The sequence below is a fragment of the Desulfosporosinus nitroreducens genome, from assembly GCF_023897015.1.
GTDB classification, from domain to species: domain Bacteria; phylum Bacillota; class Desulfitobacteriia; order Desulfitobacteriales; family Desulfitobacteriaceae; genus Desulfosporosinus; species Desulfosporosinus nitroreducens.
In genome coordinates, this window is sequence record NZ_JAMHFY010000028.1 from 1 (window position 1) to 57,671 (window position 57,671).

39 protein-coding genes, 1 pseudogene and 1 riboswitch (1 of these 41 running past the window's edge) are annotated in these 57,671 nt (G+C 43.2%); of the genes and pseudogenes, 34 read left to right on the forward strand and 6 right to left on the reverse strand.

Annotated features, from left to right (window positions below):
* Window positions 1–249 precede the first annotated feature (249 nt).
* From M8E35_RS21700 to xdhC, 4 genes are all read left to right on the forward strand, one after another.
* Window positions 250–2,019 carry a sigma-54 interaction domain-containing protein gene (locus M8E35_RS21700; RefSeq protein ID WP_252472412.1) on the forward strand — a complete coding sequence of 590 codons (1,770 nt, stop codon included), beginning with the start codon at window positions 250–252 and terminating at the stop codon, window positions 2,017–2,019.
* Window positions 2,020–2,328: 309 nt separating this feature from the next.
* A complete protein-coding gene (gene xdhA, locus M8E35_RS21705; RefSeq protein ID WP_252472414.1) occupies window positions 2,329–4,689 on the forward strand; it encodes a xanthine dehydrogenase molybdenum-binding subunit XdhA in 2,361 nt (786 codons plus the stop codon).
* 15 nt (window positions 4,690–4,704) lie between these two features.
* Window positions 4,705–5,586 (forward strand): xanthine dehydrogenase FAD-binding subunit XdhB, encoded by an 882-nt coding sequence (gene xdhB / locus M8E35_RS21710; RefSeq protein WP_252472415.1) that lies wholly within the window; start codon window positions 4,705–4,707, stop codon window positions 5,584–5,586.
* On the forward strand, window positions 5,579–6,085 hold the full coding sequence (xdhC, locus tag M8E35_RS21715; protein WP_073029529.1) for a xanthine dehydrogenase subunit XdhC: 507 nt from the start codon (window positions 5,579–5,581) through the stop codon (window positions 6,083–6,085). The genes xdhB and xdhC overlap by 8 nt, the downstream gene beginning before the upstream one ends.
* Here the strand turns inward: xdhC and M8E35_RS21720 are convergent.
* Window positions 6,070–6,303: a hypothetical protein gene (locus M8E35_RS21720; RefSeq protein ID WP_252472417.1), complete on the reverse strand. Its 234-nt coding sequence runs from the start codon at window positions 6,301–6,303 to the stop codon at window positions 6,070–6,072. The two genes, xdhC and M8E35_RS21720, sit on opposite strands and share 16 nt — an antisense overlap.
* 162 nt (window positions 6,304–6,465) lie before the next feature.
* On the opposite strand from M8E35_RS21720, the gene ygfK reads away from it, so the two are divergent.
* The 7 genes from ygfK to M8E35_RS21755 all read left to right on the forward strand — a co-directional run bounded on the left by ygfK (window position 6,466) and on the right by M8E35_RS21755 (window position 18,663).
* The gene (ygfK, locus tag M8E35_RS21725; protein WP_252472419.1) at window positions 6,466–9,534 is read left to right on the forward strand and encodes a putative selenate reductase subunit YgfK; all 3,069 of its coding nucleotides are present in this window, start codon (window positions 6,466–6,468) and stop codon (window positions 9,532–9,534) included.
* 578 nt (window positions 9,535–10,112) lie between these two features.
* Entirely contained in the window at window positions 10,113–11,462 is a 1,350-nt protein-coding gene (locus tag M8E35_RS21730; protein ID WP_252472420.1) for a nucleobase:cation symporter-2 family protein, read from the forward strand.
* 82 nt (window positions 11,463–11,544) lie between these two features.
* A complete protein-coding gene (preA, locus tag M8E35_RS21735) occupies window positions 11,545–12,750 on the forward strand; it encodes an NAD-dependent dihydropyrimidine dehydrogenase subunit PreA (protein ID WP_252472422.1) in 1,206 nt (401 codons plus the stop codon).
* Between the two features lie 171 nt (window positions 12,751–12,921).
* Complete coding sequence (gene ssnA / locus M8E35_RS21740; protein ID WP_252472424.1) at window positions 12,922–14,250, forward strand: putative aminohydrolase SsnA; 1,329 nt, start codon at window positions 12,922–12,924, stop codon at window positions 14,248–14,250.
* Between the two features lie 10 nt (window positions 14,251–14,260).
* Window positions 14,261–15,502: a threonine synthase gene (gene thrC, locus M8E35_RS21745; protein WP_252472433.1), complete on the forward strand. Its 1,242-nt coding sequence runs from the start codon at window positions 14,261–14,263 to the stop codon at window positions 15,500–15,502.
* Between the two features lie 115 nt (window positions 15,503–15,617).
* Window positions 15,618–17,099, forward strand: a complete 1,482-nt coding sequence (locus tag M8E35_RS21750) for a pyridoxal-phosphate dependent enzyme (RefSeq protein WP_252472435.1) — start codon at window positions 15,618–15,620, stop codon at window positions 17,097–17,099.
* Between the two features lie 175 nt (window positions 17,100–17,274).
* Entirely contained in the window at window positions 17,275–18,663 is a 1,389-nt protein-coding gene (locus M8E35_RS21755; protein ID WP_252472437.1) for an 8-oxoguanine deaminase, read from the forward strand.
* Window positions 18,664–18,968: 305 nt separating this feature from the next.
* Here the strand turns inward: M8E35_RS21755 and M8E35_RS21760 are convergent, their stop codons facing one another.
* The gene (locus M8E35_RS21760; RefSeq protein WP_252472439.1) at window positions 18,969–19,268 is read right to left on the reverse strand and encodes a hypothetical protein; all 300 of its coding nucleotides are present in this window, start codon (window positions 19,266–19,268) and stop codon (window positions 18,969–18,971) included.
* A 415-nt stretch (window positions 19,269–19,683) separates the two neighbouring features.
* Here M8E35_RS21760 and M8E35_RS21765 point away from each other — a divergent pair, with 415 nt between their 5' ends.
* Complete coding sequence (locus M8E35_RS21765) at window positions 19,684–20,694, forward strand: HlyD family secretion protein (protein WP_252472441.1); 1,011 nt, start codon at window positions 19,684–19,686, stop codon at window positions 20,692–20,694.
* Complete coding sequence (locus M8E35_RS21770) at window positions 20,678–21,817, forward strand: ABC transporter permease (protein WP_252472443.1); 1,140 nt, start codon at window positions 20,678–20,680, stop codon at window positions 21,815–21,817. Before M8E35_RS21765 ends, M8E35_RS21770 begins: the two co-directional genes overlap by 17 nt.
* A gap of 60 nt (window positions 21,818–21,877) precedes the next feature.
* Here the strand turns inward: M8E35_RS21770 and M8E35_RS21775 are convergent, their stop codons facing one another.
* Entirely contained in the window at window positions 21,878–22,489 is a 612-nt protein-coding gene (locus M8E35_RS21775; protein WP_252472445.1) for a TetR/AcrR family transcriptional regulator, read from the reverse strand.
* 296 nt (window positions 22,490–22,785) lie between these two features.
* On the opposite strand from M8E35_RS21775, the gene M8E35_RS21780 reads away from it, so the two are divergent.
* The 19 genes from M8E35_RS21780 (at window position 22,786) to M8E35_RS21870 (ending at window position 47,946) form a co-directional block, all read left to right on the forward strand.
* Window positions 22,786–23,385, forward strand: coding sequence for a Uma2 family endonuclease (locus tag M8E35_RS21780; protein ID WP_252472447.1), 600 nt, complete (start codon window positions 22,786–22,788; stop codon window positions 23,383–23,385).
* Between the two features lie 370 nt (window positions 23,386–23,755).
* Window positions 23,756–24,979 carry a diaminopropionate ammonia-lyase gene (dpaL, locus tag M8E35_RS21785; RefSeq protein ID WP_252472449.1) on the forward strand — a complete coding sequence of 408 codons (1,224 nt, stop codon included), beginning with the start codon at window positions 23,756–23,758 and terminating at the stop codon, window positions 24,977–24,979.
* 173 nt (window positions 24,980–25,152) lie between these two features.
* Window positions 25,153–26,919, forward strand: coding sequence for a sigma-54-dependent Fis family transcriptional regulator (locus M8E35_RS21790; RefSeq protein WP_252472460.1), 1,767 nt, complete (start codon window positions 25,153–25,155; stop codon window positions 26,917–26,919).
* Window positions 26,920–27,274: 355 nt separating this feature from the next.
* A complete protein-coding gene (locus M8E35_RS21795) occupies window positions 27,275–28,522 on the forward strand; it encodes a YgeY family selenium metabolism-linked hydrolase (protein ID WP_252472508.1) in 1,248 nt (415 codons plus the stop codon).
* Window positions 28,523–28,726: 204 nt separating this feature from the next.
* Entirely contained in the window at window positions 28,727–29,731 is a 1,005-nt protein-coding gene (locus M8E35_RS21800) for an ornithine carbamoyltransferase (RefSeq protein ID WP_073029515.1), read from the forward strand.
* A 2-nt stretch (window positions 29,732–29,733) separates the two neighbouring features.
* Window positions 29,734–30,684: a carbamate kinase gene (gene arcC, locus M8E35_RS21805; RefSeq protein WP_252472462.1), complete on the forward strand. Its 951-nt coding sequence runs from the start codon at window positions 29,734–29,736 to the stop codon at window positions 30,682–30,684.
* 563 nt (window positions 30,685–31,247) lie between these two features.
* Complete coding sequence (gene hydA / locus M8E35_RS21810; RefSeq protein WP_252472464.1) at window positions 31,248–32,642, forward strand: dihydropyrimidinase; 1,395 nt, start codon at window positions 31,248–31,250, stop codon at window positions 32,640–32,642.
* A 2-nt stretch (window positions 32,643–32,644) separates the two neighbouring features.
* Window positions 32,645–35,203, forward strand: a complete 2,559-nt coding sequence (xdh, locus tag M8E35_RS21815) for a selenium-dependent xanthine dehydrogenase (RefSeq protein ID WP_252472466.1) — start codon at window positions 32,645–32,647, stop codon at window positions 35,201–35,203.
* A gap of 80 nt (window positions 35,204–35,283) precedes the next feature.
* Window positions 35,284–36,129, forward strand: coding sequence for a selenium cofactor biosynthesis protein YqeC (gene yqeC, locus M8E35_RS21820; RefSeq protein ID WP_252472468.1), 846 nt, complete (start codon window positions 35,284–35,286; stop codon window positions 36,127–36,129).
* On the forward strand, window positions 36,111–36,734 hold the full coding sequence (locus tag M8E35_RS21825; RefSeq protein ID WP_252472470.1) for a nucleotidyltransferase family protein: 624 nt from the start codon (window positions 36,111–36,113) through the stop codon (window positions 36,732–36,734). The genes yqeC and M8E35_RS21825 overlap by 19 nt, the downstream gene beginning before the upstream one ends.
* Window positions 36,735–36,828: 94 nt before the next feature.
* Entirely contained in the window at window positions 36,829–37,677 is an 849-nt protein-coding gene (yqeB, locus tag M8E35_RS21830; protein WP_252472472.1) for a selenium-dependent molybdenum cofactor biosynthesis protein YqeB, read from the forward strand.
* A 216-nt stretch (window positions 37,678–37,893) separates the two neighbouring features.
* Window positions 37,894–37,993: riboswitch (purine riboswitch) on the forward strand.
* Window positions 37,994–38,150: 157 nt separating this feature from the next.
* On the forward strand, window positions 38,151–38,993 hold the full coding sequence (locus M8E35_RS21835) for an FAD binding domain-containing protein (protein ID WP_252472474.1): 843 nt from the start codon (window positions 38,151–38,153) through the stop codon (window positions 38,991–38,993).
* A complete protein-coding gene (locus M8E35_RS21840; protein ID WP_252472476.1) occupies window positions 38,990–39,457 on the forward strand; it encodes a (2Fe-2S)-binding protein in 468 nt (155 codons plus the stop codon). Before M8E35_RS21835 ends, M8E35_RS21840 begins: the two co-directional genes overlap by 4 nt.
* A complete protein-coding gene (locus M8E35_RS21845) occupies window positions 39,454–40,719 on the forward strand; it encodes a xanthine dehydrogenase family protein molybdopterin-binding subunit (RefSeq protein WP_252472478.1) in 1,266 nt (421 codons plus the stop codon). The genes M8E35_RS21840 and M8E35_RS21845 overlap by 4 nt, the downstream gene beginning before the upstream one ends.
* Window positions 40,716–41,720, forward strand: coding sequence for a xanthine dehydrogenase family protein molybdopterin-binding subunit (locus tag M8E35_RS21850; RefSeq protein WP_252472480.1), 1,005 nt, complete (start codon window positions 40,716–40,718; stop codon window positions 41,718–41,720). Before M8E35_RS21845 ends, M8E35_RS21850 begins: the two co-directional genes overlap by 4 nt.
* A gap of 88 nt (window positions 41,721–41,808) precedes the next feature.
* The gene (locus M8E35_RS21855) at window positions 41,809–43,164 is read left to right on the forward strand and encodes an NCS2 family permease (RefSeq protein WP_252472482.1); all 1,356 of its coding nucleotides are present in this window, start codon (window positions 41,809–41,811) and stop codon (window positions 43,162–43,164) included.
* A 287-nt stretch (window positions 43,165–43,451) separates the two neighbouring features.
* Window positions 43,452–44,783, forward strand: coding sequence for a 5'-deoxyadenosine deaminase (locus tag M8E35_RS21860; RefSeq protein ID WP_252472483.1), 1,332 nt, complete (start codon window positions 43,452–43,454; stop codon window positions 44,781–44,783).
* An 81-nt stretch (window positions 44,784–44,864) separates the two neighbouring features.
* The gene (ade, locus tag M8E35_RS21865; protein ID WP_252472485.1) at window positions 44,865–46,598 is read left to right on the forward strand and encodes an adenine deaminase; all 1,734 of its coding nucleotides are present in this window, start codon (window positions 44,865–44,867) and stop codon (window positions 46,596–46,598) included.
* Window positions 46,599–46,878: 280 nt separating this feature from the next.
* Window positions 46,879–47,946, forward strand: a complete 1,068-nt coding sequence (locus tag M8E35_RS21870; RefSeq protein WP_252472487.1) for an HD-GYP domain-containing protein — start codon at window positions 46,879–46,881, stop codon at window positions 47,944–47,946.
* A 75-nt stretch (window positions 47,947–48,021) separates the two neighbouring features.
* On the opposite strand, the pseudogene M8E35_RS21875 reads toward M8E35_RS21870, so the two are convergent.
* The 3 genes and pseudogenes from M8E35_RS21875 to M8E35_RS21885 all read right to left on the reverse strand — a co-directional run bounded on the left by M8E35_RS21875 (window position 48,022) and on the right by M8E35_RS21885 (window position 53,400).
* A pseudogene (locus M8E35_RS21875) lies at window positions 48,022–50,150 on the reverse strand (thioredoxin domain-containing protein).
* 401 nt (window positions 50,151–50,551) lie between these two features.
* Window positions 50,552–52,072, reverse strand: a complete 1,521-nt coding sequence (locus M8E35_RS21880; protein ID WP_252472489.1) for a DNRLRE domain-containing protein — start codon at window positions 52,070–52,072, stop codon at window positions 50,552–50,554.
* Window positions 52,073–52,428: 356 nt separating this feature from the next.
* Window positions 52,429–53,400: a DUF3231 family protein gene (locus M8E35_RS21885; RefSeq protein ID WP_252472491.1), complete on the reverse strand. Its 972-nt coding sequence runs from the start codon at window positions 53,398–53,400 to the stop codon at window positions 52,429–52,431.
* 202 nt (window positions 53,401–53,602) lie between these two features.
* On the opposite strand from M8E35_RS21885, the gene M8E35_RS21890 reads away from it, so the two are divergent.
* Entirely contained in the window at window positions 53,603–56,488 is a 2,886-nt protein-coding gene (locus M8E35_RS21890; protein ID WP_252472493.1) for a CheR family methyltransferase, read from the forward strand.
* Window positions 56,489–56,523: 35 nt separating this feature from the next.
* Window positions 56,524–57,671 carry the 5' portion of a hybrid sensor histidine kinase/response regulator gene (locus M8E35_RS21895; RefSeq protein ID WP_252472495.1) on the forward strand. It continues 529 nt past the right edge of the window, so only the first 1,148 of its 1,677 coding nucleotides appear in the window; its start codon is at window positions 56,524–56,526; the stop codon falls past the right edge of the window.

Genomic DNA, 57,671 nt, shown 5'->3' on the forward strand with positions numbered 1-57,671 from the left:
ATACCATTGTGTATTTTTAGAAGAAATCGATTGCACAATTATTGAAGTTGAAGTTAGCTCTCTAAGAGCATATTATTCACTGGTGTAAAGCTATATTAAAAAATTCTCAAAGTGATAAATAATTAAAGGATTTTATCATTTTGAAACGAAATAATAAATAACAAATTAATCAATTAGTGAGGCAAAAGGAAGATAGTTGTCATATTAACCGACTTTATGAGAAATAATAGTATTGATGGGGGTAGCTTAATGGTTGAACTTATGGCCGTTAAAGATTATGCACAACAAATTGCTGAAGCAATTGCCACTGTTGTGAAAATCGATGTTGAGGTAGCGGATCATAATCTGATGCGTATTGCTGGAACAGGCAGGTATCACAAAGGGGTCGGTCAATCCATGGATCGGCAAGGGTATATATACCAGGAAGTTTTGAGGACCGGTCATCAATTCGTTATAGAAACGCCTGGCAATCATCCCCTATGCGCCCCATGTAAAGCCCGGGGGAATTGTTCTGAGAAATACGAAGTTGTTTCTCCAATCAATGTGGATGATAAGGCAGTGGGAGCGATCGGTCTCATTTGCTTTAATGAAACCCAAGCTAAACTCATTCAAGAAAACCAACAATCATATCTGATTTTCTTAACCAAGATGGCGGAAACTATTGCCCTAAAGATGAAAGAACAAGAGTTTTTGGCGGGTCTGGTTTCAGCCAATCACTATCTTAATTCGATTATCGATTGCTTAGAAGAAGGGCTCATAACGGTCGATCTCGAGGGAAATGTCCTTCACTATAATCAAGCGGCTAAGCGCTTGTTCAGTGCTAATTTGCTGACCCCGAGAAGTCATCTGAAGAGCTTGTTCATACCGCAAATCGTCGCGGATATTCTCAGAGCGGGGACTAATGTGAATGAAGTCGTTGAGCGGGAAGTGCATTTGGAAACTAAGAAAAATCGGGTTCAAATGATTTTGCGAGCGTTGCCCATTGATGGTGAAGAGGGAGTCAAGAGCATTGGCGTGACCTTGCGCCCATTTGATGAAATTGGACGAATCGTCCATCGACTTTCCTTACAAGATGCAGGGTACACCATTGATGATATTTTAGGTGTCAGTGATACAGTTTGCCAGATTCGTGAACGAGCCAAGGTTGTTGCCGCAAGTAAGTCGACAGTCTTGATCCGTGGGGAAAGTGGAACGGGGAAAGAAATGTTGGCTCGCTCAATTCACAATCTCAGTTCCAGACAACAAGGTATGTTTATGGCAATTAACTGTACGGCGATTCCCGAAACGTTACTGGAAAGTGAACTCTTCGGCTATGAAGAAGGTGCTTTTACCGGAGCGCGCAAAGGGGGCAAAATTGGAAAGTTTGAATTAGCCAATAAAGGAACGCTCTTTCTCGACGAGATAGGAGACATGCCCTTGTTTCTGCAGGCCAAAATTCTTCGGGTGCTGCAGGAGCGCCAAATAGAACGGATTGGTGGAATAGCTCCGATTCCTGTCGATGTCCGAGTTATCGCGGCAACTCATCGAAACCTTGAGGAAATGATGGCTAAGGGAGAATTTCGTGAAGATCTTTATTATCGGATTAATGTGATTCCTATAGATATAAAACCCTTGCGGGATCGCAAAGAGGATTTGCAGATTTTGTCTGAACACTTTATTAAAGGGTTTAATCAACAGCTTAATAAAGAGGTTCGATTTATATCGGATGGATTCCGTCAAAGGCTATTTGATTATGGGTGGCCTGGCAATGTTCGTGAATTGCAAAACATTATGGAGTATGCCATGAATTTAGCCAAAGATGCAACCTTAACTGAGGAGCATTTATCTCCGAGATTGAAAAAGATCGAAAGTCAGGCTGAATCAAATGAGTTTAACCTTGAAAAGGTTGAACGTGAGACTATCATGCGTTGTTATCAGGCGTTTGGAACAGGTGTGCAGGGTAAAGAAAGAGCTGCAAAGGCTTTGGGAATCGGAATAGCAACCCTTTATCGCAAACTTGCTCGTTACAATATTGAGTGATTTTGAAAAGAGAATTTGAAGCTTTGGTCTAATGAAAGATAGATCGAACTAATAGGTGTTATCATAATGATTAGCACCTATTAGTTTGATAATTTTATTATCATTATGATAACGAGAGGTTACTAGAGGTTGAGGCTGTTATCCAACTTTCGGTCTATCAATGTGATAAATATATTTACTTAACTTAAATGTAAACTCGGGGAGTTAACTCATTTTTCGACACATGAGCCTGTTGGCATGAATTTTGCACGGTTACATATGCTAGAACCGTTAAAAGGTCAATAATTGTTAGGGACGGGAGGAAACAAAATGGCTTATACAGTTGTAGGGAAAAGCGTTACAAGAGTCGATGCTGTAGCCAAGGTGACAGGCAAGGCCAAATATACGGATGATTTTTCTGAACGGGATATGTTGGTTGGGAAAATCCTGCATAGTCCCTATGCGCATGCGATTGTAAAATCAATCGATGTAAGCAAAGCGAAGGCCTTGCCCGGTGTTGAGGCTGTTCTAACGTATAAAGATCTTCCTGAAATTCGATACGCTACAGCCATGCCGGGTGTGATTGAGGCTATTGCAACGGACGAAGTTGATGTTGCAGAACTAAAATATGGCACCGCTGGGCATCCTTTTTCTCTGGATGAAAGTCATCGTGACAAAGAAGATCGCTATATCTTGACTCAGAAGGCTCGATTCGTAGGAGACAATATAGCAGCTGTGGTTGCGACGGATGCTTTGATCGCCTCAAAGGCGTTAAAGTTAATTGAGGTTGAATATGAAGTGTTGGAAGCCTTGACCAGCACTGACGCTGCCCTTAAAGAAGGCGCTCCGTTGATCCATGATGACTGTGAAAGAAACATTCTGGCATCGGGCGGATACGCCATAGGGAATCTTGAAGAAGCCCTAAAAGAATCGGATCATGTTATCGAAGGCGAGTACGAAACAAGTATTGTCCAACATTGCCATATGGAAAATCAAGTATCTCATGCCTATGTTGATTCGGATCGAAGAATCGTTATCATGACCTCGACTCAGATTCCACATATTGTACGCAGGATTGTTGCCCAATCCCTAGGTATTTCCTGGGGCAGGGTGCGAGTAATAAAGCCTTATGTTGGGGGCGGGTTTGGAAATAAACAGGATGTCTGTATTGAGCCATTGAATGTTGCGATGAGTTTGGCTGTGGGTGGACGACCTGTAAAGCTGGAACTTTCTCGTGAAGAGGCGATGATTGATACCCGTACTCGTCATGCGTTTAAGTTTAAGATCAAGACTGGAATTAACAATGATGGCAAGATCAACGGAATTCATATAACGGCTGTTTCAAATACCGGGGCCTACGCTTCCCACGGCCATTCAATAGCCAGCAGCGGCGGGGGCAAATTCCGCTATCTATATCCAACTAAAGCTTTGAAATATGACCCTATAACAGTCTACACAAATTTGCCGGTTGCCGGAGCAATGCGTGGATATGGGACGCCTCAGATATTCTTTGCCTTTGAATCTCATATTGAAGACATAGCCAAAAAGCTTAAGATGGATCCCATCGAGATTCGAAAGAAAAACCTGGTTGAAGTCGGGCACGTAGACCTATTGAGTAAAAATAAGATTATGAGCTGCAGTATCCGGGAATGTATTGATAAGGGCAGAGAATTAATTAAATGGGATGCCAAAAAGGCTTTATATAAGGAGCAGACCGGAGACAAACGTCGGGGGTTGGGCATGGCTTGCTTCAGCTATGCTTCAGGGACTTACCCGGTGGCCTTAGAACTTGCGGGAGCCCGTATTGTTATGAATCAAGATGGCTCAGTTCAACTGCAACTCGGAGCAACAGAAATTGGTCAAGGAAGTGACACGGTCTTTGCTCAAATGGTGGCTGAGGTTCTGGGGATTCCCATGTATATGGTGCATGTGATAAGCACCCAAGATACGGACATTACCCCCTTTGATACGGGGTCTTATGCTTCAAGACAAACCTATGTATCAGGGATGGCGGTAGAAAAGGCAGCTCTGGAAGTTAAAGAGAAAGTTCTTGCTTTCGCAAACAGAATGACGGATATTCCTGCTCATCTCTTAGATATCAAGGATCAATTTGTGGTCTTTAAAGACTCGGGGGAACAAGTCATAGCGTTAGAAGTTGTTGCGATGCAATCCTATTATGACAGAGTTAATGCCCAACCAATTACGAGTGATGTCTCGAATAATGCACGAATTAATGCGATTCCTTATGGGGTAACCTTTGCAGAGGTGGAAGTAGACATCAAGACTGGAAAAATTAAGATTCTGGAAATCTTCAATGTTCATGATTCGGGTAAGATTGTCAATCCGCTTTTGGCCGAGGGACAAGTTCACGGCGGGGTCAGTATGGCCATAGGTTATGCTCTCTCTGAGCAGTTGCTCTTTGATGAGAAGACGGGTAAACCTCTTAATAATAACTTATTGGACTATAAGCTTCCTACAATCATGGATACCCCGGAGATTGGTGCAGCCTTCGTTGAAAAAGAGGATCCAACCGGACCCTTTGGCGTAAAATCACTGGGAGAACCTCCAATAGTTTCGCCTGCACCTGCTATACGCAACGCAGTGTTCGACGCAACGGATGTGGCTTTTAATCGGATACCGATGAATCCGCAACGCGTTTTTGAAAAGTTTAAAGAAACGGGATTAATCTAGTAAGGCGGTGATGAGATGTACGATATTAAAGGATACTACGATGCTGAAACTGTAAGCGAAGCAACAGCGTTGCTTGCGGATAACCCAAATATGAAACTTATTGCAGGCGGGACAGATGTGCTTATCAAAATGCACGGGGGGCAACTTGAAGATGCCGAGCTCCTGAGTCTGCGTAAGATTAAATCCTTGGAGAGTATTAGCGTAGCGGAAGACGGGACGATTGTTATTGGTGCGATGGCTACCTTCTCGATGATTTTTCACAATCCCATGCTGAAGGATTTGATTCCAATTTTAACGGAAGCGGCCATCTCTATGGGCGGTCCGCAAATTAGAAATATTGCGACCATTGGCGGAAACGTTTGCAATGGAGCTACGTCGGCAGACAGTGCATCATCCTTGTTTGCGCTTAATGCCCACTTGAAGTTACAGGATAAGAATGGGGAGCGGGTGGTTCCGATTCGTGAATTCTATCTGGGACCCGGCAAGGTTGCACTGAACCCAGGGGAAATTCTTACCGAGATTCTTATTGCACCGGAAGATTACAAAGGATTTGGCGGGCAATACATTAAGTTTGCTATGCGTGAAGCGATGGATATTGCCACGCTCGGGGTGGCGGTTGTTTGTAAAGTGCAAAGCGGAAACTTCGATGAGGTTAGAATTGGGCTTGGGGTTGCAGGTCCGACTCCATTAAGGTGTCTTGAGGCGGAGGAGTATGCCAAGGGCAAGAAGATTACATCGGAAACCCTAGCGGAGATTGGAAAGCTGGCAGTTAAATCTGCCAAGGCGCGAACCTCTTGGCGGGCATCTAAAGAATACAGGGAACATCTGGTGGAAGAGCTCACTCAAAGAGCTCTGAAAATAGCCGTTGTCAACGCAGGAGGTGCGGAAGTTGTTTAAACGAATTGCCTTTACGGTCAATGGAAAAGCTTATAATTTCGAGGTGGATGTACGCGAATCGTTGCTGGATGTCTTAAGAAGTCATTTGGGTTTTACGGGTGCTAAGCAAGGGTGCGGGGTAGGAGAATGCGGTGCTTGCAGTGTGCTCATTGACGGTGTTCCTTACGATACCTGCATTTACCTGGCGGTTTGGGCGGATGGCAAAGACATTAAAACCATTGAGGGTGTAGCTGAGAAAAACGGAGAGCTTTCTGATGTTCAGAAAGCCTTCGTCGAGGAGGGTGCTGTACAGTGTGGATTCTGTACCCCTGGCCTCGTCTTGACCACTACGGCCTTGAAGGAGAGCGGAAAAGATTACACCCGAGAAGAGTTGAAACGAGAACTTTCGGGGCATCTATGCCGTTGTACCGGGTATCAGAGCATTTTGAAAGCTGCTGAAAAGTCTTTAGAAGGACATGTTTGCACATGTGTTGACAGCCCTCATTACAAGGGAAAATAGCTGGAACATGCTTCAGGAGAAGCCGCCCAACCCAAGGATTTATTTTCAATCACTGCAGGTGCGGCGGCAGCGGCATGTAAGGCTACGCTGATAAACACCCCCAAAAGCATGCTCAAGAATTCATAGACCCAAAAGGAAGGCAGCTTCGCCCACAGGAGTGAACACATCGCATGGAGAGGCGGTAAGGCCCACAAAGCTTTCGCGGGAAGTGCAGCCACGGGTTCACTTCAGGTATTACCCGGAGGTTTGGCGAAGCTCCTGCGAAAGCGCGTGGGCGAGCCTTGGAGTGCTGTGTGAACGGAAGTGGGCGAAGCTGCCCGACCCAAGCGACCCAAGTGAAGAATCTCTATATAAACATAAGAATTGAGGAATGATAGATAATGATGAGTGACAAAATGATCCCGATTCCCTTCAATAAACTAGTCAATTGGATGCTTGAAGAATATAAACGAACTCAAACCATTTTTGGAGTTTCTGAGGTCAAATTTTTCCGAAAAAGCAATGATCAACAAATTGGGCTTTTTGGCGAAACTATGGATACTCCGGTTGGTCCGGCTGCCGGTCCCCATACACAGCTTGCTCAAAATATTATTGCTTCCTATTTAAGTGGAAGTCGTTTCTTTGAGTTAAAATCTGTTCAAATCATGGATGAGTTAGAGATTCCTAAGCCTTGTATCTTGGCGGAAGATGAGTGCTATAACACAGAGTGGTCTACCGAGCTTCCGATAATGGGCGCCTTTGACGAGTATGTTAAAGCATGGTTTGCGCTCCATGTGTTGCAAAAAGAGCTGTTTAACCAAAGTGACCGACGTTTTATGTTCAATATGAGTGTGGGGTATGACCTCAAAGGAATTCAATCTCCTAAAGTCGATCAATTTATTGAGGGGCTTAAGGATGCATCAGGAACTGAGATTTATAAGGAGTGTCTAGCTTCTTTACTTGAGAATGTTGACCAGTTTAAGAAGGTCGATCGTGCCTTTATTGAACAGATTTCACCGAATATTTGTACTTCCATCACCTTGTCGACCATGCATGGCTGTCCGCCGGCAGAGATTGAAGCCATTATTAAATACCTGCTTAGTGAAAAGAAACTGCACACCTTTGTCAAGATGAATCCGACGCTTTTAGGGTATGGGTATGTGCGGAACACTTTCGATAAAATGGGCTACAAGTATATTCAGCTCAAGGAAGAATCCTTTACTCATGACCTGCAGTTTAAGGATGGAGTTGAGATGTTAAAACGCCTCAAGGTTTTTGCTAAAGAGCAGCAAAAAGACTTTGGGGTCAAGATGTCCAACACGTTACCGGTAAAGATTGGTAGATCGGAACTGCCGGGCGAAGAAATGTACATGTCCGGTCGAGCGCTTTATCCCTTGACGATTAATCTAGCCTATAAGTTGGCCTCTGAGTTTGAGGGGGATCTCAAAATCTCCTATTCGGGTGGGGCGGATGCCTTCAATATTGATCGCATCTTCGAGACGGGAATCCAGCCCATCACTGTGGCTACCACCTTGTTAAAACCCGGAGCCTATATGCGCTTTAAACAAATGGCGGACATTTTAGATCCTCTCATGAATAATAAGGAGTCCGGCAAACTGGATATGGAGAAATTAAAAGCCCTTGCTGAAAGTTCCTTAAGCGATGCCAATCATCTCAAAGAAAAGAGAGATCTGGTCAATCGAAAAACAGAGCTTAAGCTCCCGGTTCTCGATTGCTTCATTGCCCCTTGTATGGTTGGATGTCCTATTGAACAGGATGTTCCGGAATATCTGCGTTTGGTAGGAGAAGGCCGCTACGAGGAAGCGTTTGATGTCATTGTATCTAAAAACCCATTCCCTTTCATCACAGGTACGATTTGTACTCATAACTGTATGACTAAATGTACTCGTTTAGACTATGATGAATCCGTGCATATCCGCGGGCAGAAATTAGTGGCTGCCGAAAAGGGCTATGATGCCTATATGCAGAAGTTCCCTGCGCTTAAACCGGAGTCATCTGCCAAAGTCGCCGTGATTGGAGCGGGTCCATCCGGACTGGCTGCAGCCTATTTCCTTGCCAAAGGAGGCATGGAGGTTACGGTATTTGATAAGCGGGAGAAAGCTGGCGGTACAGTCGAATATGTAATTCCGGATTTCAGAATTTCGAGAGAAGCGATCGCTAAAGATATTAAGCTCATCGAAAGAATGGGTGTTAAGTTTGAATTTGGCATTGACTCAAATGTTTCAGTGGCTGAATACAAAGCAAAAGGATTCCAGTACGTTTATCTGGCCATTGGTGCAGGTAAGACCAACGATCTGGACATCAACGGGGATAAAGAGCGGGTTATGGGAGCAATTCCATTCCTGGAAGCCTTTAATGCCAATAAAGATGCCCTGAAACTCGGTAAGAACGTTGCGGTAGTTGGCGGCGGGAATTCCGCGATGGATGCTGCTCGGGCTGCCCTAAGAGTCAAGGGTGTAGAAAATGTCTATATCGTCTATCGCAGAACCAAAGACTACATGCCTGCAGACCATGAAGAATTGATCTATGCTGAGGAAGATGGGGTAATCTTTAAGGAACTGCTAGCTCCGCTATCTTTGACTAAAGGGGTCTTGAAATGCCAGCAGATGGCACTGGGTCAGCCGGATGCATCTGGGCGAAGGAGACCTATGGCGGTTGAGGGTGCCTTTGAAGAATTGTTGATTGATACCGTTTTGTCTGCTATTGGGGAATTAATCGATTATGATCTGTTAAAGAGCAATGGAATTGAAGTTGGGGAGAAAGGGAAGATTCTCGTCAATGAGGAAACACTGGAAACTAGCGTAGAAAATGTCTTCATCGGCGGGGATGCCCTTGTTGGACCTTGGACTGTAGTTGGAGCTGCTAAGCATGGCACGATGGCGGCTAAAGCTATTCTGAAAAAAGAAGGGCTGGAATTCAAACAAGAGTTCACGTCTAAAATCTCCTTTAATAATGAAAAGCAGTTGTTAGAAATTGCCGAAAAGAAAGCTGTTATGAAACCTGTTGCCGATCACAAACTGGAATCGGACAGATGTTTAGAGTGTAATAAAGTGTGTAATATCTGTGCCGAGGTTTGCCCGAACCGTGCCAACCTTATGATCCCGGTCAATGGCAAGGGGTTAACCAATATGAGTCAGATCCTGCACGTCGACGGAATGTGTAATGTCTGCGGAAACTGTGGAACCTTCTGCCCGTATTCCAGCGAACCGTATAAAGTCAAATTGACTCTTTTCTGGACTGAAAAGGATTTCATGGACAGTCCTAATATCGGCTTCTATTTCTTAGGTGACGGCTCTGAGGGAGAATTTATGCTGCGCCTTGATGACAAAATATCCAAGGTGAAGTTTGATGAATCCGGCAATACGGATGTACCGATCGATGATAAGGTTGCGGCCTTTATCTGGACCGTTTACAAAGACTACGAATATCTGTATAAAGTTTTGAACTAATGCACATATTGAGAGAGGTCGAACTTTCGCGAGTCGACCTCTCTCGGGATTAAAACCATGATGGTTTTTAGCGATTTTATTTTCCGATAGTGGAATTCTTTTGGTGATCTAAAAAAGTAATTCTTCTATTGAAAAATCTTATCATTAAGGTATGAATCTTATCATAATGATAAGACCTACATATTCGACTCTGTGCCCCGTATGGAGACGTTTTTCGAAGGCGAAGACTTGAAAACCCTGAATTAAATTTATCTTTTTGATAAAGGTAAATAGGGGCTAAAGTAGGAAAAGGTCGTTTCTTAGGCAACTTCAGTTTAATTAATCGAGTTGGCACGAATATTGCTACAGAAACAAAGGTATAGGCGCAACAATGCTCCTTGCAAAGGACCCTTGACCCAAAATTTAATACTTTGCCGGCGATCTTGTTAAACAAAACGGGTATCTGAGATTCCTAAGAGGTCAAAGCGAAGTAGACCCCTTGAATTAGTTGCGGGACTTACTCAAGGATATCGATTATAAGGAGGTGACAGCTGGTTTAATTAATCTCACCGCACTTAAAATAAGGAGGAAAGTTAATAATGGCAAATACCAACAATGGAGTGGCACCAGTTGACGAAATGCTACCTGCCGGAAAACTTTTTTTGTATGGATTACAGCACGTACTTGCTATGTACGCTGGAGCGGTTGCAGTTCCTTTGATTATTGCAGGAGCGGCAAAGTTAACCCCTGAACAAACTGCCTTTTTAATTAACGCAGACTTATTCACTTGTGGAATTGCTACCCTGCTCCAGACCCTGGGGATCTGGAAAATTGGAATCAAAATTCCGGTTATTCAAGGGGTTACTTTCGCTGCTGTAACGCCCATGGTCATCATGGCTCAGACGGGCGGCATGACCATGATTTTTGGTTCAGTTATTGTGGCAGGGCTATTTACGTTTTTAGCGGCACCTTTCTTTAGTAAACTGATCCGCTTTTTTCCGCCGATTGTTACAGGGACTATTATTACCATTATCGGGATCTCTCTCTTGCCAGTTGGTATAAACTGGGCTGCGGGTGGAATCGGAAATAAGAATTTCGGCTCGTTAACGTTTATCTTCGTGGCAACCGTTGTACTTGTAAGCATTCTCTTGATCAATAAACTGTTTACAGGTTTTCTCTCCCACATTGCAGTATTGCTTGGTTTAATTATCGGTCTTATAGTAGCCATCCCCTTCGGACTTGTAAGCTTTGCGGGTGTGGCTGACGCTCCTTGGATAGGCATTACAACACCTTTCTACTTCGGTTTCCCAATATTTGATATTGGTGCGATCATCTCCATGATTTTGGTCATGTTAGTTGTTATGGTAGAGTCGACCGGAGACTTTCTGGCTATTGGTGAGATGGTCGGCAAAAAGATCGGTCAAGATGAACTTACTGCAGGTTTGCGTGCAGATGGCTTAGCTACTGCACTTGGTGGTGTCTTCAATGCCTTCCCTTACACTGCATTTGCCCAGAACGTTGGCTTAGTCGGTTTAACTGGTGTTAAGAGTCGTTTCGTCGTCGCTACCTCCGGTTTAATATTGGTTGTCTTAGGATTATTCCCTAAGATGGCTACAATTATTGCCTCCTTGCCTAACGCAGTACTTGGTGGTGCAGGGATTGCCATGTTCGGAATTGTGGCGGCAAGTGGGATTAAGACTCTTGCTAAGGTTGACTTCGAACGTAACCATACTAATATTTTCATTGTTGCTATCAGTATCGGAATTGGTGTTATCCCTGTAATGGTTCCGAACTTCTTTCAAAATTTCCCCTCTTGGAGTCAGACCATTATGCATAGTGGAATCACATTAGGTTCAATCACAGCTATAATTCTCAATGCTTTCTTCAACGGAAGCAAAGGGGCAGGAGACTTAGACGAACTCAAAGCAAACGCTGGAATTCGTGAGTAAGAAATATTAGGGTGAGAGAGCTTTCTCTCTCACCTTTCCTGATTTCAAACAAATGCAACACACATCGAAGGGGTTTTAGAAAATGACAGTCGATTTATCCGTTGTTTATTGCGGAATAAAACATGAAAGCCCCTTTATCTTAGCGCCGTCTCCGGCCACAGACCATTTGCATCTTTTAATTCAAGGGTTTGAAGCTGGTTGGGCAGGGGCGGTCTTAAAGACTGTTGCGGTTGATTCTAGAATAGTAAGTCGAGTTTTCCCCATGGTCACCCGAATAGAACAAGAAAATGCCTTTATCGGTCTTCAAAATATAGATCTTGTCTCAGAACATTCTGTTGAAATTGTTGAACAAAATGTGAGGGCTCTTAAAAAAAGGTTTCCAAATAAAGTGGTCGTTCCCAGTATCATGGCCTTTACTAAGGAAGATTGGCAATCGCTAACTAAACGTTTTGTTCAAGCAGGTGCAGATATTATTGAATGCAGCATTTGGCATCCACATGGTACTGAATGGACTTTATGTACTAAAGTACAAGAGCCTGTCGGAACGGAACAAATTGCTTCTTGGGTTAAAGAAGCGGCCGGAGATGTTCCTGTTGTCATCAAGCTCTCGGCACTGGATTCCGATATAATGGCCACTGCTGAAGCGGTTGAACGCAGTGGTGCCAACGGAGTCAGTGCCATAAATACAATAAAAAGCATTACCGGCGTGGATTTGGATACTTTAATTCCTTATCCTAATATTGCAGGGCTTTCAACGTATGGAGGACTTTCTGGACCCGCTTTGAAGCCGATTTCTTTGCGCTGTACAGCTGAAATTGCCCAAAGGGTTAAGTTGGATATTGCATCTAGCGGCGGAATTGCTACTTGGAAAGATTGTGCTGAATTTCTTCTTCTTGGCGCAAGCACCTTGCAATTGTGTACCTCTGTTTTGAGGTTTGGTTTAGGGATCATTGATGAACTGAAGCCGGGGTTAGAAGGTTGGATGAAGGAAAAGGGTTTCCAGAGTCTGACGGATGTAATTGGTAAGTCACTGCCGTATTTGGTAGATCATTCTAGACTTCCGAGAGGCATTCAAGTAGTTTCGCATATTCAGAAAGAAGACTGTAATGGTTGCGGAGCTTGCTGCATTGCGTGCGAATCAGGTGGGCATGGAGCAATAAGCTTGGTCGATGGACTGCCTCAAGTTGAAGTTAATAAGTGCATAGGGTGCGGTATTTGTCGCTCTATGTGTTTATCAAAAGCGATAACTTTAATCCGACCCAATGGTAAACAAAGCACATCGTTGTGAAATAATACGATGCCATGTTGTCGGATGTTTTCATATTAGAGTCAGACCCTTGTGCCTATGGCTTGGCGGAATGACTAATTCGTGCGAAGACAGTGTCTTCGGGCGGTAGCCAAGTTTTTAAATAGGTTTTTAGTTAATTAAACACCTAAATATAGAGAGGATGATGATTTAATGATTTTGATCGCTAATGGTACGGTTTTAACCATGGGCAAAAGTAATCAAGTGATTCAAGATGGCGGTGTTCTGATCCAAGACAGTAAGATTATTGAGGTTGGGTCAACTCAAGATTTACAAAAGCGGTTCCCTGATGCAGAATTTATCGATGCTCGCGGAAAACTTATTATGCCTGGAATGATCAATACGCATATGCATCTCTATAGTACATTTGCCCGCGGAATGGACTCTAAAAGCAAACCTCCTAAAACCTTTGGAGATATTTTAGAGGGACTTTGGTGGAAACTTGATAAACTGTTAACTTTGGATGACGTTTATTACAGTGGACTGACTCCTTTGATTGAGTGCATCAAGACAGGGACAACCACAATTGTTGACCATCATGCCAGTCCTATGGCTATTACAGGCAGTTTATCCACATTAGCAAAAGCTGCTAAAGAAATGGGAGTGCGTGCTGCTTTTTGTTACGAAGTCTCGGACCGAGATGGAGATGCGATTGCACAAGAGGGAATTAAAGAGAATGTCGACTTTATTGCCGAGTGTCAGGCTCAGCCAGATCCCATGGTCGCTGGAATGTTCGGGCTCCATGCTTCTCTGACCTTATCCGATCAGACGTTGACAAAGTGCAGCGAGGAAGCTAAACGCTTGGGAGCAGGATTTCACGTTCATGTTGCAGAAGGAAAAGAAGATTTAGAAGACAGTCTCTCCAAATATGGGATGAGGGTGGTTGAACGGCTGGAGAAATTCGGAGTTCTGGGACCAAAAACCATTGCTGTCCACTGTGTACATATTGATGATCATGAGATCGATCTGCTAAAAGCTTCAAAGACCCAAGTTGTGCATAATCCGGAATCAAATATGGGGAATGCCGTGGGAGTAACTCCAGTTCTAAAAATGCTCAGTGAAGGGGTTAAGGTAGGACTTGGGACCGATGGCTATACGTGTGACATGTTTGAGAGCGGAAAAGTGGCAAATATCCTTCATAAACATGCCATGGCTAATCCGAGTGTAGCTTGGGGTGAGGTGCCGCAAATGCTTTATGGCAATAACCCTGAGATTGCCTCAGACTTGTTTGGCGGGAAATTTGGCGAATTGACCGAAGGTGCATGGGCGGATGTCATTGTTGTTGATTATGTACCGCCGACTCCCATAGGGTCCAACAATTGGAGCGGACATCTCCTCTTCGGAGTTTCAGGACGGTCTGTTGAAACAACAGTCATTAATGGGCGCGTGCGTATGCTCGACAGAAAGCTCATAGACATTGATGAAGTAGCTATCGGTGCTCGTTCAAGGGAGTTGTCTCAGAAACTTTGGAATAGAATTTGAGGTGATCTTGATGAAGAATGTATTAGGACTGCGCTGTATTGATTGTGGAAAGCAAGTTCCTGCTGAGGCGGGTACGTATACTTGTCCATCCTGCGGCAAAAAAGGCGGCATTATGGATGTAGAATACGACTACAAAGAAATTAATCGACTGACTTCTCGTGAGCAACTAACCCAGTCTAAAGACTATTCAATTTTCCGCTACCTGCCTTTTCTGCCCATTGGTCCAGACTCTGCACGCCCTCATCTGAGAGTGGGTTGGAGCCCTCTTTACAAACCTCAGGGTTTAGGGAAAAGTTTAGGTATGAGTAACCTGTATGTTAAAGACGACGGTCAGAATCCGACAGCTTCGCTGAAAGACCGAGCCTCGATTATTGCTGTCATTAAAGCAGTGGAAGAAAAGGCGCCCACGGTCGCCGCTTCTTCTACTGGTAATGCGGCCTCATCTTTGGCAGGCAGCGCCGCTGCCATGGGTATTAAATCTGTTATTTTTGTTCCGAGCCGTGCACCGCAAGGGAAGATTGCCCAATTGCTAATCTTTGGAGCTACAGTGATTAGTGTCCAAGGGTCTTACGAAGATACCTTCAGACTTTCAGCAGAGGCGATTGAACGTTTTGGTTGGTATAATCGTAATGCAGCTATCAACCCCTACCTGGTTGAAGGGAAGAAGACGGTTGCTTTGGAGATCGCCGAGCAATTGAACTGGGAAGTACCGGATTGGGTGATCCTTTCTGTTGGGGATGGTTGCACCATAGCCGGGGTTTGGAAAGGCTTTAAGGACCTCTATAATGCCGGGTGGATCGATCGCTTGCCTAAAATTGCCGGGGTTCAGTCTACAGGATGTTGCCCGCTCGTCGATGCCTTCTTGGAAGATCGCCCTTGGACTCCCAAGGAAGAGAACACGATTGCTGACAGTATTGCAGTTGGAGTGCCGCGCAATCCGGATAAGGCCTTAAACGCTGTTCGTGAATCGGGTGGTACGATGGTCGCAGTATCCGACGAGGCTATCTTGGATGCGATGCGTGAACTGGGCAGAACAAGTGGTATCTTCGGAGAGCCTGCCGGTGTGACTGGAACTGCAGGACTTAAGGTCCTAGTGGAAAAAGGAGTTATAGGAGCCGACGAAAAAGTAGTTTCTATTGTCACAGGTAATGGATTGAAGGATGTACAAAACGCGATTAAAGCAGTGGGTGAGCCCATCAAAGTTGAGCCTTCCCTGAAGGAACTCTTGGTGAAGTTGGAAGGGAAAGTCTAAGTCGAGGCGAGATGTACGAGCACGAGGCAAGATACACAGACAAATAATGATTCGAACATTTCACAATCGGACTTCGAGCCTCGTGCCTCGAACTTCGAAAATAAGGAGGTCAAATATGAGAAGCTTGATCAATTTAACCATTAATGAAGAGCAACTTAAAAAGACGGTGCAGAGTGTTAAAGAAAAAAATGTTGTTATTCCTACCTTGGCACAAATGAAGGACCCAAATAAGATACCTGCATCAGTAAAAGAAAAGTTGAAGAAAACTGGCTTATGGGATGTTGACCCCATTAACTTGTTCAGAATTTCTTGGAAAAACCAACCTGTTAAAGATGGCGGCTTATTTAATCCGTTGCCGAACTATGTTGAGATCCCTTCTGAAATTTCAGGAGTTAAAGCTAGAATTATTGCTATGGCAGGTAAGTATTTCCCGACCGGTGCTCATAAGGTTGGAGCTAGTTTTGCTTGTTTAGTACCTCGCCTAGTGACTGGACAATTTGATCCTAAATATCACGAAGCAGTTTGGCCTTCAACCGGTAACTACTGCCGTGGTGGAGCCTACAATTCCGCCTTATTAGGGTGCAAATCGATTGCTATTTTACCAGAAAATATGAGTAGAGAGCGTTTTGAATGGCTGAAGACCGTCGCAGGGGAAATTATTGCAACTCCCGGCAGTGAAAGTAATGTCAAGGAAATTTATGATAAAACTTGGGAACTCCGAAGAACCCGAGATAACGTTGTGATCTTTAATCAATTTGGAGAACTCGGTAATCATTTATGGCATTATGAAGTTACCGGAAATGCTATGCATGATATTATCAAAGCTGAAATCGGCTCGAAGGGGAAATTTGCGGGAGTATGCTTAACCTCGGGTTCTGCTGGTACGCTGGGTAGCGGAGACTACTTAAAAGATCAATATCCACATGCTAAAATCGCTGTTGGCGAAGCCTTACAATGCCCAACCTTACTAGATAATGGTTTTGGTGAACATAGAATTGAAGGAATCGGGGATAAACATATCCCGTGGGTTCATAATGTTAAGAATACCGATATGGTCATCGCCATTGATGACAATGACAGCTTGGGACTGTTCCGTCTCTTTAATGAACCTGCTGGCCAGGACTATTTGAGAGAGCAAGGGATATCTGAAGAGGTTATTGCGAAGCTTTCTTGGGTTGGAATTTCCGGTGCAGCAAATATTCTATCCTGCATAAAATTTGCAAAATACTATGAGTTGACCGAGAATGACATTGTTATGACGGTCCTTACAGACTCTGCAGAGATGTATCAGTCGAGATTGCAGGAAATGGAAGCGGAAAGAGGCAGTAAATATGCTTCGCTTAACGCTGCCATTGATCATAACAGAAACGTTTTGGGCGTTAGAACTGACAGCATGGAAGAGTTAACTTACATGACCAAGAAGCGTATTCACAACCTTAAGTACTACACATGGATTGAACAACAAGAGTATGATGTGGACGATCTTAATGCACAATGGTATGATTATGACGAATACTGGGGTAAGTTGCACCAGATGGGACCAGAACTCGATAAACTCATCGAACAATTCAATGAGAAAGTCGGTATTTCAAAGTGAACTCGTAAACGGGTTAAGAAATTTTTATAATAAAAGTGATTGGTAAAAAACAATTTATCAACTCGACTCGGAAACATTATTTCTTTAAGGGTTTAATAAGTAAATAAATTATCTAGAGGCAGCGGTTCTTGCACAGGAACCACTGCCTCTTTTTAAAAAGAAAGGGGATACTTTTATGTCCATTTTGATCAAAAATGCTTCCTATATAATTACTTTTAATGATCGTGATGAAATACTAGAAAATGCTAATCTTCTCATTGAAGGTAATAAGATTGTTGCAGTGGGCCAAGATTTAAGCTTAACCTCTTCAACCTCTTTAGATAAACCTGAAATTATCGACGCTCAAGGAATGGCTGTCCTTCCAGGCTTAGTAAATACTCACCACCACCTCTATCAAACCTTATTTCGCGGGTTGCCGGAGGTCCAGGGAATGCCGCTATTCTACTGGCTGATTAATCTTTACGAGTTTTGGCGTCATATCATTCCAGACGCAGTATATTATGGGGCTATGGTAGGTTTTAGTGAACTTCTGCGTACTGGATGTACTTTAACAACCGATCATCATTATGTTTTCCCGAGAGGGCAATCTAGTAACTTTATTGATACGCAAATCACGGCGGCTCAAGAAATCGGAATTCGCTTTCATGCTACACGGGGGTCCATGTCCTTAGGTAAAAGCGAAGGGGGGTTGCCCCCTGATGAGGTGGTCCAAGACGCAGAGACTATTCTCAAAGATTCTCAGCGTTTGATTGAGAGGTATCATGATCCTTCCCCTTATGCGATGACTCGTCTGGCGTTGGCACCGTGTTCTCCCTTCTCAGTAAGCCTTGATCTGATGAGGCAGTCGCAAATTTTGGCCAGAGAAAAAGGGGTTATGCTGCATACTCATTTGGCGGAAACCCTCGATGAAGAAAAGTTTTGTTTAGAACGCTACGGACGCCGCCCCGTCGAATTGATGGAAGACGTGGGCTGGATTGGACCAGACGTCTGGTTTGCCCATGCCATTCATCTCAGTGAGCGAGAAATTGCTCTTTTAGCTCAGAGTGGATCAGGAGTAGCACACTGTCCCAGTTCGAATATGAAACTGGGAAGTGGGATTTGTCCAACTTCGGATCTGGTCAAAGCGGGTGCTAAACTGGGGATTGCGGTAGACGGAAGTGCTAGTAATGATGGTTCGAATATGTGGGAAGAGGTCCGCAGAGCATATCTGCTGAACCATCTCCGTTATAAAGATGAAGGCCTTTCAGCTTATGAGACCCTGAGATGCGCGACCCGCGGGGGCGCAGATGTCTTAGGACGTCCCGATACTGGGCGTTTGGAAGCAGGCAAGGCTGCAGATATTATTCTGATTGATTTGCAGGATGTAGCCTATGCAGGTTCTCATGATCCCTTGGTTTCGATTGTGTGCTGCGGGAACCAGAGTTTGGTGGATACCACGATTGTTAACGGGAAGGTTGTTGTACGAAGGGGACAACTTCTTACTCAAGATACAGAGGAGATTCGGAAAAAAGCCCATCAAGTGGCCTGTAAAATCGTGCAGAAGGAGCGGGGGTTGAAGAACTAAGGAAAGTCTGAGTGTTTTAGTAATTAAATCAGGTAGAATCGAAGATGAAAGATTGGCAGGCTCGGACGTTAATATGAAGATAAAAGCACCGTTATCGGAACTAAGCGATGACGGTCTTTCAACCCATGATATTATAAGCACCTTCAGACGGTAAAGTAACCCGCATTATTTATCATTATAGTGCAAGTAAAATGTTCCTCTGTTTATATCAGCTCTTCTGGTTAAGTCGGTAATAGATATAATTAATATTATCAAGGAACCCCATAGTTACCAGATTGGTGTCCAATGGGGTTCCTTGATTCGATTTAAACTGAAGGTTTTCTAAAAGGTATCACTTTGCACGTACTTTTCTTAGGTATTGGTTCACTGTCGCTACAAGATTGGCAGCCTCCGCCGCAACCAGTTTTATTGCCAATAAAAACTTTTCGCCAAAACACTTGCCATTTTCCGTCTATTTGATCTACGCGGGTTTCCACTTCATACTGAGGTCCGTGTTGTTGATTGGCTAACCTGGCTTCGGTTGTAGCAACAATATTTGCAGTTTTCTGGGCTTGTTTTTCAGAGTCATAGAGAGTCTGTATTTTTACCCATTCCACTAAGTCCATTTGAATCACTTCCTTAATTAACACTTCGTAATCTATGATAACCACTTAATCATAGATTGTAAGAATAATCGTAACAGAAACATGTCACATCTTTTTAAATGGACAAAAAGGGGTGTAAGGGTGCCGTTGATTTGATAATTGGAATTATATCACTCACGACTGCCAAAAAGGATATGCAGGAAAAATTCCTCTATAATTGTTGAACACTTTGGTATATATAGTCGGTTTGTCAACAGTTATGGCATTTTTGATTATTGCAAACATTTCTTACGTCAATATAATTAGATTGACAAATCAATGGATTATTTCATCAAGGTCTTGTTATATAGTATCTACTGCTTAGAGCTTAGTTTGCTTAGATAGATGTTATACCCAATGCTAGATTAATTATTTAAAGAAGGAGAGACAAAAAGACATGAAAAGATTAATTTCTTTTATACTATTAATCGTTTTCCTCGGTGCTGGTGGGATATTTATGACTATGGAAGGAAAAGATGCAGTAACGATGGCGTCAATCAAAAAAAGCAGTCTATTAACTGCAGATAACTCTAACTTATCTTTTCAAGGGGTTGGAGGCAAAGTGACTGCTATTATGGTAACAGAGGAGCAACAAATAAAACTGGGAGAAGTACTTATCACACTTGATCCAACGGATCTTGATTTGCAAATAACCAAAGTAAAGACGGAGATACAACAACAAGATGTCAAGATCAAGCAAACAAAAGCTCAAGTCACGCGCACTGAAGATCTAGAACGTCAAATGCTCGTAGTGGAAGCATCCCAACAAACCTTAAATTTAGCGCAAACTAATTACGATCGAACGAAAGCTTTATATGATGCTGGAGCGGTTGCCCTGACAAATCTGGATACTGTCAGTTACCAACTTGACACAGCAAAAAACGTGTTATCGCAGCAACAAGCACTTGCCAAAAAAATTGAAGCCCAAATAAGCACGGATATTCAAAATAATGATTACAACATCGAAGCTCTTCAAAAGCAAAAGGAAGCAATGCAAGTTCAGCTACAGTCCTTGGAGGTTCAAAAACAACGCATGATATTAAAAGCGCCTTCAAACGGTAAAGTAACCCGCATTATTCCCAAGATTGGAGAGAATACTGCATCAGGAGCACCAGTTGTTACTATTGAATCTGACCAGCTATACTACACTATTTATGTCGATGAGACGCAAATAACGAAATATAAGGTTGACGAAAGTGTGACAGGGCAGATTGCAGCTTTAAATAAGAAGGTCGAAGGTAAGGTCCGCTATATTACCTCTGCACCCCAATACGCAAGTATGAGAATGAGTAGAGATAAAGGACAATCAGATGTTAGTTCATTCCTAGTTCGCATTGATGTGCAACGTACGCCAGAACTTCTGCCGGGAATGATAGTGGAGGTGAATACGAGTGAAACCACTAATTGATGAGTGGAGACACATTATCAAAGGCAAATTTATTATCCTTATTCTGCTTGTTCCCTTAGTGGTTGCGGCTGTATTTGGCTATATATTTAAAAATAGTTATGTAAGTGAAGCACCTTTGGCGATTATCGATCTCGATCACAGTACATATAGCCGGCAACTGATTGATAAGTTAAACTCGTCTCAATATGTCCATGTTCTTGATATTTATGACAATTTTGTAGAAGCTGAACTACTTCTGTACAATGAGAAATTTTCTGGAGTCTTATATCTCCCAACAGGGTTAGAAGCGGCATATCTCAAAGGAAGTCCCATTAATATGGGCTTATACTTAGATATGACACTTGCCGCTAGCGCGACGAGTATACGCACTGGGGTCAATGAAGTCGTCGGCTTGGAAAATGCCGCGAAGAGCACTCCGCTTACTGCAATAGTCCTAGAACAACGCACATTATTTAACCCTACCAATAGTACGATCATGAGTGCGGTAGTAATGTTTGTAAATTTGATTATGCTTGTTCTCTTAGGAAGCAATACGATAAATATAGTACCTCGTCTACGTGAGGAGGGGAGGTTACAGGATGAATTAAAACATCCGCTGGGTATTATTTTTCGGGTAGTTCCTTATGTTCTAATTGCCAGTGTTTCAAGCTATTTAGTAATGGGAGTGCTTAAACAAATTGGTGGCCTTCGATTTGAAGCTCATTGGCTTCAAATTATGATTCCGTTTCTGCTGTATATGTTGGATACCAGTTTATTGGCGATGTTAATTGGGTGGACGGCCCTAAGCGTTGACAAGGCTAATGGTAGAATCTTATGGCTTATGATGCCCTCGTTCTTGCTTAGTGGTGGTCAAGTGTCTGTTGCCTTATTGCCAGAACTTCTACAATGGATTAACAAGGTTATTCCTTTGTCTTTGCACTTTAAGTTTTTGCGGGGTTTAGGGTACAAGGGTGGGGATTTGCGTTACTTTATTCCTGAATTAGGTCAATACATTGTTCTAACCAGTGGGTTTTTATTGGTGATCTTCTTTCTTGTTCTTAAAGAAAAACATGAAGTAAGAAAGCTAAAGACTCAAGGTCCTATAGCAAATGCGATTAGCGTCCAAAAGGCACCTGGTTTTTAAGGACTTGACTTTGGCCGACGACTATTTTTTAGTGCTTGCATCTGATTTAAGACCACCTGTTTAATCAGTGCGATATTTAAAGCCAGATACTCTGAAGGGACCGAGAAAGAACATTTTGGATAAGATTAGAGCCATATCTTCCGGAGATTGTTCCATACCGCCCACAAGCCACTCTTGTATCACTCCTATATGAGCTGAAACCACGTAGGCGACAAAAAATGTGTCGGGAATCAGCAGATTATCACGCTCAAATGCTTGAATGACCCTCTTTTCAAATAATTTAGTTTCTAAAAGTTGCTTGAGCTTTATGTAAAATGCCGGATCTCCCTTTGGACTTAAAATAGCTTTCATAAATGTTGCATTTTCTCTGATCTGCTTCAAAATCTTGATCATATAGGGCATAGGTGTGTCTATAGAGGCTATGTTTAGAAAATCAATATGGCCTATATGATGAGCATATAGCTCTTGTAGTACTTCGTTTTCAACTTTCTCTAACAAATCGAATTTATCGTCATAGTGCAAGTAAAATGTTCCTCTGTTTATATCAGCCCTTCTGGTTAAGTCGGTAATTGATATATGATTAAATCCTTTTTCTTCAATTAACTCTGATAAAGCATTTCTTATCATCTTTTTTGTGCGTATTGTTCGTCTGTCATTAGAGGTGTTTAACACTAATTCCATCCCCTCTCATATTTGTTTAACCGATAGCTAACTGCAGCAATCCCCTGCGAATTTAGGCAATAATATTAAGTCAGTTAAAGAACTTGATTTTGTTAATTAAGAAATTACATTTCAATTATAATAGACATCTAGGATATAAAACAACAGGGTGTTTATAAAATGCTGATGTTATTCTAGATTCGGTTGCGGTATTGACATGAATTGTCCGAACAATTGTGGTAATATATTGTAAAGATATGATAAAACAATTGGTTTGGATCATGATAGTCGGTGAAAAGGAGAGTCATATGGGTGTTACCGAAAAGATGAGCGGACTGAGATATACATATGGCGATTATGTAAATTGGTCGGAAGATGAACGATGGGAGCTTATAAATGGAATACCTTATAATATGACTCCGGCTCCCTCCACTGAACACCAAAGAATTTCACGTAAATTGGCCCTGCAATTTGCCAACTATTTAGTGGGTAAAACGTGTGAGGTCTTCTATTCTCCTTTTGATGTGCGGTTGCCACTGGCAAATGAGAAAGATGAAGAAATTACCACAGTGGTGCAACCTGATTTAGCTATAGTCTGTGACAGGAATAAATTGGACGAAAAAGGGTGTAAGGGTGCCCCTGATTTGATTATAGAAATAATATCACCCGCCACCGCCAAAAAGGATATGCAGGAAAAATTCCTCTTGTACGAGCAGAACGGAGTAAGTGAATACTGGTTGGCATTTCCCTTGGATAGGGTTGTGGACGTATATGTTCTTAATAAGGATAACAAGTATCAACGAAGCGGGCTATATCAAAACTATGATAAAATCAAGGTTGAAATATTTGAAGACTTGGAGATTGATTTGGGTTTAGTATTTACGAATGATATGGAGATACGGCTTTAGAGAAGTGCGCTGACATCAAACGCATCGGTCTTCATCTGAATGATTCAAGTTAATCGTATCCCGTTTTAATGAGCACTTCTTTTCCCATGATAACTTATTAAATCATAGAGATTATTGCAAGAATCTTAAATGTAGTATCGGGGAGACCCACTAGATCAACAAAATTTCTAGCGGGTCTCCTTTTTGGATTTGTATTTGCAAGTTGGCACGATAATTGCATTAAATATCATAGCGGAAAGCCTAGTCAATGAATTCGTTTTTAGGGGGAGATAGAAGGTTTATAGACAAAACAAGAAATTGTTTTTTTGATACCGTATTAAATGTGTAGTTTTATTGCACAATATTTAAAAAAAGAGGAGAGGTACTTTAAATGAATGATAAAATTAAATGGATACAAAATAGTATGGTTAAACAAAATGGAACGGGCGCTTCAACAGAACTATTTAATAAAATGGCTATAGAAAAGGCAATAAATTTCCACAGGACATTCCCAGATTATCAACCTACCCCACTTCGTGAACTTAGCAAGCTTGCTAACAATTTAGGGGTTGGTGGAATCTATGTAAAAGATGAGTCATATCGTTTTGGCCTAAATGCGTTTAAAGCCTTGGGCGGTTCCTATGCAATCGGAAGATACCTAGCGAAACGACTGAACAAGGATATAAGTGAACTGCCTTTCGAAGTTCTTACTTCCCCAGAGGTTAAAGAGCAATTAGGCGATATAACTTTTGCTACTACTACAGACGGAAACCATGGTCGTGGAATTGCTTGGACTGCTCGACAATTACGTCAAAAGTCTGTAGTCTATATGCCCAAAGGCTCTTCACAATATCGGCTGGAAAGGATTAGGTCTGAAGGTGCTACAGCTGAGATTACTGATATGAATTATGATGATGCCGTACGAATGACTGCTGTAGAAGCAGAAAAGCACGGATGGGTAGTTGTACAGGATACATCTTGGGAAGGTTACGAGGAGATTCCAAGTTGGATCATGCAGGGCTACGGGACAATGGCGGCAGAGTCTATAGAACAGCTTAACAATCTGGGTATTGAGAAGCCGACTCATATTTTTGTTCAGGCAGGAGTTGGAGCTCTGGCAGGTTCTGTACAAGGATATTTTGCTTCCTTATTTAAAGAGGGACGCCCAGAAACCGTGATAGTGGAGGCTGATCAAGCGGATTGCTTATATAAATCTGCTCTTGCAGCGGATGGCAGACCACGGGTAGTCGGCGGTGACATGGCTACTGTTATGGCAGGACTTGCCTGTGGAGAACCAAACTTGATAGGGTGGAATATCTTGCGCGATTACAGTGATGTGTTCGTTTCATGCCCTGACTGGGTAGCGGCTAAAGGAATGCGTGTGTTGGCAAATCCATTGTTGGGGGATCCGAAAGTGATCTCGGGTGAATCTGGCGCTGTAACGGCCGGTTTGCTTAGCACGCTTATGATAGATGAGGGCTTAAAAGAGGCCCGTGAAGCTCTTCATCTGGACGAAAAATCCCAAATACTACTCTTCAATACAGAAGGAAATACTGACCCCTTTAAATATCGCAGTATTGTTTGGGATGGAGAATTGCCGTCTGCAGGACGTTAATAATTAGTTCTGGAATTAGACTGGAAGGAAGCACACAATCGTTAAAGATAAGGTGCTTCCTTTCCCTTTATAATTCTTTTATTCTTACATGCTTTATGGAGTAGGAAGTAAGCGATATAAGGCGAATAGTTGTATATAATGTAGGTTAAAGCGAATAATATGAGGTGTAAAGCATGTTGTATTACCTGCGTAATATTAAGAGCACAGTCCAACAAACTGCAGACGCGATTGCTGCAGCGCTAAAAATCGAAGTTGAAATTGCAGATGCCGACTTAATTCGGGTTGCCGGTACGGGGAAATATAAAAGCCAATGCGGTTGCCCAATGGATGATGGCTTTGTCTATCGGCACGTTATGAAAACAGGGGTTCCGGTCATTATTGACAACCCTGGCTTCAACGAACTCTGCCAGCCTTGTCCCTGCAGAGGGAACTGTATGGAGTATGCTGAGGTTGCCATACCCATACGCATTGAGGATCAGATCATAGGGGTTATTGGATTAGTAAGCTTTGATGAGGAGCAAACTCAGCGGCTAATGGACAATAAACAATCCCTGTTGCTTTTTTTGGAAAAGATGGCTGACCTTCTTGTTGGGAAGGCAACTGAAATCCAACAAAATCATGATCGCGACATTTTAACAAGCCAATTAGTTACAGTACTGAATCTGTTGCATGACGGCATTTTGTTAGTTAACGATCAGCAAAAAGTGACGCATTATAATACGCTGGCGGCTAAATTATTGGACATTGATGCGCAAGAAGAACAGGCTTTATATCACTTATTGGATAACAAAAACCTTTGGCTTGCCGTTGAACGCGGAGAAACGTTTTCTGGTAACATTCAGGGGAAAAGGGTGGCTACACAACTATATTGTGACGTAGTGCCAATAAAAAATGACGGAAATATTGAAGGCGCGGTTATCACTCTGAGGGATCTTCAGCAAATAAAGAAGTTGGTCAAAGCGGCGACTGTGAACGATATTGAAACTCATTTTTCACAGATTGTCGGAAATTCTAAGAAGATGAAAGACTTAAAAGCCATGGCCTTACATGTTGCTCCCAGTAAGGCAACCCTCTTGATTCAAGGAGAAAGCGGAACAGGAAAAGAACTGTTAGCTCGAGCGATCCACCAGAGCAGTAAACGTAAAGGGCATGCCTTCATCGCCATAAATTGTGGTGCCATTCCTGAAAATCTACTGGAAAGCGAATTGTTCGGATATGAAGAAGGATCGTTTACGGGGGCTAAGCGAGGTGGGAAACTAGGAAAGTTTGAGCTTGCTCATAATGGTACTCTTTTTTTAGACGAGATTGGGGATATGCCGCTTCACTTGCAGGTTAAGATATTGAGAGTGTTGCAAGAAAGAAGGGTTGAGCGAATAGGCAGTACTCGCTCAATTCCAGTGGATGTACGTGTCATTGCTGCTACTCACAGAGATTTGGATAACATGGTAATAACGGGCGAATTTAGAGAAGACCTTTATTATCGTTTAAATGTTATTCCACTGACGATTCCACCCTTGCGAGAACGTTTAGAAGATGTCCCCATATTGACCCAATTCTATTTAGATTATTATTCTGTAGTAACCGATAGGTCAGTTAGTGGAATCACCTCGGAAACTATAGAAATCTTGTCCCGCTATACTTGGCCAGGGAATGTCCGAGAATTGGGGAACGTGATTGAATACTGCGTAACCATGGTGGCTGGGGGTATGATTACCTCTGATACCTTGCCAAAAAGAATCAAAACGGAACATAAACCGGAAATGATAGATTCCTCGTTAAACCTCAAAGTCTTGGAACGGGAAACAATTATGAAAGCCTTAACGCTTGTTGATGTGAATGGGCATAAGGAAGATGCAGCAAAATTATTAGGAATTAGCAGAGCGTCTCTCTATCGCAAGATTAAGGAATATGAAATCGGTGAGAATAGAACTTTTTCTTAGTTCATTAAATCAGGTTTCTATTTTCACAGCTAAAAATATGTTTCAAAGGTAGACTTTTGTCTCATAATGAGACCGATAAGGAAGAATGTCGAATTGACAGTCTTTCAGAGATTATTTTTATTTCAGGCGGATATTAAAGTGTCTCAGAATGAGATTGGAACAAAGTGATAATACAAAGATTTCTGGGGAAAGATACACCTGACCTAAGATAAAAATGTTTTTTTTGAATAAAACTACTTGGCATGGTTCTTGCATTTATTAAACCATGTAAAACGAAAGGTCATCTTTAAAGTAAGGGGATCCAACAATTCACATTAAATTTAAAGCAGTATTGAAAGGGGATTATATTTTGAAAATGGAATTCACGAAAGTTCTCGAACTGGCTAAAAAATATGAGCCAGAAATGAGTCGGTTTTTACGGGACCTAATCGCAATACCAGGTGAAAGTTGCGATGAAAAAGGGACAGTTCTTCGCATCAAAGAAGAGATGGAAAAAGTCGGCTTTGACAAAGTTGAGATTGATCCTCAAGGTAACGTTCTTGGTTATATTGGCCATGGTAAACACTTAATTGCCATGGATGCACATATTGACACAGTAGGCGTAGGCAGCTTGGAGAATTGGCAGTATGATCCTTATAAAGGGTTTGAAGATGATGAAATCATTATCGGCCGTGGTGCCTCTGACCAAATCGGTGGAATGGCATCGATGGTTTATGCTGGTAAGATCATTAAGGATCTTGGCTTAGAAGATGATTATACCATGGTTGTTGTCGGTTCCGTCCAGGAAGAAGATTGTGATGGATTATGCTGGCAGTACATTATCAAAGAAGACAAGGTTGTACCTGAATTTGTTGTAATTACCGAACCTACCGATGGAAAGATCTATCGCGGACATCGTGGTCGGATGGAAATTAAGGTATTGACAAAAGGTGTTAGTTGTCATGGTTCTGCTCCAGAACGCGGGGACAATGCCATTTATAAGATGGCTCCAATTCTTCAAGAGTTGCGCAGCTTGCATGAAAACCTCATGGACCACCCATTCCTTGGAAAAGGCAGCTTGACAGTTTCTGAAATCTTCCACACTTCACCTTCACGTTGTGCAGTTGCAGACAGCTGCTGGATTTCCGTCGATCGTCGCTTAACTGCTGGCGAATCATGGGAATATGCAGTTCAACAAATTAAAAACCTTCCTTCAGTAAAAGCTGCTAATGCAGAAGTTACGATGTATATGTATGATAGACCGTCCTATACTAACCTGGTTTATCCAACTGAATGCTATTTCCCAACCTGGCTAATCGAAGAGGGACATCCTGTAACCAGTACTCTTGAAGATGCTTACAAAGGCTTATTCGGTAAAGATCCAGTGGTAGACAAGTGGACGTTCTCCACAAATGGTGTTTCCATCATGGGACGCTATGGAATTCCTTGCATCGGTTTTGGACCGGGACATGAAGACCAAGCACATGCTCCAAATGAGCGGACCTGGAAAAAGGAACTTGTGGATTGTGCGGCTATGTATGCAGCGATTCCTAGCATTTATGTCAACGAGTATGCTGATAAGATGCCTAAGGATACTGAGAATTTAGTAGAGATTAAGAAGTAAGTATGGGAGAGAGGCGCGAGGGGCTGGGGACGACGGGGGCTTTGTCGCGATTCGACATTAACCTTCGGTTAACGCTACTGCGCTCCGGTAATGTCGACCTTTGGTCGACTAAGGTTATGTTTTGTTATATCTTTAAGCTTCACCTATTTTGTAGTCTTAAGTGGCTACTCTGCAATAAACATAATTATTAGGAGGAATTAATAAATGAACACAGTATTCAGAGGAAGACATTTTATCAACTTAGAGGATTTTACTAAAGAAGAAATAGATACAATGCTTGATGTTTCTTTAGATCTTAAGAGAAAATTCGCTATGGGCGAAGATACTGATTATCTTCATAATAAAACCGGTTTCTTAATGTTCTTCGAGCAATCCACTCGGACGAGAAACTCAATGGAAGCTGGTATGGCTCAATTGGGCGGTCATGCTGGATTCTTGGATTCTAGCAGTATGCAAATTGCTCATGGTGAGACTGCGAAGGATACCGCTATTATTCTTTCTCGTTTTGGACATATGATTGCTTGCCGTTATTGCAATTGGGGTCGCGGCAACCAATACTTGACCGAGATGGCAAAATGGTCGTCAGTTCCGGTTATGAACTTGCAAGATGACCTTTATCACCCATTCCAAGGTTTGGCAGATTTGCTGACAATTAAAGAGAAGCACCAAGACTTGAGACGCAAAAAGATTTCGATCATTTGGGCTTATGCTGAAAGCCATAAGAAACCAATCTCTGTGCCTGTGACCCAAGTTCTTCTCTTCCCTCGTTATGGTATGGATGTTTGGCTGGCTTATCCAAAGGGTTGGGAGCTTCCTGAGTGGGTTATCACCCAAGCTAGAGAAAATGCTGAGAAGCATGGCGGTACTTTGACAATTACTCATGACGAGGCTGAAGCTTATAAAGATGCCGATATCGTTATTCCTAAGAGCTGGGGTAACTGGGTTACGGACCAAACTGGTGCTTCAGTTTCTGGTGCAACTGCAGTTATTGATGATGCCCTCGTTTCAAATAAGAGCTGGAAGTGCACTGAAGCAAAAATGGCTACTGCCAGCAAAGATGTAATGTATATGCATGCTTTACCTGCTGACCGTAACAATGAAGTTGAAGACTCCGTTATCGATGGGCCACATTCTATCGCTTATGATGCTGCAGAAAACCGTTTGCATACAGCTAAAGCTGTTATGACATTGTTGGTAGGTGGAAAATAATTGTGAGTACATTAGCTGTTGTAGCAATTGGTGGGAATTCTCTGATTCGTGATAACGCGCATGAGTCCGTTGAGGATCAATATCAGGCTGTTGTAGAAACAGCTAAGCATATTGTCGGGATGATCGAGCAGGGCTATGAAGTGATTGTTACTCATGGCAACGGTCCACAAGTAGGGTTTATCTTAAGAAGGTCGGAAATTGCTAAGGATGTCGCAGCAATGCATCAGGTTCCTTTGGTCAGCTGTGGGGCAGATACCCAGGGGGCCATTGGTTACCAAATTCAACAAGCAATGGATAATGAATTCAAGAAAAGGGGTATGGATAAAACGGCTGTCACGATTGTGACTCAAGTCGTGGTTTCCGAAAATGACCCAGCTTTTCAGAAACCTACTAAACCCATTGGTTCATTTTACACCAAAGAACAGACTGCAGAAATTCAAAAGGCTAACCCATCGTGGGTTATGATCGAAGATGCTGGCAGAGGGTATCGCCGGATGGTGGCCTCTCCACTCCCACAAGAGATTGTAGAGAAAAATGTTATCAACAAGTTAGTTCGCGATGGCTATTGTGTTATTAGTGTTGGTGGCGGCGGAATCCCTGTAATCAAAAGTGAGGACGGGTCACTGCGCGGTGTTGACGCGGTCATTGATAAAGATTTTGCTACTAGTCTTTTGGCCGCAGATATTAAGGCAGACGTCTTAATTATTTCGACCGGAGTGCCTACTGTTTATTTGAATTACGGCAAGCCTAATGAAAAAGCCTTAGATAAGGTGACGCTGGCTGAACTGAAGCAATATGTGGCTGAAAACCATTTTGCTCCAGGAAGCATGTTGCCTAAGATCCAAGCCGTTATCAGTTTCCTGGAAAATGGCGGAAAAGAAGCGATCATTACCAATCCTGAATCGCTGGAAGAAGCCGTCGCAGGGAAGACTGGGACCCATATATATCCGTGATCACATTAGTTCCTAGATGGATTTAAATAAATAAATACTTGAGATGAAGAAGTTTAAATTCTTCATCTCAAGTAAGTCTCACAGACAATAGTAAATAGGATATATTTATCCTATCTACTGGAATGAGAAGAGCGAATCTTTTTAAGTAGCTTTTTGAATCAAGTTGTGCGCAGAAATGATTCCTCTTGGGAAGCGATCTGCGTCAATTCTTTATCCAATAACTAACTGTCACTAATACCAGTTTTTCTTTTAGAGAGTAGCTTCTCGTCATCCGACGTGGCTACAGCGACAACTAGATCGCCCATGCCCCGGGGGAAAAGTGACACTAAGCTCCTAGATAGCATGTCATAGGTTTAATCTCGATTAATACCCCATGACTCAAGAATTTTGAGTGTGCTACTATTACAGAGGTCAGTAATCAGAGGCCGGAGGCCAGATGAATATATTTTAAGAATCTGAATCGCCCTTGATAAGATAGATAGATTCTTCAGATTAAACACTGAGGAAGTTTCCATAATGTTTGTGACCCAAGATGAGGAGATTTCCCTTAAGGAGAAATGAACATGGGTATAGTATTAAACGGTGGAACTATTGTTACGGCTGCAGATCTATATCAAGCAGACGTCCGCATTGAAGGCGAGAGAATTGTGGCCATTGGCTGCAATATCAAGCAACCTGGTGACCAGGCAATAGATGTGGATGGCTGCTTTTTGTTTCCGGGAGGAATTGACCCACATACTCACTTCGATCTCCCGATGGGGGATTTTTCGACATCAGATGATTTTTTATCGGGTACAAAAGCAGCTGTATTAGGCGGGACAACAACTATCCTCGATTTTGCCACTCAGTTTAAAGGGGAAACTTTAAAAGAGGGCTTGATGAATTGGCATACAAAGGCTAAGGACAAGTGTTATGCCGACTACGGTTTTCATATGGCAATTACAGATTGGAATGACTCAATAGCTCAAGAAATGCCGGAGTTGATTCGAGAAGAAGGGGTACCGTCATTTAAGCTTTATATGGCTTATAAGAATGTCTTGCAAGTTGACGACGGGGCTTTGTTACAAGCTCTGCGCCAAGCCGGAGAATATGGGGCCCTGGTTTGTGTGCATTGTGAGAATGGTGATATCGTCTATGATTTGGTACATGAACATATAACCCAGGGTAAAACTGCTCCAAAATATCATCCACTGTCTCGGCCTCCGATAGTAGAAGAGGAAGCAACTTCACGAGTTATTACCCTTGCTCAGTTGGCCGATGCTCCGCTCTATATTGTCCACCTTACCTGTAGCGGAGCACTTAAGGCAGTGAATAATGCGAAGTTGAATGGGCAGGAGGTTTACGCTGAAACCTGTCCTCAATATCTCTTGTTAGATGACAGCTATTACAGTGCCGAAGGTTTTAACGGTGCTAAATATGTGATTTCACCGCCTTTGCGTCCGGTTCATAATCAGGAAGTTTTGTGGGCAGGCTTAAAAAATAGGGTCTTAGATGTTGTGGCCACGGATCATTGCGCCTTAAATTATCAAGGACAAAAAGATAAGGGCCTGAATGATTTTAGCAAAATCCCCAATGGAGCGGCAGGAGTTGAAACCCGCATGGGATTGTTGTATACGTATGGGGTTTTGACTGGGAAGTTAACATTAAACGATTTTGTAGCTCTAACTTCAACGAATGCAGCAAAACTCTTTGGATTGTTCCCCCAAAAAGGAACCATAGCTCCTGGGAGTGATGCAGACCTTGTAGTTTGGGATCCCCGTATATCATCGGTGATAAGGGCCGCGGATTTGCATCAGCAGGTCGATTACACCCCTTACGAAGGTTTTAAACAGACCGGTCAAGCGATTCATGTATTCTTACGTGGAAAACAGGTTGTCCAGGATGGACAGCTAAAGGTGGATAAACCCACGGGGATATACTTATCCCGTAAGCCATTCCTTAAGAGAAAGGTTGGGTAATAATGTATACTATTGATATTAATGGCACAATTCATAGCGTGCAGGAGGATAAGAATCTGCTTGATTTCTTGCGAGATGAGGCACAGGTAACTTCACTTAAAAATGGATGTGGAGAAGGAGCTTGTGGTGCGTGCATGCTTTTAGTGGATGGCAAGGCTATGCGAGCTTGTATTTTGACAGTCGCTAAGGCATCCGGAAAGAAACTTCTGACCGTTGAAGGGCTATCCGAGCGAGAAAAGGAAGCTTATACTTGGGCGTTTGCCGAAGCAGGTGCGGTTCAATGCGGCTTTTGTATACCAGGTATGATTATCAGCGCTAAAGCTTTGCTTGATAAGAATGCCAATCCCACTTCTCAAGAAATAAAGCAGAGTATTCGCGGAAATATTTGTCGTTGCACAGGGTATATAAAAATTGAACAAGGCATTTTCTTGGCAGCTCAGGTATTGCGAGGGGAAATAACCCCTAAGTCTTTACAGCCTGGGGCTAGAATTGGAACTAGTGTACAACGTGTGGACGCTCGTGAAAAGGCAATGGGAACGGGACAATATGTCGATGATATGCAGGTAGATAATATGCTTTATGCAGCGGTTTTAAGGACTAAGTACCCTAGAGCCCTTGTCAAGGCCATCGATGTATCTGAAGCGCGTTCTTATCCAGGTGTAGAAGCGGCATTAACTGCAGAGGACATTCCGGCAGATCGCAATCACGGTCATATTTTTCCTGATTGGCCGACCATGGTTTCGATCGGACAAGAAACAAGGTATATCGGTGATGCAATTGCCATAGTTGCCGCTCAGACGAAAAAGCAAGCTCGAGAAGCTTTGAATTTGATTAAAGTGGAGTATGAAGAGCTCAAACCGATTCTAAGTCCAACAGAAGCCATTGCTGAAGGAGCTCCTCGGATTCACGAAAAAGGGAATCTGTTAAGCACTACTAAGATTAAACGAGGAAATCCTGAGGAAGCGCTTGCTAATTCCGCGCATGTCGTTACGAATCGATATACAACGCCACCTACTGAACATGCCTTTATGGAACCTGAAAGCGCCTTAGCTATCCCTCAGGAAGACGGAGGGGTCACAATTTACGTTGGAGATCAAAGTGTTTATGATGATCAACATGGGATTATGGCGATGCTTGGCTTGCCAGCAGAAAAGGTGCGCGTAATCAGCAAATTGGTCGGTGGCGGATTTGGCGGTAAAGAAGATTTAAGTGTCCAACATCATGCCGCTTTGCTAGCTATAAAAACCCAAAAACCTGTCAAACTAACCTTTACTCGCCAGGAAAGCATCTTAGTGCACCCTAAGCGCCATGCTATGGAATTGGAAGTTACGACTGGATGTGATGAGAAGGGGAAGCTGACGGCTATGTCAGCCAAGATTGTTGCTGATACGGGGGCTTATGCCTCTTTAGGCACTGCTGTTCTGCAACGGGCGTGTACCCATGCCAGTGGTCCTTATCAAATAGCTAATGTAGATATTACCGGGCTCTGCGTTTATACGAATAATCCTCCGGCTGGAGCATTTAGAGGCTTTGGTGTCCCGCAATCCTCTTTTGCGGCTGAGACAAATATGGATCTCTTAGCAGAAAAAGTGGGGATTTCTCCTTGGGAAATTCGGTACCTCAACGCTCTCGAACCAGGGATGGTTAATTCCACTGGTCAGATTACAGATGAGGGGACTGCCATCAAGGAGACACTTCGTGCAGTTCGGGAAGTGTATGAGTCTCACCCACATGCTGCGGGAATTGCCTGTGCTATGAAAAATACCGGTATTGGAGTGGGTCTTCCGGATACCGGGCGGGTAAAAATTAAAATTCTTAATGGGAAAGCGGTAGTCCTGACCAGTGCTGCCTGCATCGGACAAGGTTTTGCCACTATTGCAACACAGATCGTTCATGAAGCAACGGGTTTGCCTCTGGAACAGATTGAAGTTGGTGCTCCTGATACCTGTTTGACGCCTAATTCTGGAACAACAACTGCTTCGCGTCAGACTATGTTTAGTGGTGAGGCCGTGCGTCAAGCTTCTCTGAAATTGCAACAAGCGATGCATAATGCTACTTTTGAGAACTTAGAAGGGCAAGAATTTTACGGGGAATACTTTGGGGAAACCGACCCAATGAATTCAGATAAGCCAAACCCAATTAGCCACGTTGCTTATAGTTATGCAACTCATGTTGTTCTGCTAAATGAACAGGGAATGGTGGAAAAAGTGGTCGCAGCCCATGATGTGGGAAGGGCCATCAATCCGAAAGCCATCGAAGGGCAGATTGAAGGCGGAGTTTGCATGGGATTAGGCTATGCTTTGCGTGAGGATTTTCCTCTTCTTAATGGTGTGCCAACAGCTAAGTACGCTAAGTTAGGACTTTTGCGGTCGACAGAAATGCCTGAGGTTGAATCTGTGATTATTGAAAAGAATTCCTCTCCATTAGCTTACGGTGCCAAAGGAGTAGGGGAGATCGCCTCGATTCCGACGGCTCCGGCAGTTGCATCCGCATATTACAAGTTTGATGGCACACTGCGTTGTTCCTTGCCCTTGAAAGAAACCCCTTATAATAAAAGTTAATTTGAATTTTCTTGTTTCGGCGCTTGAACAATGTCTCAAACTCACGTAAACTATCCGTAAACAGTCTTTAGGAGTTAAACATGACTAGTTCGGCAAGAAGATCTACGATCAGTTCGACAATCGGAAGCGGCAGTCTTTGGAATATGACTCAGCATTTATCTGTTACAACCTTCATCGGGGCTGGAGGGAAGACAACGTGTCTTCGATCACTGTCTCATGAAATCGCATCCGCTGGTCTGCAAGTTGTGGCAACCACTACGACAAAAGTCTATCCTGAGGAACACATGAACATTTGGAGGAATCTCAATCCTCCTCCTAAACAAAAGGGTGCATGGTTCTGGTATGATAAACTAGAGGATGAAAGTGGAAAATGGCTTGGCCCATCGGTTACAGCGGTTGACAATGCCATCTCAAAGGATATTCTCTCATTTGACTTGCACAACTTGAAGGGTCACCGTTTTTGGGTAATTGAAGGAGATGGTGCACGAGAGCGCAAGTTAAAGTGCTGGGAGTCCTATGAACCGCAAATTCCTAAGTATACGGATTGTGCTGTGTTAGTGCTGGACCGGGGGTTATGGGGAGATGTTCTGCAAGAGGATCACGTTCATAGATCTCACAGGTGTAAGGATCTTCTCGGTCAGGTTTGGAAAGCAGAGAGTGCTTGGAGATATTTTTTGAGGTCTCCTGTCTTTGCTCCTCAATATGAGCAGATGTCTTGGGTTATTCTCTTGAATGGTCCAGGAAAAACCATTGAGAACAAAAAGGTAATAGATCCAATGGATTCATTGGATCTATTACACGATCTTAAGCATAAATGGTTAGAAACCCAACAGAATGCCGTACCCTTCGAAGCGAGACCAAGTCATTTACGCCTGGCCGTGGGGGATGCCAAAGAGGGGGACTTACGATGGTTCGATTTGTGGTAATGGCCGCAGGTTTGGCTACTCGAATGGGGCGAGATAAACTTGCTCTGCCTTGGAAGAAGACCACTGTCCTAGGGCATGTTATTGAAACGATTCTTGAGACGATCAAACTACATAAAAGTGAATCAATGTTAGCAAAGATTGAGATTCACGTTGTCTCACGGCAAACCATTGATACGTATGTTTCAGAAGACGGTATTAGAGAGTTTAGAGAGCAGGGCGGGATTTGGCATTATGTTCCAAGCCCTCAACCTCTTGCGCAGACGCTTAACATAGGACTACAAAATATAAATAATCAAATACATAGTTACGTTTTTATACCAGGGGATCAGGTAGGAATTAATGTTCAAGAGCTCTCAGCCTGCCTGGGAGAGGTGCTTAGGTTATGTCCGGATTTCCTTGTTCCCATTGCCGGGGATACAACAGGTTCCCCCGTATTTTTTCATAAGCGATACGTCCCGGAACTATTGGCGCTTCAGGGTGAGCAAGGCGGAAGAGCCGTTTTAAATAAATATCCGGATCGATGGCTGAAATTTTCTGTTAAGGAAAATTTATTTTGTGATGTTGATACACCTGAACAATATCAGGCTTTATATAACAAAATTTAGTTCTGCTAAGAGAGTTAAACTTCTAAACAGATAATTCTAATGTTTGCTTTTAAACAGTTAATATTTGAACCCTAAAGACAGGAGAAATGTGCGAATGAACAGTAAACTGGTTATGAATGGGCCGGTGGTTTTAATTCGTGGGGCTGGGGAACAAGCTTCTGGCGTCGGTTGGGCTTTGGCTAAAGCAGGATTTAGAGTAGTAATGACGGAAGTAGCTGAGCCTTTAATGGTCCGCTGGCCAGTATGTTTTGGTACTGCTATTGAAGAAGGCCGTTGGAAAGTTGAAGAAATCACGGCTTGCCGTATAGCTTCTCCAACCTCAGATTGTGAAACTGCTTGGAAAGCGGGAGAAATCCCAGTCCTTGTTGATCCTGATTTGAAGACATTACCTGAGCTTAATCCTTCAATACTGGTTGATGCTATTATGGCCAAACGAAACATGGGGACAAAGCAAAGCATGGCCCCGTTAACGATCGGTTTGGGACCTGGTTTTACCGCAGGAGAAGATGTAGATGTCGTTATAGAAACTAACCGAGGGCATCATCTAGGCCGGATCATTTATTCTGGACCAGCTCAACCTAATACTGGTATTCCGGGAGAAGTTAAGGGCATTTCTAAAGAACGTGTTGTCTATTCTACCAAGACAGGGGTCTTCAAAGCAAAGCGGGCTATTGGAGAACAGGTTTTAGCGGGAGATTGCTTGGGTGAAATTGAAGACGGGATAGAGAAGACCGAAGTAGTGTCCTTAATCAATGGGGTTTTAAGAGGGTTATTGAGAACAAATACCCAGATTTCTGAAAATGTAAAAATTGGGGATATAGATCCTCGTGGGAACGAAGAATACTGTTGGACGATTTCGGAGAAAGCACGTGCTATAGGGGCCGCAGTTTTATTATGCATCCTGGAATGCGGTATCATTAGTCCCCTGCGATTAAAAGGCTAGAAATTGTTTCATTCGTTTGAAAAAATAGGTATATTCTTATTGCCGAATGATGATTGATTCACTTTGTGGATCATTTTACCTAAAATGTAAGACAATTTTTTATATTTAAGCAGGATAACCCTATATACAAATCGAATGTTTATATTGTAATATGTGTATTAGATCTTATGTCTTAAAACCGTTTAGAGAATGAAACAGATTAATTGATTGCTCAATAATTAAATACTGAATTCTACTCATATAACCTCGATAATTGGTTCGAGGGTTTCTACGAGGCAACCGAAATTGCTTCTCTATGAGCCAGGGATGGCCATAGAGTTTTGCAATAGAGGTTGCTTTTTTGTGCTGTCAAAAAGTATAAACTTACGTTATATACTTTCTAAGCATAAGTGCAACTAAGGCTACCGCCTGCGCCTGTGGCTTGGCGCTAGCCAAGTTTTCTATATGCGCAAAATAATAAATGAGGTGAAAAAATGAAGTATTTTCAACCGTACAGCGTGGAAGAGGCTATAGAAATAGCCCATGCATCCGAGTCTACTTTCTTGGCTGGGGGAACCGACCTTGTACTTCATATGCGTAACGGCAAAGCTCAGCCGTCGGGTCTCATAGACCTGGGCAAAATCCCCGTTCTTCGCGAGATCAAAGAAGTCGACGGGTTTATCGAAATCGGGAGCATGGCCACGTTTGCAGAATTAGGAAATAGTGAACTCGTTGCCCAAAATGCCTATGCCCTTTGGCAGGCCTGTCAATCCATGGGTTCTCCACAAATTCGTAATCAAGCGACTTTGGGTGGAAACTTAGGTAACTGCTCACCGGCTGCGGATGGCTTGCCACCACTATTAGCGTTAGGGGCAGAGGTCCATTTGATTTCGCAAGAGGGGGAGGAATTTGAACCTTTATCCACTCTCTTAAGCCGTACACCGCTCCTCGGACAGAACACCCTCATTCTTGGATTCCGTATCCCTATCAATGGTTGGCAGAGTGGCTTTGCAAAATTAGGTAGACGCAGAGCGTTAGCCATTGCCCGTTTAAGTGTCGCTGTGGCTGTAGAAATAAATGGAACCCGAGTGGAAAATGTTCGCGTGGCCCTGGGAGCTGTGGGCAGACGAGCTTTCTTAAGTGAATCTCTTGGCCGGGAATTAAGCGGTCTGGACTTAAACGGGGCTTGGTTGGAAAAAGGGGTTTTGGAAGTCCAACAGATAGTCCGAGAAGCTTTGGGGGCCCGGGCATCTGCACCATATAAACGGGAAGCGGTTTCTGGAGTCTTTCGTGAGGCGTTAGCGTCGATCATCACAGAGGGAGGGACACAGGCATGATAGAGATTAAACTTGTTGTAAATAATAAGCCTTATACTTTGGGAGTTGAACCAAGTGAACGTCTCATTGATGCTTTACGCAACCGTTTGGGATTGCTTGGAACGAAAGAAGGGTGTGGGGAAGGAGAATGTGGAGCCTGCACCGTGATTATGGACGGTAAAACAGTGAACTCCTGTCTTGTTCTGGCTGTTCAAGCCAACGGAAGTGTTATTACGTCAATTGAGGGAGTAGGAAATCGGCGCTCACCTCATCCTGTACAGAAGGCTTTTGTCGAAGTTGGAGCCGTTCAATGTGGTTTTTGTACCCCTGGAATGGTTTTATCAGCTAAGAATTTGCTGGATAAAAACTCGAAGCCTAGTAATGAAGAAATTGGAATTGCCATGTCAGGGAATCTTTGTCGCTGTACAGGGTATGATAAAATTTTGCGGGCTGTAAAAATCGCTGCTGAGGAGGGAAAGGAATGAAAACTTCAGTGGTGGGTTCCCGAGTTGTCAGAGAAGATGCCTGGGGGAAAGTCTTTGGGCAAACGAAATTCCCTGCAGACGTGAATTTGCAGGGTCAGATCTACGCGGTAGTTATTCGCAGTCCACATCCTCATGCCAGAGTTCTAGGAATTAACAGTGAACAAGCAATGAGCTTAGCTGGTGTGGTGGCTGTCTTAACGGCCAAGGATGTTCCTAATAATTCCCACGGTGTACTCTTTCGCGACCAGCCCGTCCTAGCAGAGTATATTCGAATGGTTGGGGACCCGGTGGCGGTTGTAGGAGCAGAAACAGAGGAAATTGCTCGAGCTGCTGCCAAGCTTGTAGAAGTAGAATACGAGGTTTTGCCGGCGGTGTTTGACCCAGAGGAGGCTATGATGCCTGATGCGCTCCCTCTTCATCCTACGCTTCGGCCGACAAACGTCTTATATCACATGCCAATTCGTCGGGGCAATTTGCAAGAAGGCTGGGCTCAAGCAGACGTCGTAATTGAAAAAGAGTACAGTACTCAACATGTGGACCATGCCTTTCTGCAACCCGAAGCAGTGCTGGCTCATGTGGATGAACGCGGACACATGGTGGTGGAAACAGCTACCCAATACGCTCACTATGATCGGGGCGAGATTGCCCATGCGTTAGGGCTTCGTTTTAGCCAGGTTCAAGTCAAAACCTTAGCGGTGGGAGGAGCTTTCGGAGGACGGGAAGACATTTCACTTCAGATTATGGCGGCCTTAATGGCCTGGAATACACTTCGACCTGTAAAAATGGAAAATACCCGGGAAGAATCCTTTTATTCTCATTCCAAACGTCATCCTATGCGGATGCACTATAAAACAGGAGCGACGAAGGATGGAAAATTAGTTGCCCTGGAAGCTAAAATTATTGGGGATGCAGGTGCTTACTCTTCCTGGAGTATCAACGTTTTGCGTAAGTCTGCGGTACATGCCAGCGGACCCTATGTTATCCCGAATGTTTCAATTGATAGTTATGCCGTATTTACCAACAATCCTTATTCTGGAGCCATGCGTGGCTTTGGTGCGGCCCAAACAGTCTTGGCGTATGAGAGTCAAATGGATCTCCTCGCGAAGGAAATTGGAATTTCTCCATTAGAGATTCGCTTGCGTAATCTTTTTAAGGTTGGAAGTACGACGGCTACAGGACAAGTATTGACCGGAAGTGTGCCACTTGATCAGTGCTTGGCGAAAATCGCGCCGTATCTCCAAAGAGGGGGGGACTCTCAATGAAAAAGAGGGGAATTGGGTTAGGGTGTTCGTGGTATGGCACGGGTTATGGGAACGGTTTCCCGGACGTGTCCAGTGCCTTTGTAGAAATTCATGATGACGGGTCAGCGACGGTTTTGACGGGAGCTGTCGACGTAGGACAGGGAAGCAACTCAATCTTTGCCCAAATCGCAGCGGAAGAGCTGGGACTAGAGTCCCAAGATATCTGTGTCTATTCTGGTGATACGGATGCAACACCTGATTCAGGAACGACGGCAGCGACGCGGCAAACTTATAATACTGGAAATGCTGTTCTTAAAGCTGTTCGCCAAGCAAAATCCTCTTTGTTGGATTATGCTGCCCATGAGTTTTCTTGCCCAACTTCAGAAGGTATAGAGCTTAAAGCCGGTTATATAGGAGTCAAAGGTGATTCTTCACGCCGTATGCCTTTAGCTGACATGGTTTTTCAAGCCCGTTTAAAGGGTGAACGGTTTATAAGTGCTGAAAGCTCGACGGCGCGATCGACTCCTGTCGATCCTGAAACCGGGCAAGGTGCTCCTTACTGGCCATATGCGTTTGGATGTCAGATGGCTGAGGTAGAAGTTAATACTGAAACTGGTATGGTCCGTGTTCTCAAAGTAGTTGCAGTTCATGACGTAGGAAAAGCCCTAAATCCAACTCAAGTAGAAGGGCAAATTGCGGGAGGAGTAACCCAGGGAATAGGGTTTGCTTTGCTTGAGGAACTGGAATTAAAAGAGGGTAAAATTAATAATCCGGCCCTTTCCAGTTATTTGATTCCCACGGCCTTAGATGTGCCTAGTATAGAAGCTTTATTCGTGGAAGATGCAGAGTGCACTGGTCCTTTCGGTGCTAAGGGACTCGGTGAACCGGCAATGCTTCCAACAGTTGCGGCCATCATTAATGCTATTGATGATGCTGTGGGAGTAAGGATTACGTCTTTACCAGCGACACCGGAAAAAATTCTGCAAGCGTTAGCAGAGAAGAAGGAGGGTTTAGGAGAGTAGAGTAAAGTTTAATATAATCAATAGATTTTGCTTAAACTACCAAAATAGGAGATTAGATGAGGAAAATAATTAACTGGGAGGGCTGTCTATGTCAACCGTTAAGAATTCGTCAGATAAACCAGAAGGCTTTTTAGAAAGATTTTTTCACCTTAATGAATTAGGCTCCAATGTACGAACGGAAATTTTGGCGGGGGTAACTACATTTATTACCATGGCCTACATTTTGTTTGTAAACCCGATAATATTAAAAGATGCAGGGATGCCTATTAGTGCTACTTTTGCCGCTACGGCCATTGCCGCAGCATTTGGTACTCTGATTATGGGCTTGTATGCCAACTATCCGATCGCTTTAGCACCAGGAATGGGGCTTAACGCATTCTTTACGTACACTGTTGTTCTTGGAATGGGACTTAGTTGGCAAACAGCACTCGGTGCAGTTTTTATTTCAGGTGTTGTCTTTTTCCTCATGACAGTTACGAAAGTTCGTGAGTGGATTATTGAGGGTGTACCTCCGGTTTTGCGACTCTCTATTGGGGTAGGTATTGGCTTATTTATTGCTTTTATTGGACTTAAAAACGGTGGTTTGATTGTTGCTGACCAAGCTACGTTTGTAAAATTGGGGAATATGAAGTCGCCGGGCGTTCTCGTTACTGTCTTCGGTCTTATTGTTACTGGCGCGTTGATAGCTAGGAAAGTAAAAGGCGGTTTATTGATCGGGATTGTTGCTACGACCTTGTTAAGCATGATAATGGGCGTTTCTGCATATCCCACTGGAATATCGAGTTTTATTTCAATGACTAATCCTTTAACAGCAATTGCGCCGGTGGCGTTTGAGCTCGATGTTTGGGGAGCTATTAGTTATGGTTTTATTTCAATTCTCTTTGCCTTTACGCTAGTAGACTTGTTTGATAATATCGGTACCTTACTTGGGGTATCACGCAAAGCGGGTCTCTTAGATAAGAACGGGAATCTACCCCGTGCTGGAAAAGCTTTGATGGCAGATTCAGTTGGAACTATGTTCGGAGCTGCAGTGGGAACTCCCACGGTAACGTCTTATATTGAAAGTGCCTCAGGCGTAGCCGAGGGTGGTAAAAGCGGACTAACTGCAGTTACAGTTGCAGGTCTCTTCTTAGTTTCACTTATTTTTGCTCCATTGGTCGGATTAATTCCTGGGCAAGCAACAGCACCTATTCTTATTTTGGTGGGTGTCTTGATGATGAGTGAAGTGGTCGAAATTAAATTTGACGACTTTACCGAAGCTTTGCCTGCTTTTATGACGATCGTCATGATGCCTCTAACCTTCTCGATAGCTCAAGGGATTGCCTTTGGATTTATGTCTTACACCCTTATTAAATTAGTGAGTGGTCGACATAAAGAAAATAATTTGGTTATGTATGTATTCACGGCTCTCTTTATTATCCACTTTATTATCGGTGGGCACTAATCTAACCAATAGTGTTTTGGAGAGATGTGGCTGGAACACATCTCTCCATGATTGGAAAACATTGGTGGAGTTTCTGCTCCATATAAAGTATAGTTAAACTTATCTGGGGGCTGTAGCGAATTTGAATTTGTATACAAGATATATTTCGGAATTCGTTATTTCAATAAGAATTTCGAAATTTAGAATTCAGATTTCGAATACAATGGAGTTGCCTAAGATAACCTAATGCATGGCGTCTTTCGGTCGGCGGAGAGCGCCTTCGCAAGAAGGGGAAGGATGGGAATAGGATGCGTATTCTCTTCAAAAATGGGAATATTGTAACAATGAATGATGGGCGTGAGATTATTCAGGGAGATCTGCTTGTTGATGGGTCTGAGATCGCAGCAGTTGGTGGTGTCATCGAACAACCTGCAGATCAAGTAATTGAGCTCAATGGCGATTTAATAATTCCCGGCTTGATTCAGACTCATATTCATTTGTGCCAGACATTATTTCGAGGTCAGGCTGACGATTTAGAGCTTTTAGATTGGCTCAAACTGCGAATTTGGCCGCTAGAAGGCGGACATGATCCAGAATCCTTATATGATTCTGCTTTATTAGGTATTGGAGAGTTATTCCTTGGTGGTACAACGACGATTGTGGACATGGAGACAGTGCATCATACTGAACATGCTTTTGAGGCTATCCTTGCCAGTGGCTTAAGAGCCCTGAGCGGGAAGGTTATGATGGATGACTGCAATGGAGATATTCCACCTTCCTTGCAAGAGAAGACGGAAGACTCTTTGCAAGAAAGTGTCGATTTATTTGAGAAATATCACGGTAAAGGAAATGGACGACTCGAAGTTGCGTTTACGCCCCGCTTCGTTATTTCCTGCACCGATTCATTATTAAAAGAAGTTTCAAAGATTGCCCGTGAAAAAAATGCTTTTGTGCATACACATGCTTCGGAAAATCGCTCGGAAATCCAACTTGTAGAGAGTACGCGTGGTATGCGCAATATCATCTATTTGGATAAAGTGGGCTTAACCGGGCCGAAACTAATATTGGCTCATTGCATCTGGTTAGATGAGGCAGAAAAGGAAATTCTGGTCCGGACCAAGACGAGGATTTCACATTGCCCTTCTTCGAATTTGAAGCTGGCCTCGGGGATTGCTCCGATTCCAGAACTTATGAAACGCGGTGCAGAGGTTTCCCTAAGCGCGGACGGGGCACCCTGCGGCAATAACTTAGACGGATTCCGAGAAATGCGACACGCTGCCCTGATTCAGAAACCTTTACATGGGCCGACGGTCATGCCAGCACGGGAGGTCTTTGAACTGGCCACTCTGGGTGGTGCTCGGGCCATCGGACATGAACATGATCTGGGAAGTCTGGAAGTTGGGAAAAAAGCGGATTTAGCAGTGGTTAGCCTGCAAGGCTTACACACATGGCCGATTGAGCATGTTGATGTTTATTCACAATTGGTATACCAGGCTGTTTCCTCCGATGTGCGACTCACAATGGTGGATGGGCAAATAGTGATGAAAGATCGGCACTTGTTAACGATTGATGTGCCGAAGCTTAAGTTAAGCTCAACGCGCAGTTTAAATCGAGTAATGCAAAGGGTAGGACTTGTATAGAGAGACTTATGTGATACAGAAAAAGGCTTGGCGTTAACCAAGCCTTTCTTGATATCTGTCTGGAATGGAGTGTGGAGCAGTATGTTGAGCTTTAAGCAAAGAATGGATGAAGCCAGGGGGCTTGTTAAAATTGACTTGGTTCTGAGACGAGCTAAGTTAGTTAATGTCTTCTCTGGGGAAATCCATGAAACGGATATAGGAGTCCATCAAGGTAACTTTGTTGGTATTGGAAAGTTCGAAGAAGCGGAGAGGGTTCTGGATTTAGCCGGTAAGTATGTTGTTCCTGGCCTGATTGACGGACATGTACATATAGAAAGCTCGCATCTTTGTCCTGAGGAGTTTTGTTCGCTTCTTCTTTCTCATGGAGTAACAACAGCGGTCGCAGATCCACATGAAATCGCCAATGTTTTAGGGAAACAAGGAATTCAATATATCCTCGACAGCGTCGAAGGACTACCCTTTAATGCCTTTGTAGCACTTCCTTCTTGTGTTCCTGCAACAGATTTGGAGACTTCAGGGGCTCGTCTCGGAGCGAAGGATTTATTAGAATTTGTCGATCATCCTAAAGTTATAGGTCTAGGCGAGGTTATGGATTATTTGGGAGTGATCCAAGCCGAATCGGATATGGTAGAGAAGCTGAAACTTCCTTTGCCCTTTTTTGATGGGCATGCTCCCGGAATATCTCCTCAGGATTTGAACGCCTATTATCTGGCGGGAATACATACAGAACATGAATGCTCAACAGTTGAAGAGGCTAGAGAGCGTTTACGGCGCGGTTTCCACGTCATGCTTCGCGAGGGAAGTGCCGCAAAAAACCTCTTGGATCTTTTGCCTGCAGTGACTTCCCAAAATGCAGGACAATGTCTTCTGGTGACAGATGACCGTCATCCGAGGGATCTTATCCATGAAGGAAGCATCGATCATCTAGTCCGTCTGGCAATTAAGGCAGGAATGGACCCTGTCCAAGTAATCCAAATGGCGACGATCAATGCGGCCCGTGCAATCGGACTTTCTCGTTTAGGTGCAGTAGCACCTGGATATCAGGCGGATTTTGTCATTCTGGATGATTTAAATGAGTTTAAGATTAATGAAGTTTATTGGCGCGGAATAAAACAAAGTGGAAGTGAAGGGCGACCAAAATTTCCACGCTTCAGTGTTGCAGGACTCACGGAAAGTGTTCATATTGGCAACTGGTCCCCAGCCAAGCTCAGAGTTCTTACAGACAAAGAATCAAGATCGTCGAATCATGCTCAGGTTAAAGTTATTGGAGTACAAGAACATTCTCTGCTAACATCGACCTTACTTCGAGAACTGCCAGTCTGCAATGAACATATTCATCCAGACCCAGCCCAGGGAATTGCTAAACTTGCTGTGCTTGAACGTCATCATAAAACAGGAAATGTTGGGGTTGGATTTGTCGAAGGTCTGGGCTTAACAAAAGGGGCCATCGCTTCAACCGTTGCTCATGATTCACATAACCTAGTTGTCGTGGGAATGAGTGATGAGGAGATGAACCTTGCAATTATGACCTGTGTTGAGATGGGAGGCGGGCTTTGTCTTGTAGATGGAAGGCAAGTGATAGGAAAGCTTCCTTTACCGATAGCTGGGCTTATGACTGATCAGGGCGCCGAAGAAGTTGCACAAATCCTCAGTCAGTTGCATGAGAAGGCGGTTAGTTTGGGAATTAGTAAAATGGTAGATCCTTTTATGACCCTAGCCTTTCTTTCCTTACCGGTGATTCCTGAACTAAAGCTAACGGATCTGGGTTTAGTTGACGTAGAAAAGTTCCGATTAACTAAGGTCGTGTGTAAATGACAGACTTGCTGTTGCCCTCATCCTTTTAGCTGAACTTAAAAATCATTCGTTTATAGTTCCTAACTTCTTGCTGTGAAATGGAATTTAAGTAGAAAATATTGTAGACACTGAAAATCCTTACCATTGAAATAAATAGAGTTAATTGTCGAGATATCGAAATCTCATGGGACTAAAGGGAAAATTTATAGAGATATCACTATTTGTAAAAGGTTTTTAGTGATTTTTGACGAAGTAAACTTTAAGGACCAGAAAGCCACAAATTTGGATAGGGTGAAAGTTCATGCGTTTGGTAAATACTCGTTATGTTAAGGAAGGATCAGTTTTAGCACGTCCTGTGATCAACTCTTCAGGTAGGATTCTGTTACAGAGTGGGGTTCGCGTGACGGCTTCCTATATTGAACGACTAATCACCATGGGGTATGATGTCCTTTTTATTGAGGATGATCGATTACAAGATGTAGAATTTCATATGTCAATTACAGGGCAAACGCGTGAAGTTGCTTATAAAACAATTAAAAATGTTAGCAGATATATTGAAAGTGGTCAGGAAAGCACCTTAGTGGTAGCTGATGTGCGATCGTCTGTTGAGCAAATGATTAATGATCTATTGTCTAGTTCTGACATCTTGGGAAATTTGACAGAGATTCTAGGGTATGATGACTATACCTTTCACCATTCGATTAATACAACGATAATTGGACTTGTCTTAGGTATTGCATCAGGATTTTCTGAACAGAAGTTAATTGAGTTTGGAATGGGAATTCTCATGCATGATATCGGTAAAATCTTAATTCCGGAGAATATTCTCAATAAGAAAACCCCATTGACAGATGAAGAATTTGAGGAGATTAAACGGCACACGATAGACGGGTTTAACATTTTGCGCAAAAACAATGATTTTGGTTTGCTGTCTGCACACGTAGCCTTTCAACATCAAGAAAAATGGGATGGCACGGGTTATCCGAGAGGGCTTAAAGGATACGAAATTCATGAATATGCCAGACTGGCGGCGGTTGCCGATGTATATGAAGCTCTGACCAGTAAACGGGTTTATCGCAAGGCCCTTGAGGCGAATGCGGCCTATGAATACATAGTTTCACAATCTAATACCCACTTTTGTCCACAAACGTTAGAAATTTTCAAGAAACATATTGCGGTTTATCCGTCCGGTTCGGGTGTTCTCTTAAGCAATGGACAAAGAGGAAATGTTGTAAAACAGAACTCCGCTTTCCCAAATCGTCCCTTTGTCAGGGTATTCTACGAGAATGAAGAGGAACTTGATTCTCCGATTGATTACAATCTGGCAGAATGTCCTTCTCTTATGGTTATTGCAGTAGATAATCGCTAAATATTGGTATTCCTTTATAAAAGAGAAAGAGTCTCTCACTTTAAATTGAAGTGAGAGACTCTTCCCTTTTAGATATTACGAGTTTTCCAGAAGGGTTCTAAATTCTTCGACCTGATGAACAGGTGTTTGACATGTAAAGTTTTCACATAAATAAGCTGTAACTTGACTTGGATCCAGGGGGTAATCCTTAATCCAAGGCACAGTATCACTGAGACTTCCCTCTTGGCAGAGAACCGAAGCAAAGGGGCGAAAAGTAGAAAAGAAGAGTTGACGCATTTCAGGGAGTTCTTTTGAGTTGAGAGAACCTGCCAAAATCAATTCCTGAGAAGGGTGAAGGGCAAATTGAAGAGCTTGCAAAAAAGCTGTATACCCTGAGGGGTGCTCCTCAAGAACCGATCTAAAATCGAGAAGCTGTTGTTCCGCTTTTCGTTCCCAGCGCTCATCGCCAGTGAATCGACCAAGCCGAAGCAGGTTGAGCGCGGTGATCGAGTTACCAGAAGGAAGAGCTCCGTCATAACTTTCTTTTGGACGGAAGAGGAGTTCTTCCGCGTCTGAACCAGTTAGATAATATCCGCCGCCTTCTTCATCGAAAAAGAGACGATCCTGTTCTTCTTGAAGTTGAAGTGCGGTTTGGAGAATTTGGGGTTTGCCGTTAGCAGAGTAAAGTTCCAGCAGGCCCCAGATTAAGAATGCATAATCATCCAGGTAACCCAGGTAGGCTGTATCGCCCTCTCGGTAGCGTGCCATAAGACGACCATCGCCACGTCGTAACTGAGTAAGGACGAAAGTTACAGCTTTTTCAGCCGCTTCCAGATAAGTATTACTGCCAAGAACTTGAGCCCCTTTTGCTAAGGCAACAATCATTAACCCGTTCCAAGCAGTTAAAATCTTATCATCCTTGTGAGGGTGGATTCGTTTTTCGCGTTCTGCAAAGAGAGCTTGGCGTGCATTTTCTAGGGAATGCAGAACCTCTTCCTCTGATAAAGAGTTATCCTGAGCCACTTTCTTAATATTTCCTAATAAAAGATTGGGAATATTCTTCCCTTCAAAGTTTCCTTTAGGTGTTATGTCGAAAACAGCACAATATTTAGCGGCTGTCTCTTTGTCGAGAACAGCTTCAACCTCTTCGGGAGTCCAGACGTGGAACTTTCCTTCTTCCCCCTCGGCGTCAGCATCTTCCGCAGAATAAAAACCGCCCTCAGGGGAGGTCATGTCTCGAAGTACATAAGTGAAAATTTCCTGCGCAATCTGAGCATCTTTTGGAAAATGGGAAACTTGATAATTTTCTAAGTAAGCTAAAGCTAGTAAGGAATTATCGTAGAGCATTTTTTCAAAATGAGGAACTAACCATTTTTCATCCGTACTATACCTTGCAAATCCGAATCCGACATGATCATATATTCCACCAAGAGCCATTCCATCGAGAGTTTTCCGGACAATCTCCAGGGCTTTGTCCTTAGGGTGATCCTCTGCATAGCGAAGCAGGAAGGTTAGGGTATGGGGTGTAGGAAATTTTGGAGCCTGCCCAAATCCTCCGTAACGTGGGTCAAAGCTTTGGGCTAAGATGGAGTATGCTTTAGAGACTACTCCATTTCCCCATGTTTTAAAGGATTCTGAGCTGTCCTTAAGGTCTGAGATAGGGGCGGCGGTTTTATCGGGCAGTGAACGCCCTGAATGAACTGCAGCCACAATTTGATCCGCTGAGTCTCGCAGTTTCTCCTCGTCCTTTGCCCAGAGAGTCCCTACTTGTTCTAAAAGTTCCATCATACCTTTGTATCCGTAGCGCTCTGTTTTCGGAAAGTATGTACCAGTAAAAAACGGCTTTTTCTCGGGTGTCATAATAATCGTAAGCGGCCATCCCCCTGACCCAGTTAAAGCCTGACAGAAGGCCATGTACAAATGATCAACATCCGGGCGTTCTTCACGATCCACTTTGATGGAGACAAAGTAGCGATTGAGTAAAGCGGCAACTTCGTTGTCTTCGAAGGATTCTCTCTCCATGACATGACACCAGTGACAGGTAGATTACTATAACATTGTTAGGAGTACCCAATAGAAAGAAATATCGGCTTATTTTCAGCTTGAGCTTTTTCAAAAACCTCTTGGCCCCAAGGGAACCAATTGACAGGATTATAAGCATGCTGTATTAAATAAGGCGATTTCTCGTTTATCAATCTATTGGGTACAGCATTTTTGTTGGTCATGGCATCACCTTCTTTCTTAATAATTTTTTGATTTCAATTATTATATCCGAAAATAAAAAAGATACCAAAAGAACTGTGATAGTTGCGTTATGAAGCGATAGAACGACATTTCATGTAGATGGGCAATTCATTGGCTACCCTTTGGACGAAGGATATCGGATTGTCTTTGCTTAGGACGCAATGAGCAGAAAGTTCATTAGGCATTGCTAAATTTCAAATAGCTATTTTCAGGGTTGATAAGAATCAATATTAGATTACACTAGGGATTGTATACAAAATATTGGAGCCCTCAAGTTTGAAGACTCCTTCTAAATATACAGGACTAGTTTTAAGCTATAGTTAAGACGCTGGTATAAAGACTGACTACAGTTTGCGCCGTAGTAACAAAGACCGTCAGAAAACTAACTTATTTTTTGGATCAAGATAGAGGCATCTGCGTTGCTTACAGTTCCGCCTGCTAGAGTCTGTAGGGTAACCGCCGCTGCACTAGTATGGTTTCTCAAGGTTAACACATCACCGGCGCTAGCTGTGATAATTACCATACCTGGGTTCGGTTGAGTGCCGGCCCCGGAGCCGTAGACGGCACCAGCAACGGGACCGCCATTTTGGAAGAGAGTAAACTGGTTTGATTCATTACATGAAGCGTTGAACCATATAGCATAGGTGCCGGCAGTACCAAGTATAATTGGAGCTGTTCCCGGTGCATGGGCAATGCTACCTACAATTACTCCGTTATCACTAAATAATATATCCGCTTCTAGAGGTACGACTTGAAGACCTAAATTATAAATATAGGCGAATTCTGCTAATCCCGCGCCAGTAGCGCCAGTAGCGCCAGTAGCTCCAGCAGCTCCAGTAGCACCGGTAGCGCCAGCAGCTCCAGTAGCTCCAGCAGCGCCAGTAGCGCCGGTAGCGCCAGTAGCGCCAGTAGCGCCGGTAGCGCCGGTAGCGCCAGCAGCTCCAGTAGCTCCAGCAGCGCCAGTAGCGCCGGTAGCTCCAGTAGCGCCGGTAGCTCCAGTAGCGCCAGTAGCTCCAGCAGCGCCAGCAGCTCCAGTAGCGCCGGTAGCGCCAGTAGCTCCAGCAGCTCCAGTAGCGCCGGTAGCGCCAGTAGCTCCAGCAGCTCCAGTAGCGCCGGTAGCTCCAGTAGCTCCAGTAGTGCCGGTAGCTCCAGTAGCGCCGGTAGCGCCAGTAGCTCCAGTAGCGCCGGTAGCGCCAGTAGCTCCAGTAGCGCCGGTAGCTCCAGTAGCGCCGGTAGCTCCAGTAGCTCCAGTAGCTCCAGTAGCGCCAGTAGCTCCAGTAGCGCCAGTAGCGCCGGTAGCGCCGGTAGCTCCAGCAGCGCCAGTAGCGCCGGTAGCGCCTGTTGCCCCAGTGACTCCAGCACATGAGCTAAAGTTTACGAGCAAATATGGCGGATTGACATTATTTGTACTTTCGTAACCAATGATTGTATTTGGCTTACCTTCCTTACCTATAAGTGTAATGCCAAAATTTTCATGACACAGATTGCTCCAGCCCTGAACTAAACTCGTTATATCAATAGATATATAAGTTCCTACATTGCTATCAATTACATTAAAGGAATAGGGGGTAATGACAGTATTCGGTGCCGTGTCCCACGTTACAATCGCTTGGCTAAAATCATTTTCATTTTCGTATATTGTTACTGTTTGAGGTGAGAGCTCATTATCAGATTTATCTTTTCTATTAATAAAAAGGTAAAGAATAGCACTACATATTATAGTTGAGCAAGGCAAATCAATGGGAAATTTCAGTAATGTTCTATAAGAATCAGGCTTACAACGATTCTTAGTAGTTCTAAGATATTCTCCTGTAAACAATTGATTGATAGCCCCAAAGTTTGTATTATGATAATATTGTGAAATATAGACACTATCTGTGGGAGAAATATAAATTGACGCCATAGAATTCTTCCTTTCTCTAGTTTTAATCTTAGTAAGATGTTAACGATTTCAAAACCTTTAAACAAAAGGGAGCATGGGAGATTCCAGTTATTACCTAATGGAACAATTTAACTGAGACTCAATGCGTAGAATTTTAGAAAAGAAATTAGGATTAACACCAATATATTCCATATAAAATGAATTTGTTACGTTTTGAACTATAGGTTACGTCGAGAACGCAGTCGTCCGAACAACAAGCACAGCAAAATCCGCTCAACTGGCGGATTTTGCTGTGCTTTTCTGAGGCTTTTAACTGCCTTATAGTTTGAATAATATTTACCACGTGCGTATTAATTGTCTCAAGAGCAATCGTTCACCTATACTAATGCTCCATACGTGGGTGGTGTCTTTGTCCAGCCTTTCGCTTTACCGTATTTTAGGAATTTATCATACGAGCTCATCTCGTCTTTAAATAAATCGATGAATGTTTTGCGCAGGCTGTCATTTCTTACCGTCTCCATTACTGCCCTCATGTGCAGGTCAATAGAATTCTGAAGGCCTGTGAGAAGAATTCTATACATAAATTGATCTTCCATTGCTTCCGGATCTATGCGCTGCACCATTTCAGCGGGTGGCCTTTCAGGTACTTGGACACTATAGTTTAGACACAGTTCCTCAAGTTTCTCGATTTGCTTTTTGATAATTATTAAGCCCATATCTAAGACAGCAATAAAGCTTGTGTCATGGGCAAAACTAATGGAGAACATGACTAATTCCAGCTGGTCATATCTTAAGTTTAAATGGTCCCAGAGATGGAAAGCTTCACTGATTGATAAATCTTCAGTTTTAATTGGCTTGGAGGGCTTATAAGCCGGAGGATTGTCCTCCCAGCTCTTTAACTTACCAAACTTATAGAGTATTTGAAATTGATAGGCGTGGCCTAACAGGGCATGTTTGAAAAGTTCACGGAGTTGATCATTACTTGTAGTGGTTCTATAAGACCGACCAAGGACAACCATTTGAGTAACTAGGTCTTCATAGATTCTCCTGTAAATATATCTATCTGTAAGCTCATCAAGCTTTTTATCAATCCGGATATCCACTGCGGGTCTCTTGGGCAAGGTTACAGAATAGTGGGTTGCTTTCTCTTCCAATATCTTTGATTCCTTTATAAAGGTACTTAAGAAGCGACTAAGCATAAGATCAAACTCACGGTCATGGATAAAGTTCCTATACATCTGAAGGGTTTCTATACTTCCATAACGTGCTCTTAAGGCGTTCCATAAATTGAAGGCTCCTAGAATATCAATAACTTCTTCACCAGATAGTTTTTTAAAGAAAGAAAACAAAACAATCACCTCATTATAAGATTCTTTTAGTATCCGTTGGGTAGGGTATTTTTATGCGATGCAGAGAAAGGTCTGGGGAACCGGGAGCGACAACTTATTTGGTATTTAAGTGTTTAAGATAATTAAAGAAAAATAGAGGTAAAATACAAATAATGTCCAATATATATAGATATTAAAATACGGAACGAACAGAGGTTAATTTGTGCAAAATCACATGAGCTTGAACGATAGTTTTCCAGTTGTGGGCATCGGAGTCTCGGATGTTGGGGGAAAGGCGTTTAAAGCTTTTTTCAAAAATATGCCAGACGACTGTGGGATGGCCTTTGTTATTGTCGGCCGTCACGAAATGACGGTTCAGATCCTGCAGGAATACATATCTATGCCTGTTTTAGTTGTGAAAGACGATATGAAGATGATGCCCAACCATGTGTTCATATGCCCGAAAGATAAAGATACCGGAGTTGTACGGGGTAATTTTTATTTACGGGAACCCCTTTCTAATCCTCGAAAACCTTTAGATTATTTTTTCAGCACCCTGGCCTATGACCAGGGTGAAAATGCCATATGTATTATTCTTTCAGGCATAAGTCATGATGGAGCGCTGGGCTTAAAAGAAATTAAAGCACAGTTTGGTATGGTCATGGTTCAGGACGGGGGCTTAGCGGGTTGTGCTGATTCCGCTGGCAGTGCCTCGGTCTTGGAATTGGCAGATTTTATTCTACCTATTGAGAAAATGAGTGATCAGCTCCTTGTGCATAGCAAGTGGTTGCAACGAAAAGCTTCGCGGAGTATGAACGAAAAATTAAGTAAGAACTCAGAAATACTAAAGAGAGTGCTTTTCATTATCCAAATGCACAACAGCCACGATTTTTCCCTTTACAAAAAAGGGACTATTTACCGGCGTATAGAAAGCAGGATGCGCGTCTGCCATATTCAAGATATTGAGGAGTATGTTCGCTATTTGCAGCGAAACGCTGCAGAAGTGGAAACTCTTTTCAAAGCGATACTTATTAACGTAACCCGTTTTTTCCGTGACTCTGAAGCCTTCGAGGTTTTGGAGAATCAAGTGATTCCTGATTTACTGGCGGATAAACCGGAGGGATATAATTTACGAATATGGATCCCCGGGTGTTCCAGCGGGGAAGAAGTTTACTCCCTGGCAATCATAATTCAGGAATGCATGAACAAAGTCCGGAAGAATATGACTCTACAGATATTCGCTACAGATATTGACGAAGACGCCGTTTTGACGGCAAGGACTGGCTTATATCCCTTAAGCATCGCGGATGATATACACCCTGAGCGCTTAAAACGCTTTTTTAAGCTGGAAGAAAATCGATTCCGGATTTCGAAGGAAATCCGGGAAACTATAATTTTTGCTTCTCATGATCTTATTAAAGACCCGCCTTTCATTAAGGTGGATATGATCAGCTGCCGAAACCTTTTAATATATTTTGAAAATTCCTTGCAAAAAAGGATTTCCAATCTTTTTCATTTCAGCCTACTACCTAATGGAATACTCTTTTTGGGCCCTTCCGAATCCTTTGGAAGTAACACGAACCTTTATACTGTGCTTAATAGCAAATGGAAGTTATATAAACGCCGGGATGTCATTTCCAAACTCTGGGCAAATTTTCTTCCCAATTCGTCAATAATCAAGGCAGCCAAAGCAAGGGCGGATTTTACAAGCATCGTCGGATCAGAAAAATCAGGAATGATTAATTCTATAGAGAAGATGTTGTTAGAAAACTATACCCCGCCCTGTTTTATCGTTAATGAAAAGGGAGATATCATTTATATCAATGGACGTAGTAGAAGATATTTTGAACTAGCTACTGGAGAAGTTAGCCTGAACATTGCGACCATGGTTAAGGAGGAAATGCGGTATAGTTTAAGGGCAGTACTTCGTCAGGTAGCTAAAACAAAAGAAGATATTACTATTGAAGGCGTGAGGTTGATAATCAATGACGACCAAGTCACGCTTAATTTTGGTGTTAGGCCGATTGAGGAACCCGGAACATTACAGGGCTTGATCCTTGTGAACTTTGAGGAAGTTTCTGCATTACCCATAGATACCCCGCTGAATAACAACGATGACAGCTCGTCCGACAGTATGACGCGGATCGACGAACTAGAGAATGAGCTAAAAAGTACAAAGGTTCAACTATTCAGAACGATCGAAGAGATTGAATTATCCTACATGGAGACAGCAGCGGCCAACGAAGAACTACACTCAGCAAATGAGGAATTACAGAGTTCCAATGAAGAGATGGAGACTTCCCGAGAAGAAATGCAGTCCCTCTACGAGGAAGTCGTAACCGTTAACAATGAACTGCAAAATAAACTGAATGAACTGGCCCACTCCAATGACGATATGACCAATCTTTTAAACAGCACAGAAATCGCCTTTATATTTCTGGATAGTAATTTGAACATTATGCGGTATACTCCTTTAGCCCCCAGGCTTGTTAACATCATTCCCTCTGATGTTGGTCGTCCCCTAGCCCACCTTGTAACAAAACTCCGAAATACGGATATTATCAGCGAAGCTCAGAGGATTCTGGAAACATATGGCCAAATTGAGATGGAGGTTGAAACATTAGAGGGGGTATGGTACCTGATGCGGTTAACGCCCTACCGAACCTCCGAAAACACGGTGGCTGGTGTCGTAGTTTCTTTTGTTAATATCAGTAAACTTAAGGCACTAAATTTATTAAATACTGAGCTGAGGGACAGACGTGATTATGCCTTTAGTATCATTGAGGCCATTGACTTTCCCCTCCTGGTGCTGGACAGTGATTTTAAGGTTCTAACAGCGAACTTGGATTTTTACCGCGTTTTCCAGGTGACACCTTTAGAAACGGAAGGCATGTTGCTTTCACAACTTAGTGAAGGCCGATGGAACATTCGCGAGTTGGAGGAAAAACTTACCACTATTATCGCTGAAGGGATATCTTTTCGAAGCTTCCTCTTGGATTATGAATTCCCAGGCGTCGGCTATAAAAAGATTTACCTCGATGCCCACAGGATTAACAGCAAAAAGCCATCTGAAGATTTAATCCTAGTCATCTTTAAGACGGAGAATTGATTTAGTTATGTTTAAATAAGGGGGTTGGTGATTGCATGGATGGTGTAAAATTGCGCCAGGAAGCAGAAGCACTGAGAAACCAAAAGAACAGAGCTATCGGGAATACTTCGGCAGAAGGTTTAACGGAGAATATGGAACTGGAGGTTCATCAAATCGAATTATCAATGCAAAATGAAGAATTGCAGCGTGTTGGTCTGGAGAACGAATTATCCCGGGACAAATATAGGAAATTATATGACTTTGCCCCTGTGGGTTTTTTTACCTGTGGGACCAATGGCCTGATCCTGGAAGTAAACCGGACTGGGGCTGCTCTATTCGGAGTGGAGAAGGATAATTTATTGGGTAAGGTCTTTACCAGCTTTGTGCTCGATGAACACCAACACATTTTTTCTCTGTACTGCAAGTTGCTGCGGCAAATTAATACAAAGCAGGAATGCGAACTGAACCTCCGGAAGAATGATGGGACAGTTTTTTGTGCTTTAGTTGAAGGGATAGCAGATAAAGAGAAAGAGAAAGATGAAAAAGACACTCTTTGCTTTCTTGCAGTCAAAGACATTACCGATCGGAAGAAGAATGAGGAAGATAAAGTAAATTACCAAAGGATGGAGTCTTTGGGAATTTTGGCTGGGGGCATAGCCCACGACTTTAACAATCTTCTGACGGTTATATTAGGCAACATCTCGTTATTTAAAATGAAGAATTTGAAGCAGGAAAAAAACCTGGAACTATTGGAAGAGGCAGAAAAAGCCTGCCAGCAGTCAACGGATTTAACCTTGCAGCTGTTGACCTTTGCCAAAGGGGGGAAGCCCCTTAAAGAGGTGATTTCCATTGTTCCATTACTTAATGATACCGTCATTTTTGCAATGAGGGGTTCCAATGTGCGTCATGAACTTGAATTGTCCGATGATTTATGGATGGTTGAGGTTGATGGCGGACATATCAGACAGGTGGTGAATAATCTGGTCATCAATGCCCAGCAGGCCATGCCCAATGGGGGAACGGTGTCTTTGAGGTGCGAGAACAAATACTTGACAAAGGAAGAGGGACTGCCATTAAATATAGGCCCCTATCTGAAGATAACCGTGGAAGATCACGGCGTTGGCATCCATAAAGACCAGTTGAACAGGATTTTTGATCCTTACTTTACGACAAAGGCTCAAGGTAACGGGTTAGGACTAGCTAC

Bases quoted from the DNA above. Each gene is read 5' to 3' on its own strand.
- xdh (WP_252472466.1), top strand. From the start codon at position 32,645: ATGTATACTATTGATATTAATGGCACAATTCATAGCGTGCAGGAGGAT.
- yqeC (WP_252472468.1), top strand. From the start codon at position 35,284: ATGACTAGTTCGGCAAGAAGATCTACGATCAGTTCGACAATCGGAAGC.
- thrC (WP_252472433.1), top strand. From the start codon at position 14,261: ATGAAGAATGTATTAGGACTGCGCTGTATTGATTGTGGAAAGCAAGTT.
- ssnA (WP_252472424.1), top strand. From the start codon at position 12,922: ATGATTTTGATCGCTAATGGTACGGTTTTAACCATGGGCAAAAGTAAT.
- M8E35_RS21765 (WP_252472441.1), top strand. From the start codon at position 19,684: ATGAAAAGATTAATTTCTTTTATACTATTAATCGTTTTCCTCGGTGCT.
- M8E35_RS21850 (WP_252472480.1), top strand. From the start codon at position 40,716: ATGAAAAAGAGGGGAATTGGGTTAGGGTGTTCGTGGTATGGCACGGGT.
- M8E35_RS21795 (WP_252472508.1), top strand. From the start codon at position 27,275: ATGGAATTCACGAAAGTTCTCGAACTGGCTAAAAAATATGAGCCAGAA.
- hydA (WP_252472464.1), top strand. From the start codon at position 31,248: ATGGGTATAGTATTAAACGGTGGAACTATTGTTACGGCTGCAGATCTA.
- M8E35_RS21790 (WP_252472460.1), top strand. From the start codon at position 25,153: ATGTTGTATTACCTGCGTAATATTAAGAGCACAGTCCAACAAACTGCA.
- M8E35_RS21800 (WP_073029515.1), top strand. From the start codon at position 28,727: ATGAACACAGTATTCAGAGGAAGACATTTTATCAACTTAGAGGATTTT.
- M8E35_RS21700 (WP_252472412.1), top strand. From the start codon at position 250: ATGGTTGAACTTATGGCCGTTAAAGATTATGCACAACAAATTGCTGAA.
- M8E35_RS21750 (WP_252472435.1), top strand. From the start codon at position 15,618: ATGAGAAGCTTGATCAATTTAACCATTAATGAAGAGCAACTTAAAAAG.
- M8E35_RS21845 (WP_252472478.1), top strand. From the start codon at position 39,454: ATGAAAACTTCAGTGGTGGGTTCCCGAGTTGTCAGAGAAGATGCCTGG.
- ade (WP_252472485.1), top strand. From the start codon at position 44,865: ATGTTGAGCTTTAAGCAAAGAATGGATGAAGCCAGGGGGCTTGTTAAA.
- M8E35_RS21870 (WP_252472487.1), top strand. From the start codon at position 46,879: ATGCGTTTGGTAAATACTCGTTATGTTAAGGAAGGATCAGTTTTAGCA.
- M8E35_RS21825 (WP_252472470.1), top strand. From the start codon at position 36,111: ATGGTTCGATTTGTGGTAATGGCCGCAGGTTTGGCTACTCGAATGGGG.
- yqeB (WP_252472472.1), top strand. From the start codon at position 36,829: ATGAACAGTAAACTGGTTATGAATGGGCCGGTGGTTTTAATTCGTGGG.
- xdhA (WP_252472414.1), top strand. From the start codon at position 2,329: ATGGCTTATACAGTTGTAGGGAAAAGCGTTACAAGAGTCGATGCTGTA.
- M8E35_RS21840 (WP_252472476.1), top strand. From the start codon at position 38,990: ATGATAGAGATTAAACTTGTTGTAAATAATAAGCCTTATACTTTGGGA.
- M8E35_RS21780 (WP_252472447.1), top strand. From the start codon at position 22,786: ATGGGTGTTACCGAAAAGATGAGCGGACTGAGATATACATATGGCGAT.
- xdhB (WP_252472415.1), top strand. From the start codon at position 4,705: ATGTACGATATTAAAGGATACTACGATGCTGAAACTGTAAGCGAAGCA.
- M8E35_RS21855 (WP_252472482.1), top strand. From the start codon at position 41,809: ATGTCAACCGTTAAGAATTCGTCAGATAAACCAGAAGGCTTTTTAGAA.
- M8E35_RS21760 (WP_252472439.1), bottom strand. From the start codon at position 19,268: ATGGACTTAGTGGAATGGGTAAAAATACAGACTCTCTATGACTCTGAA.
- M8E35_RS21880 (WP_252472489.1), bottom strand. From the start codon at position 52,072: ATGGCGTCAATTTATATTTCTCCCACAGATAGTGTCTATATTTCACAA.
- M8E35_RS21835 (WP_252472474.1), top strand. From the start codon at position 38,151: ATGAAGTATTTTCAACCGTACAGCGTGGAAGAGGCTATAGAAATAGCC.
- preA (WP_252472422.1), top strand. From the start codon at position 11,545: ATGACAGTCGATTTATCCGTTGTTTATTGCGGAATAAAACATGAAAGC.
- dpaL (WP_252472449.1), top strand. From the start codon at position 23,756: ATGAATGATAAAATTAAATGGATACAAAATAGTATGGTTAAACAAAAT.
- M8E35_RS21730 (WP_252472420.1), top strand. From the start codon at position 10,113: ATGGCAAATACCAACAATGGAGTGGCACCAGTTGACGAAATGCTACCT.
- M8E35_RS21755 (WP_252472437.1), top strand. From the start codon at position 17,275: ATGTCCATTTTGATCAAAAATGCTTCCTATATAATTACTTTTAATGAT.
- ygfK (WP_252472419.1), top strand. From the start codon at position 6,466: ATGATGAGTGACAAAATGATCCCGATTCCCTTCAATAAACTAGTCAAT.
- M8E35_RS21860 (WP_252472483.1), top strand. From the start codon at position 43,452: ATGCGTATTCTCTTCAAAAATGGGAATATTGTAACAATGAATGATGGG.